51 protein-coding genes, 2 tRNA genes and 2 pseudogenes (1 of these 55 only partly in view) are annotated in these 55,275 nt (G+C 72.4%); 33 read left to right on the forward strand and 22 right to left on the reverse strand.

The window, feature by feature from the left end:
- Window positions 1-163: 163 nt before the first annotated feature.
- The 3 genes from ACZ4YY_RS23155 to ACZ4YY_RS23165 form a co-directional block, all read right to left on the reverse strand.
- A tRNA-Arg gene (locus ACZ4YY_RS23155) sits at window positions 164-239 on the reverse strand.
- A gap of 79 nt (window positions 240-318) precedes the next feature.
- Window positions 319-1,956, reverse strand: a complete 1,638-nt coding sequence (locus ACZ4YY_RS23160; RefSeq protein ID WP_468293259.1) for an IclR family transcriptional regulator domain-containing protein — start codon at window positions 1,954-1,956, stop codon at window positions 319-321.
- Window positions 1,957-2,053: 97 nt separating this feature from the next.
- Window positions 2,054-3,397 (reverse strand): M6 family metalloprotease domain-containing protein, encoded by a 1,344-nt coding sequence (locus tag ACZ4YY_RS23165; RefSeq protein WP_468293262.1) that lies wholly within the window; start codon window positions 3,395-3,397, stop codon window positions 2,054-2,056.
- Window positions 3,398-3,710: 313 nt separating this feature from the next.
- Between ACZ4YY_RS23165 and ACZ4YY_RS23170 the strand changes: the two genes are divergently transcribed.
- Together ACZ4YY_RS23170 and ACZ4YY_RS23175 are read left to right on the forward strand one after the other, a co-directional pair.
- The gene (locus ACZ4YY_RS23170; protein ID WP_468293760.1) at window positions 3,711-4,355 is read left to right on the forward strand and encodes a TetR/AcrR family transcriptional regulator; all 645 of its coding nucleotides are present in this window, start codon (window positions 3,711-3,713) and stop codon (window positions 4,353-4,355) included.
- A gap of 289 nt (window positions 4,356-4,644) precedes the next feature.
- Complete coding sequence (locus ACZ4YY_RS23175) at window positions 4,645-6,189, forward strand: MFS transporter (RefSeq protein ID WP_468293264.1); 1,545 nt, start codon at window positions 4,645-4,647, stop codon at window positions 6,187-6,189.
- A 98-nt stretch (window positions 6,190-6,287) separates the two neighbouring features.
- On the opposite strand, the pseudogene ACZ4YY_RS23180 reads toward ACZ4YY_RS23175, so the two are convergent.
- Window positions 6,288-6,488: pseudogene (locus ACZ4YY_RS23180) on the reverse strand (hypothetical protein); the annotation flags it as partial.
- Window positions 6,489-6,564: 76 nt separating this feature from the next.
- The gene (locus tag ACZ4YY_RS23185) at window positions 6,565-7,071 is read right to left on the reverse strand and encodes a MarR family winged helix-turn-helix transcriptional regulator (protein ID WP_468293267.1); all 507 of its coding nucleotides are present in this window, start codon (window positions 7,069-7,071) and stop codon (window positions 6,565-6,567) included.
- 138 nt (window positions 7,072-7,209) lie between these two features.
- Between ACZ4YY_RS23185 and ACZ4YY_RS23190 the strand changes: the two genes are divergently transcribed.
- The 3 genes from ACZ4YY_RS23190 (at window position 7,210) to ACZ4YY_RS23200 (ending at window position 10,665) form a co-directional block, all read left to right on the forward strand.
- On the forward strand, window positions 7,210-7,977 hold the full coding sequence (locus tag ACZ4YY_RS23190; protein ID WP_468293763.1) for a dioxygenase family protein: 768 nt from the start codon (window positions 7,210-7,212) through the stop codon (window positions 7,975-7,977).
- 557 nt (window positions 7,978-8,534) lie between these two features.
- Complete coding sequence (locus ACZ4YY_RS23195; protein ID WP_468293270.1) at window positions 8,535-9,533, forward strand: sigma-70 family RNA polymerase sigma factor; 999 nt, start codon at window positions 8,535-8,537, stop codon at window positions 9,531-9,533.
- A 448-nt stretch (window positions 9,534-9,981) separates the two neighbouring features.
- Window positions 9,982-10,665 (forward strand): TetR/AcrR family transcriptional regulator, encoded by a 684-nt coding sequence (locus tag ACZ4YY_RS23200; protein ID WP_468293766.1) that lies wholly within the window; start codon window positions 9,982-9,984, stop codon window positions 10,663-10,665.
- 256 nt (window positions 10,666-10,921) lie between these two features.
- Here the strand turns inward: ACZ4YY_RS23200 and ACZ4YY_RS23205 are convergent, their stop codons facing one another.
- Window positions 10,922-11,902: a helix-turn-helix transcriptional regulator gene (locus tag ACZ4YY_RS23205; protein ID WP_468293273.1), complete on the reverse strand. Its 981-nt coding sequence runs from the start codon at window positions 11,900-11,902 to the stop codon at window positions 10,922-10,924.
- Between the two features lie 62 nt (window positions 11,903-11,964).
- Between ACZ4YY_RS23205 and ACZ4YY_RS23210 the strand changes: the two genes are divergently transcribed.
- From ACZ4YY_RS23210 to ACZ4YY_RS23230, 5 genes are all read left to right on the forward strand, one after another.
- The gene (locus ACZ4YY_RS23210; protein WP_468293276.1) at window positions 11,965-13,485 is read left to right on the forward strand and encodes an MFS transporter; all 1,521 of its coding nucleotides are present in this window, start codon (window positions 11,965-11,967) and stop codon (window positions 13,483-13,485) included.
- A gap of 358 nt (window positions 13,486-13,843) precedes the next feature.
- Complete coding sequence (locus tag ACZ4YY_RS23215; RefSeq protein ID WP_468293278.1) at window positions 13,844-14,605, forward strand: DeoR/GlpR family DNA-binding transcription regulator; 762 nt, start codon at window positions 13,844-13,846, stop codon at window positions 14,603-14,605.
- Window positions 14,602-15,549, forward strand: coding sequence for a 1-phosphofructokinase (gene pfkB / locus ACZ4YY_RS23220; RefSeq protein ID WP_468293281.1), 948 nt, complete (start codon window positions 14,602-14,604; stop codon window positions 15,547-15,549). Before ACZ4YY_RS23215 ends, pfkB begins: the two co-directional genes overlap by 4 nt.
- Window positions 15,550-16,201: 652 nt before the next feature.
- Window positions 16,202-18,343, forward strand: coding sequence for a PTS fructose transporter subunit IIABC (locus ACZ4YY_RS23225; protein ID WP_468293284.1), 2,142 nt, complete (start codon window positions 16,202-16,204; stop codon window positions 18,341-18,343).
- 157 nt (window positions 18,344-18,500) lie between these two features.
- Window positions 18,501-18,770 carry a hypothetical protein gene (locus tag ACZ4YY_RS23230; RefSeq protein WP_468293287.1) on the forward strand — a complete coding sequence of 90 codons (270 nt, stop codon included), beginning with the start codon at window positions 18,501-18,503 and terminating at the stop codon, window positions 18,768-18,770.
- A 25-nt stretch (window positions 18,771-18,795) separates the two neighbouring features.
- Here ACZ4YY_RS23230 and ACZ4YY_RS23235 read toward each other — a convergent pair whose 3' ends face one another.
- The 3 genes from ACZ4YY_RS23235 to ACZ4YY_RS23245 all read right to left on the reverse strand — a co-directional run bounded on the left by ACZ4YY_RS23235 (window position 18,796) and on the right by ACZ4YY_RS23245 (window position 22,095).
- Window positions 18,796-19,542 (reverse strand): DUF6227 family protein, encoded by a 747-nt coding sequence (locus tag ACZ4YY_RS23235; RefSeq protein WP_468293290.1) that lies wholly within the window; start codon window positions 19,540-19,542, stop codon window positions 18,796-18,798.
- Between the two features lie 158 nt (window positions 19,543-19,700).
- Entirely contained in the window at window positions 19,701-20,927 is a 1,227-nt protein-coding gene (locus tag ACZ4YY_RS23240) for a L,D-transpeptidase (protein ID WP_468293293.1), read from the reverse strand.
- Window positions 20,928-21,060: 133 nt separating this feature from the next.
- Window positions 21,061-22,095 carry a P1 family peptidase gene (locus ACZ4YY_RS23245; RefSeq protein ID WP_468293296.1) on the reverse strand — a complete coding sequence of 345 codons (1,035 nt, stop codon included), beginning with the start codon at window positions 22,093-22,095 and terminating at the stop codon, window positions 21,061-21,063.
- 428 nt (window positions 22,096-22,523) lie between these two features.
- Between ACZ4YY_RS23245 and ACZ4YY_RS23250 the strand changes: the two genes are divergently transcribed.
- Window positions 22,524-22,706, forward strand: a complete 183-nt coding sequence (locus ACZ4YY_RS23250; RefSeq protein WP_468293299.1) for a hypothetical protein — start codon at window positions 22,524-22,526, stop codon at window positions 22,704-22,706.
- A gap of 320 nt (window positions 22,707-23,026) precedes the next feature.
- Here ACZ4YY_RS23250 and mscL read toward each other — a convergent pair whose 3' ends face one another.
- The 6 genes from mscL to ACZ4YY_RS23280 all read right to left on the reverse strand — a co-directional run bounded on the left by mscL (window position 23,027) and on the right by ACZ4YY_RS23280 (window position 29,012).
- Window positions 23,027-23,518 (reverse strand): large conductance mechanosensitive channel protein MscL, encoded by a 492-nt coding sequence (gene mscL, locus ACZ4YY_RS23255; RefSeq protein WP_468293301.1) that lies wholly within the window; start codon window positions 23,516-23,518, stop codon window positions 23,027-23,029.
- A 93-nt stretch (window positions 23,519-23,611) separates the two neighbouring features.
- Window positions 23,612-23,872, reverse strand: coding sequence for a hypothetical protein (locus ACZ4YY_RS23260; protein WP_468293304.1), 261 nt, complete (start codon window positions 23,870-23,872; stop codon window positions 23,612-23,614).
- 606 nt (window positions 23,873-24,478) lie between these two features.
- Window positions 24,479-25,312: an S-methyl-5'-thioadenosine phosphorylase gene (locus ACZ4YY_RS23265; RefSeq protein WP_468293306.1), complete on the reverse strand. Its 834-nt coding sequence runs from the start codon at window positions 25,310-25,312 to the stop codon at window positions 24,479-24,481.
- Window positions 25,313-25,516: 204 nt separating this feature from the next.
- Window positions 25,517-25,837 carry an FmdB family zinc ribbon protein gene (locus ACZ4YY_RS23270; RefSeq protein ID WP_468293309.1) on the reverse strand — a complete coding sequence of 107 codons (321 nt, stop codon included), beginning with the start codon at window positions 25,835-25,837 and terminating at the stop codon, window positions 25,517-25,519.
- Between the two features lie 67 nt (window positions 25,838-25,904).
- A complete protein-coding gene (locus ACZ4YY_RS23275; RefSeq protein WP_468293311.1) occupies window positions 25,905-27,197 on the reverse strand; it encodes an MFS transporter in 1,293 nt (430 codons plus the stop codon).
- Between the two features lie 270 nt (window positions 27,198-27,467).
- Window positions 27,468-29,012: a potassium/proton antiporter gene (locus ACZ4YY_RS23280; protein ID WP_468293769.1), complete on the reverse strand. Its 1,545-nt coding sequence runs from the start codon at window positions 29,010-29,012 to the stop codon at window positions 27,468-27,470.
- 225 nt (window positions 29,013-29,237) lie between these two features.
- Between ACZ4YY_RS23280 and ACZ4YY_RS23285 the strand changes: the two genes are divergently transcribed.
- Window positions 29,238-32,051: a penicillin acylase family protein gene (locus ACZ4YY_RS23285; RefSeq protein WP_468293314.1), complete on the forward strand. Its 2,814-nt coding sequence runs from the start codon at window positions 29,238-29,240 to the stop codon at window positions 32,049-32,051.
- A gap of 78 nt (window positions 32,052-32,129) precedes the next feature.
- On the opposite strand, the gene ACZ4YY_RS23290 is transcribed toward ACZ4YY_RS23285, so the two are convergent.
- Complete coding sequence (locus tag ACZ4YY_RS23290) at window positions 32,130-32,777, reverse strand: 5-formyltetrahydrofolate cyclo-ligase (protein ID WP_468293317.1); 648 nt, start codon at window positions 32,775-32,777, stop codon at window positions 32,130-32,132.
- A 61-nt stretch (window positions 32,778-32,838) separates the two neighbouring features.
- On the opposite strand from ACZ4YY_RS23290, the gene galU reads away from it, so the two are divergent.
- The 7 genes from galU (at window position 32,839) to ACZ4YY_RS23325 (ending at window position 38,532) form a co-directional block, all read left to right on the forward strand.
- The gene (gene galU, locus ACZ4YY_RS23295; RefSeq protein WP_468293320.1) at window positions 32,839-33,741 is read left to right on the forward strand and encodes a UTP--glucose-1-phosphate uridylyltransferase GalU; all 903 of its coding nucleotides are present in this window, start codon (window positions 32,839-32,841) and stop codon (window positions 33,739-33,741) included.
- A gap of 5 nt (window positions 33,742-33,746) precedes the next feature.
- Window positions 33,747-35,072 carry a molybdotransferase-like divisome protein Glp gene (glp, locus tag ACZ4YY_RS23300; protein WP_468293323.1) on the forward strand — a complete coding sequence of 442 codons (1,326 nt, stop codon included), beginning with the start codon at window positions 33,747-33,749 and terminating at the stop codon, window positions 35,070-35,072.
- Between the two features lie 85 nt (window positions 35,073-35,157).
- Window positions 35,158-35,637, forward strand: coding sequence for a cyclic pyranopterin monophosphate synthase MoaC (moaC, locus tag ACZ4YY_RS23305; RefSeq protein ID WP_468293325.1), 480 nt, complete (start codon window positions 35,158-35,160; stop codon window positions 35,635-35,637).
- Entirely contained in the window at window positions 35,634-36,149 is a 516-nt protein-coding gene (locus ACZ4YY_RS23310) for a MogA/MoaB family molybdenum cofactor biosynthesis protein (protein WP_468293328.1), read from the forward strand. Before moaC ends, ACZ4YY_RS23310 begins: the two co-directional genes overlap by 4 nt.
- Entirely contained in the window at window positions 36,146-36,820 is a 675-nt protein-coding gene (locus ACZ4YY_RS23315; RefSeq protein ID WP_468293772.1) for a GNAT family N-acetyltransferase, read from the forward strand. The genes ACZ4YY_RS23310 and ACZ4YY_RS23315 overlap by 4 nt, the downstream gene beginning before the upstream one ends.
- A gap of 167 nt (window positions 36,821-36,987) precedes the next feature.
- A complete protein-coding gene (locus ACZ4YY_RS23320; RefSeq protein ID WP_468293329.1) occupies window positions 36,988-38,373 on the forward strand; it encodes a hypothetical protein in 1,386 nt (461 codons plus the stop codon).
- Window positions 38,374-38,458: 85 nt separating this feature from the next.
- Window positions 38,459-38,532: transfer RNA gene (locus ACZ4YY_RS23325), tRNA-Ala, on the forward strand.
- Window positions 38,533-38,833: 301 nt separating this feature from the next.
- On the opposite strand, the gene ACZ4YY_RS23330 is transcribed toward ACZ4YY_RS23325, so the two are convergent.
- Complete coding sequence (locus ACZ4YY_RS23330; protein ID WP_468293332.1) at window positions 38,834-39,316, reverse strand: GNAT family N-acetyltransferase; 483 nt, start codon at window positions 39,314-39,316, stop codon at window positions 38,834-38,836.
- Between the two features lie 79 nt (window positions 39,317-39,395).
- Here ACZ4YY_RS23330 and ACZ4YY_RS23335 point away from each other — a divergent pair, with 79 nt between their 5' ends.
- Entirely contained in the window at window positions 39,396-40,199 is an 804-nt protein-coding gene (locus ACZ4YY_RS23335) for an exodeoxyribonuclease III (protein ID WP_468293335.1), read from the forward strand.
- A gap of 51 nt (window positions 40,200-40,250) precedes the next feature.
- On the opposite strand, the gene ACZ4YY_RS23340 is transcribed toward ACZ4YY_RS23335, so the two are convergent.
- The gene (locus ACZ4YY_RS23340; protein WP_468293337.1) at window positions 40,251-40,904 is read right to left on the reverse strand and encodes a MerR family transcriptional regulator; all 654 of its coding nucleotides are present in this window, start codon (window positions 40,902-40,904) and stop codon (window positions 40,251-40,253) included.
- Window positions 40,905-41,031: 127 nt separating this feature from the next.
- On the opposite strand from ACZ4YY_RS23340, the gene ACZ4YY_RS23345 reads away from it, so the two are divergent.
- The 4 genes from ACZ4YY_RS23345 to ACZ4YY_RS23360 all read left to right on the forward strand — a co-directional run bounded on the left by ACZ4YY_RS23345 (window position 41,032) and on the right by ACZ4YY_RS23360 (window position 44,639).
- Window positions 41,032-42,573: a flavin-containing monooxygenase gene (locus ACZ4YY_RS23345; protein ID WP_468293340.1), complete on the forward strand. Its 1,542-nt coding sequence runs from the start codon at window positions 41,032-41,034 to the stop codon at window positions 42,571-42,573.
- Window positions 42,570-43,487, forward strand: a complete 918-nt coding sequence (locus ACZ4YY_RS23350) for an alpha/beta fold hydrolase (RefSeq protein ID WP_468293342.1) — start codon at window positions 42,570-42,572, stop codon at window positions 43,485-43,487. The genes ACZ4YY_RS23345 and ACZ4YY_RS23350 overlap by 4 nt, the downstream gene beginning before the upstream one ends.
- Entirely contained in the window at window positions 43,484-44,368 is an 885-nt protein-coding gene (locus tag ACZ4YY_RS23355) for an SDR family oxidoreductase (protein ID WP_468293345.1), read from the forward strand. The genes ACZ4YY_RS23350 and ACZ4YY_RS23355 overlap by 4 nt, the downstream gene beginning before the upstream one ends.
- Window positions 44,369-44,456: 88 nt before the next feature.
- Window positions 44,457-44,639 (forward strand): hypothetical protein, encoded by a 183-nt coding sequence (locus ACZ4YY_RS23360; protein ID WP_468293347.1) that lies wholly within the window; start codon window positions 44,457-44,459, stop codon window positions 44,637-44,639.
- A 300-nt stretch (window positions 44,640-44,939) separates the two neighbouring features.
- Here the strand turns inward: ACZ4YY_RS23360 and ACZ4YY_RS23365 are convergent, their stop codons facing one another.
- A complete protein-coding gene (locus tag ACZ4YY_RS23365) occupies window positions 44,940-48,212 on the reverse strand; it encodes a S41 family peptidase (protein ID WP_468293350.1) in 3,273 nt (1,090 codons plus the stop codon).
- Window positions 48,213-48,406: 194 nt separating this feature from the next.
- Here ACZ4YY_RS23365 and ACZ4YY_RS23370 point away from each other — a divergent pair, with 194 nt between their 5' ends.
- Window positions 48,407-49,006 carry a TetR/AcrR family transcriptional regulator gene (locus tag ACZ4YY_RS23370; RefSeq protein WP_468293353.1) on the forward strand — a complete coding sequence of 200 codons (600 nt, stop codon included), beginning with the start codon at window positions 48,407-48,409 and terminating at the stop codon, window positions 49,004-49,006.
- Window positions 49,007-49,443: 437 nt separating this feature from the next.
- Window positions 49,444-50,043, forward strand: a complete 600-nt coding sequence (locus tag ACZ4YY_RS23375; RefSeq protein ID WP_468293356.1) for a lamin tail domain-containing protein — start codon at window positions 49,444-49,446, stop codon at window positions 50,041-50,043.
- Window positions 50,044-50,102: 59 nt separating this feature from the next.
- Here the strand turns inward: ACZ4YY_RS23375 and ACZ4YY_RS23380 are convergent, their stop codons facing one another.
- Complete coding sequence (locus ACZ4YY_RS23380) at window positions 50,103-50,462, reverse strand: ATP-binding protein (protein ID WP_468293775.1); 360 nt, start codon at window positions 50,460-50,462, stop codon at window positions 50,103-50,105.
- A gap of 126 nt (window positions 50,463-50,588) precedes the next feature.
- Here ACZ4YY_RS23380 and ACZ4YY_RS23385 point away from each other — a divergent pair.
- From ACZ4YY_RS23385 to ACZ4YY_RS23405, 5 genes and pseudogenes are all read left to right on the forward strand, one after another.
- A pseudogene (locus ACZ4YY_RS23385) lies at window positions 50,589-50,777 on the forward strand (transcriptional regulator); the annotation flags it as partial.
- Window positions 50,774-50,968, forward strand: a complete 195-nt coding sequence (locus tag ACZ4YY_RS23390; RefSeq protein ID WP_468293359.1) for a DUF397 domain-containing protein — start codon at window positions 50,774-50,776, stop codon at window positions 50,966-50,968. The pseudogene ACZ4YY_RS23385 and the gene ACZ4YY_RS23390, both read left to right, overlap by 4 nt.
- A gap of 76 nt (window positions 50,969-51,044) precedes the next feature.
- Window positions 51,045-51,347, forward strand: coding sequence for a hypothetical protein (locus tag ACZ4YY_RS23395; RefSeq protein ID WP_468293362.1), 303 nt, complete (start codon window positions 51,045-51,047; stop codon window positions 51,345-51,347).
- 96 nt (window positions 51,348-51,443) lie between these two features.
- Window positions 51,444-51,935, forward strand: coding sequence for a YbaK/EbsC family protein (locus ACZ4YY_RS23400; protein WP_468293365.1), 492 nt, complete (start codon window positions 51,444-51,446; stop codon window positions 51,933-51,935).
- A complete protein-coding gene (locus ACZ4YY_RS23405; protein WP_468293367.1) occupies window positions 51,932-52,777 on the forward strand; it encodes an EamA family transporter in 846 nt (281 codons plus the stop codon). The genes ACZ4YY_RS23400 and ACZ4YY_RS23405 overlap by 4 nt, the downstream gene beginning before the upstream one ends.
- Window positions 52,778-52,856: 79 nt before the next feature.
- On the opposite strand, the gene ACZ4YY_RS23410 is transcribed toward ACZ4YY_RS23405, so the two are convergent.
- Window positions 52,857-53,252 carry a VOC family protein gene (locus ACZ4YY_RS23410; RefSeq protein ID WP_468293370.1) on the reverse strand — a complete coding sequence of 132 codons (396 nt, stop codon included), beginning with the start codon at window positions 53,250-53,252 and terminating at the stop codon, window positions 52,857-52,859.
- Window positions 53,253-53,547: 295 nt separating this feature from the next.
- Between ACZ4YY_RS23410 and ACZ4YY_RS23415 the strand changes: the two genes are divergently transcribed.
- Together ACZ4YY_RS23415 and ACZ4YY_RS23420 are read left to right on the forward strand one after the other, a co-directional pair.
- The gene (locus ACZ4YY_RS23415; protein ID WP_468293373.1) at window positions 53,548-54,444 is read left to right on the forward strand and encodes an arylamine N-acetyltransferase family protein; all 897 of its coding nucleotides are present in this window, start codon (window positions 53,548-53,550) and stop codon (window positions 54,442-54,444) included.
- Window positions 54,445-54,450: 6 nt separating this feature from the next.
- Window positions 54,451-54,726 (forward strand): DUF1876 domain-containing protein, encoded by a 276-nt coding sequence (locus tag ACZ4YY_RS23420; RefSeq protein WP_468293376.1) that lies wholly within the window; start codon window positions 54,451-54,453, stop codon window positions 54,724-54,726.
- Here ACZ4YY_RS23420 and ACZ4YY_RS23425 read toward each other — a convergent pair.
- A protein-coding gene (locus ACZ4YY_RS23425; protein WP_468293379.1) for a serine hydrolase domain-containing protein crosses the window boundary here: on the reverse strand, window positions 54,716-55,275 show its end. The gene runs 634 nt beyond the window's last position; the window shows 560 of its 1,194 coding nt (coding positions 635-1,194); the start codon falls outside the window, past its right edge — the gene reads right to left on this strand; the stop codon is at window positions 54,716-54,718. The two genes, ACZ4YY_RS23420 and ACZ4YY_RS23425, sit on opposite strands and share 11 nt — an antisense overlap.

Raw genomic sequence — 55,275 nt, forward strand, 5'->3', positions numbered from 1 at the left:
CGCCGCGCTGCTGCACAGCCACAACTGATCACCGGCGGCCCTGACCTGCGGTCGCCTAATCGATCAACGGCCTGACCTGCTGCTGAGCTGTCGGTAGCTGTCGACGTCTGGATGTCAAAAGGCCTTTCACCTCCGAAAATTCGGAAGTGAAAGGCCTTTGAACTGGTGCCCCCGGCAGGATTCGAACCTGCGACACCCGCTTTAGGAGAGCGGTGCTCTATCCCCTGAGCTACGAAGGCGAGACTCGCGTGACCCCCACCGTGGTGGAGGTCCCTGACAGGGTAGCCGATCAGCGGGGGGTGGGGTGCGTGGCCGGGGTCAGAGCACGGGGACCCGGGCGAAGCGGGAGGTGATGTGGAGGTCGGTCTCGATGTGGGTGGCCGTGGTGGCGAGGGCGGGGAGGATGTCCTGGACGCACTGCTCGGGGGTGCGGCGGGCGGCGTGGACGGCTGTGTTCAGGGCCGCCACCGTGCGGCCGGTGCGGTCGCGGACGGGGACGGCGATCGAGCGCAGGCCCTCCTCCAGCTCCTCGTCGACCAGGGCGTAGCCCTGGGTGCGGACGAGGTCGAGGGATCGGTCGGGGAGCGTGTCGGGGGTGTCGGAGAGGAGGACTCGGCCCGGTGACGTGGCGTGGGCCGGCAGGCGGGTGCCGACCGTGATGTCGACGCTCATCACGTGCCGCGCGGACACGCGGGCCGTGTACTGGATCTCCGCGGGGCCTCCCCGGCCTCCGCTGGGGTCCGGCGCGAGGATCGCCAGGGACGTCGATTCCCGGATGCGCTCCGTCAGGGCCGTCATGTGGGGGGTCGCGATGCGGGGGAGAGTCGTACGGGACAGGGGTGGATAGCCGAGGGAGAGGATGCGCGGGGTGGGGGTGAACCGGCGGTCGGGGGTCTGGGCGACCAGGCCCAGGTGCTCGTAGGTGATCAGTGCCCGGCGGGCCGTCGCCCGGGCCAGGCCCGTCGCCTTCGCCACCTCCGTGAGAGTCAGGGCCGCCCTGCCCTCGCCGAACGCGGTGAGGACGGTCAGCCCGCGGGCGAGGGACTCGATGAACTCGCGGCCCAGTTCCTGCTTCGAGGCGCCGGTCCACGTCGCGAGGCCGGCGGGGGGCGGGCCCGGCTCGGCGGGAGGGGTCTGGCGCAGGTCCTCCTCCATGGTCCGAACCGTCTCACGCAGCCGGGGGAGCAGGGTGGTGCGCAGGTTCTCCGCCGTGTGCCGGCTGGTGTGGCTCACGACGCTCGCCACGCAGGCGGTCCGGGCGGTGTGCGGGTCCCGGACGGGGAGCGAGACCGCAACCAGTCCGGGTTCGATCAGCTGGTCGTCCACGGCCCAGCCGTCCCGCGCGGCCCGCTCCGCCCGCCGGGCGAAGTCCTCGTCGTCGCCGGGGGCGGTGTGCGGGAGGGCCGGGAAGCCGTCGGCGCGGGGGTCGGCGGCGCGGCGGGCGCGCCAGTGGGCCCAGTCGGTGTCGGTCCACTCCGCGGCGAACAGCGGGCCGGGCGCGGTGCGTTCGGCGGGCAGCAGGTCGCCGATGCGGAAGCTGAGGGACATCGCGCGGCGGCGGGTGGCCTGGTGGATGAAGCGGATGCCGTCGCGGTCGGCGACCGCGAGGGAGACGGACTCGTCGAGTGCGTCGGCCAGGGCGTCGGCCCGGGAGGACAGCAGGGTCGGCAGGCGCAGGGCGGCCAGGTAGGCGTTGCCCAGGGCCATCACGGGCGGGGCGAGGGAGGCGTCCCGGCCGTCCAGCCGGACGTAGCCCGTGCGGGCCAGCGTCGCCGCGATCCGGTCGACGGTGGAGCGGGCCAGGCCGGTGGCCCGTTCCAGCCCGCTCAGGCTCATGGTGCCGCCCGCCGCCGTCAGCTCCCGCAGCACGCCGACCCCGCGGATCAACGGTGTGACCGCCTCCTGCGGCGCATGCGTCACCGGGGCGGCGGGGGGTGGGGGCGTCTCGGCGGGCATCGTCTCTCCGGTACGGCGACAGCGACAGCCCCACCGTAAACCGCTCCCGGCGCGCGGTTCGCGCCCGTGTCACCCGCGTCCGCCGGCCGTGCCTGCGCTACCCCCGGGTGACCCGCACCCGGTAGTTCCCGTCCAGGTCGGCCGCGGCGACCGTGATGCGGATGTCGCTCCGTGGGTCCCTGAAGGTCTCGCCGGGGGCGAAGGGGGCGTCGGAGAGTTCCGCGTGGACGTTGGGGCTGCGGGTGCAGCCGCCGCTGTCCCGCTGGGAGTCGTGGACGCGCACCGGACCCATGCCGGTGTCGACCCCGGCGTCGACCCGGTAGACGAGGACGCCGGGGCGGCACACCGCCTCGTCGTTGCCGCCGCGGGTGCGCAGTTCGACGGCGTAGCCGGTGCCCCGGTCGAGGGGGACGAAGACCAGCTTGGGGCCGCCCGTGCGGAAGAGCGGGGTGAGGGTGTACTCCGCCGTGCCGGGGTCGGCCGCACAGCTGACCTGCGTCGCGTCCAGCCAGCCCAGTTTCCACTTGTGCCAGCCGAGCAGGTCGTTGTTGGCACCCCAGTCCTCGCTCATGATGTCCCAGTGGCCCACCGCGCCGCCGCCGTCCTGGGTGTAGAGGTCGGGCAGCCCGAAGACGTGGCCGTTCTCGTGCGGCAGGACGCGGTAGCCGGTGCGGTCGTAGGAGCCTGAGCCGTCGTCCTGCCGGGAGTAGACGAAGGAGGCGTTCGCGACGGCGACGCCGTCGGCCACCGGGGCCTCGGCGTTGCCGGCGAACGTCACCGACAGGACCGTGTCGAGCGCGGAGGGGCCGGCGTTCGGGGTGACCAGCACGTTCAGCAGGTCGTACGTCCGGAAGTCCACCTCCGGGTCGGCCGTGGTCACGATGTCCTGGACCAGTTCCCGGTAGCCGGGCTCGAACGGCGCACCGCGCTCTATGCCGTACTCCCTGAACGGCTTCGGCATGCGCAGCCAGTCCGGGAGCGGGGTTTCGGGGCGGTAGTCGAGGCGGCCGTAGGAGGCGGTGCGGAACCACTGCCGGGTCTGCGGGAAGAACTCGCGGAACCGGTCCGTCGCCCGGCCCTGGCCCGGCGCGTCCGAGAAGTCGATCATCAGGGTGAGGGCGCGTACGGTGCCCGTGGAGCGCGCGTAGCCGCCGGACGTCGGGACGCCCTCGGACATCTGGACCGCCGGGTCACCGCTGATCATGCAGGGGGCGAGGGCGGAGGAGCGGGCCACGGAGGCGGGGCCCGCGCCGGCGGGGGCGGGGGGCGGGACGAGGCGTCCGCTGCCGGCGGAGGTGCTCACGGCGAAGGTCAGCGCGGTCACGCACGCGAGGGCGGCCGCACGGCGGGGGCGCGGACCCCCGGGAGGTATGCGCCGGTGGAGCGGCTCCAACGGCCTGCCCGGGTGGCCTTCCCCGGGTCGCCCAGGCAGCGGCTGCATGCGGGAACCCTTCGCTCCGGGCAGCCGCCGGTCACCGACTGCACCCTTTCGTTCACCCTCCGTCGGGGGTGGTGCGGGCGCGCGTTGGGGCGGCCGATCGTGGGTTACCTGGCGGTAGAGGGAGATGTGATCCAGAGCACACGAGAAGTTTCGGCTTCCGGGAAATAACCGGGGATCAGTTCCCCGTTTAGCCCTGTGTCCGACCGAAACGGGGAGAGCTTCCCCGGATCGGCTCCCGGACCGGTCGACCGTCCGTCGGCCGCCCGCCGGCAGCCGCCGGCGCCCCGCCCGAGACCCGAGGGAGTACGCCGTGGTGCAGACCGCAGCCCCCGCGCAGCGAAAGGTGACCCGGCCGCGCGCCGACGCCGTGCGCAACCGGGAGCGGATCGTCACCGCCGCCCGCGAGTTGTTCGTCGAGCTCGGCCCCGACGTGCCGCTCGACGACATCGCCCGCCGGGCCGGTGTCGGCAACGCCACGGTGTACCGCAACTTCCCCGATCGCGACGCGCTGGTCCGCGAGGTCGTCTGCTCCGTCATGGACCGTACGGCTCAGGCGGCCCGCCAGGCGGTCGCCGAGACGGGCGACGCGTTCGGGGCGCTGGAGCGCTTCGTGCACACCGCCGCCGACGAGCGGATCAGCGCGCTGTGCCCGATGGTCGCCAGCACGTTCGACAAGAACCATCCCGACCTCGAGGCGGCCCGGCTGCGCGCCGAGCACCTCGTCGGCGAACTCATGGAGCGCGCCCGCGAGGCCGGCCAGCTCCGGAGGGACGTCGGCGTCGGTGACCTGATGGTCGCCGTGGCCCAGCTCAGCCGACCTCCGGCGGGCACCGCGTGTCTGAGTGTCGACCGGTTCGTCCACCGCCATCTTCAGCTGTTCCTGGACGGGCTGCGGGCACCGGCCCGATCCGTCCTGCCGGGCACGGCCGTGACCATGGAGGACCTGCGCCAGGCCTGAGCGAACTCCGTCTTCACCGCCCTCCCGTCCTCCCGGCCGTCTCTGCCTTTTCAGTTCGTCCTGTTCCTCCAGCTCCTCCAGTTACTTCAGTTCATCCGGTTACTTCAGTTCATCCGGTTCTCTCAGTTCTTCCAGTTCTTGCAGTTCTTGCAGTTCCTCCGTTTGTTCCAGCTCTTCCGGTTGTTCCAGCGCCTGTGGTCGTTTCCAGTGCTCCTGGTCGTTCCCCCGCTTCTGGTTCTTCCGGTCCTGTCCGTTTCATCCGTCACCAGGTTCCGAAGTGGGTACCCCCATGTCTGAAACAGCCAGCAAGGCTCCCGGCCGCCCCCAGGCGGACCCGGCCCGCTGGAGAGCGCTCGTGTTCATCGCGCTCGCCCAGCTGATGGTCGTCCTCGACGCGACCATCGTGAACATCGCCCTGCCCTCCGCCCAGCAGGACCTGGGCATATCCGACGGCAACCGGCAGTGGGTCGTCACCGCCTACGCGCTCGCCTTCGGCGGTCTGCTCCTGTTCGGCGGTCGCATCGCGGACCTGTGGGGCCGCAAGCGGGCCTTCCTCGTCGGTCTGGTCGGGTTCGCCGCGGCCTCCGCGCTGGGCGGCGCGGCCACCAACGAGGCCATGATGTTCGGCGCCCGCGCGCTCCAGGGTGTCTTCGGCGCGCTGCTCGCGCCCGCCGCGCTCTCCCTGCTCGCCGTGATGTTCACCGACGCCAAGGAGCGCGCCAAGGCGTTCGGCATCTACGGCGCGATCGCCGGTGGCGGCGGCGCGGTCGGTCTGATTCTCGGCGGTTTCCTCACCGAGTACCTGGACTGGCGCTGGACGTTCTTCGTGAACATCCCCTTCGCCGTGATCGCCGCGGTCGGCGCCTGGTTCGTCATCCGTGAGCCGGAGGGCGGCCGCAACCGCTCCGCGCTCGACATCCCGGGCGTGGTCCTTTCCACCCTGGGCCTGGTGGCCCTGGTCTACGGCTTCACCCGCGCCGAGTCCGACGGCTGGAGCGACTCGCTCACCATCGGCATGTTCGTCGCGTCGGTCGTCCTGCTCGCCGCGTTCGTGGCCGTCGAGTCGAAGGTCGCGCACCCCCTGCTGCCGCTGCGCGTGATCACCGAGCGCAACCGCGGCGGTGTCTACCTCTCCCTCGGCCTCGCCATCATCGGGATGTTCGGCCTGTTCCTCTTCCTGACCTACTACCTCCAGGTCGTGAAGGGCTACACGCCGGTGAAGACCGGCTTCGCCTTCCTGCCCATGATCGTGGGCATGATCACCGGTTCCACGCAGATCGGGACCCGCCTGATGACCCGGGTCGCCCCACGTCTGCTCATGGGCCCGGGCTTCCTCGTCGCCGCGCTCGGCATGCTGCTGCTGACGCAGATGGAGGTCGACTCCTCCTACGCGGCCCTGCTGCTGCCCGCGATGCTGCTGCTCGGTCTCGGCATGGGTACGGCGTTCATGCCGGCCATGTCGCTGGCCACCCAGGGCGTCGAGCCGCGCGACGCGGGTGTCGCCTCCGCGATGGTCAACACCTCGCAGCAGGTGGGCGGCGCCATCGGCACCGCTCTGCTGAACACCGTCGCCGCCTCCGCGACCACGTCGTACGTCACCGACCACATCGCCGGCGCCGGCTCCCGGACGCAGCAGCAGCTGGTGCAGCTGGACGGCATGGTGCACGGGTACACGACCGCGATCTGGTTCGCCGTCGGCATCCTGGTCGCCGCCGCCGCGATCGCCCTGACGCTCGTCAACGCCGGCCGCCCGGACATGGGGCCGGTCGCCGGCTCGGGCGATGCGGCCGACGGTGTGGAGGACGAGCTGCCGGTGCCGGTGGTGGCCCACTGAGCGCCTGCGTGCGCATGCCTGCGTGCGCATGCCTGCGTGCGCATGCCTGCGTCTGAGCGTCTGCGTCTGAACGGCTGCGTCTGAGCGTCTGAGCAGCAGAGTCGGCGGTAGCGGTCGGCCCGGCGCTGGGCGGCGGTCGGGCAGACCCGGAAGCGTTCGGCGGCTCGGCGCAGGGGCCGGGCCGGCCGTCCCTCGACGACGCAGCGGGCCGGGCGCAGGCGGCCGGTCTCGGTCAGGGGTGTGTCACGTGGGGCACGAGGGCCTTTCGGCTGGTGTGGACGTCGCGGTCCACACCGCACCGGAAGGCCCTCACCCGTTCAAGATCCCTCAGGCGAGACCTGGACAACCCGTCCACAACCTCCTGGGGCGCACCCCCTAGCGCAGCCAGGGCAGGTCCGCCCCCGCTTCGTTGGGCTGGAGGCCCTCGGCGACGATCTCCATGATCTCGCCGAGGGTCTTCTGCTGTTCCGGGGACAGCCGGTCGAACAACGCCTGCCGTACGGCCGTCACATGGCCGGGGGCGGTCCGCCGCAGGACGTCCAGGCCGGCGTCCGTCAGCACCGCGAACTGGCCGCGCTTGTCGGAGGGACAGTCCTCGCGCCGCACCCAGCCGTTCTTCTCCAGGCGGGCGACGGCGTGGGACAGCCGGGAGCGGGTGATCTTCGCGTTCATGGCGAGTTCGGTCATCCGCAGTCGGCGGCGGGGGGCCTCGGCGAGGCCCACGAGAAGGCCGTAGTAGATGTGCGGCATGCCCGCGTCACGCTGGAGCTGGCGGTCGAGGTGGTCCTCGAGGAGGGTCGTGGCGTGCAGGTAGGAGCGCCAGATGCGCTGCTCCTCTGCGGTGAGCCACAGGGGCTCTTCAGCGGATGGAGATGCCTTCATGCCTCCACTGTAAGGGCCTTCTCCTTGAAACTTAAACAAGCGAGGCGTAGGGTGGTGGCTATTAATGCTTTAGATTTGAAGCAAGGTGCGAGAAGCAAGGGAGTGGCCGTCATGTCCGCCGCCGCCACGCAGGAGCGCATGCCCGCCCTGTATCTCAGTCACGGCGCCCCGCCGCTCGCCGACGACCCGGTCTGGCCCGGCGAGCTCGCCGCCTGGTCCGCCGGCCTGCCGCGCCCCCGGGCGATCCTCATGGTCTCCGCCCACTGGGAGGAGGCCCCGCTCGCCCTCGGCGCCACGGAGACCGTCCCGCTCGTCTACGACTTCTGGGGCTTCCCCGAGCACTACTACCGGGTGCGGTACGGCGCTCCCGGCGCCCCCGAGCTCGCCGCGTCCGTCCGCAAGCTGCTGCGCGCCCCGGGCACGCCCGTCCAGGACATCCCCGACCGCGGCCTCGACCACGGCGCCTACGTGCCCTTGGTGGAGATGTTCCCGGCCGCCGACATCCCGGTCCTGCAGATCTCGATGCCGACCCTCGACCCGGTCAGGCTCATGGACATCGGGCGCCGGCTCGCACCCCTGCGCGACGAGGGCGTGCTGATCGTCGGCTCCGGGTTCTTCACCCACAACCTGGCCGCGCTGCGGCACACCGGCGCCGGCGTGCCCACCTGGTCCTCCGAATTCGACGACTGGGGCCGGCGCGCCCTGGAGTCCCGCGACTGGGACGCCCTGCTGGACTTCCTGGACAAGGCCCCGGCCGGCCGCTACGCCCACCCGCGCACCGAGCACTTCGCCCCGCTCTTCGTGACCATGGGTGCGGCGGAGGTCTCCGGCGAGTTGGACGCGCAGAAGTCGGTGATCGACGGCTTCTGGATGGGGATGGCGAAGCGGTCGGTGCAGTTCGGCTGAACCCTGCGTGGGGCGCGGCTCGGCGGGACGGGGCGGGCCGAGCGCGAGATCGGGCCGGGAGGCGGGCTGAGTCGTGGGCCGGGCCGACAGGGGACACGGCATTGCCCGGCCGGTAGGGGCTGGATGTGGCGTCATCCGGAATCTCCTGTGAATGGGTGTCCGCGGCAACCATCAGCCGGTGCGGTCCGTCTTCAGGGTGGGAGAGCGAGCCAAGGGCGGCGCCCTTCCGGAGTCAGGACAGCGATGCCGAATGTGATGGACGTCACCTACGGAGTGGTCGTGGAGGTCGAGGGGTACTCCGAGTTCACTCGCGATCCAGGTCTGACCTGCGCCTCTGCGGGTGCCGACGGACATCACGCCGCCTCGTGCGGCCGGACAGTGTACTGCATGATCAGAAAAATTGGGGGACAGGTGGGAATTCTGTCCTGATTCCAGTCGTTGTTTCCATCGGATGCAGGGCACCCGAGGAAAGTCCCGGTGAGAGTCCCGGGAGGAACCGAGCGGTGTCCCGGTGTCCACGGACCACCCGCTGACCCCACCATCGCAAGGGAGCACGCATGGCAACCCGTGCCGTCGCCCGTCGTCAGTCCGCCACCGGCGAGACGGCCGACGCGGCAAGCAGCGCTCGCGTCCACGGCGGCGAGATCGCCGACCGCGATCTGGTCGGCATGTACCTCGACGAGATCGCGCGCACGCCGCTGCTCGACGCCGCGAAGGAAGTCGAGCTGTCGCAGATCATCGAGGCGGGTGTGTTCGCGCAACAGGTTCTGGACGGATACGAGGAGTCCAAGGCGGACGCCTCCCGCGAGGAGCTCGAGGCGCTCGTCCGCGAGAGCGAGCGTGCCAAGGACGTCTTCATCCGTTCCAACCTCCGTCTGGTCGTCGCGGTCGCCCGCCGCTACCCCCGCAGCGGACTTCCCCTGCTCGACCTGATCCAGGAGGGCAACGCCGGTCTGGTGCGCGCGGTCGAGAAGTTCGACTACCGCAAGGGCTTCAAGTTCTCGACGTACGCCACCTGGTGGATCCGCCAGGCGATCACGCGTTCGATAGCGGACCAGTCGCGCACGATCCGGCTGCCCGTCCACCTCGTGGAGGAGCTCGGCCGCATCCGGCGCGTCCAGCGCGAGTTCAACCGGGAACACGGCCGCGACCCGGAGCCCGTCGAGATCGCCACCGAACTCGGCTCCACGCCGGAGCGCGTCATCGACGTCCTGGACTGGGCCCGCGACCCGGTCTCGCTGAACATGTCGGTCGACGACGAGGGCGAGACCCAGTTCGGCGACCTGCTCGAGGACACCTCCGCGGTCTCCCCGGAGCAGTCCGTCCTGACGCTGCTGCGCAGCGAGGAGCTCGACGGCCTGATCGACCGCCTCGACCCGCGCACGGCCTCGATCATCAAGATGCGATACGGCATCGAGGACGGCCGCGAGCGGACCCTGACCGAGGTCGGCAGGGAGCACGGCCTCACCCGCGAGCGGATCCGGCAGATCGAGAAGCACGCGCTGCTGGAGCTGAAGAAGCTGGCCCGCGACACGGGCTTCGAGGCGGCGGCGTAGGCGCGGGAGGCCCGGGTATCAGGGCGTCCTTCGCCGCCGGCGTACGCGGGGTGGCCAAAGTCCGCGCGAACATGGCCGCAGAACACCGCTTCAAAGGGCAGGACCGGGGGAACAAGACTTCAGGGCACGGGAGTTCGAGCCGGCATCGCGTCGTCCGGACCCTGGAGCCCCCAAGGACCCTGTCCCACTCCTGAACCACGTCCCGACGCACACCCCCCCGGCGCCGGGACTCTCCCAGAGCCGGGCTTCGGCGCCTCCCCCCGGGCGCCGGGGCCCGGCTCTTATTCCGGGCACGCCTGGAGAGGGCGGGGCACCCCGTACCTGAACCACGGGGTGGCCCGCCCGAATGGCAGATTGTGCCACATGGGCATAGCCTGCCGAAGTGATCAGTTCAGCCCCTCACGCGGCTTCGGCCTCCCTCACCGAGCGGCGCAAAGCCGCCACGAGGATGGAGATCGCCCGCGCCGCGGCCGGCCTCTTCGTGAGCCGGGGCCTGAAGGCCACTCGCGCCGAGGACATCGCCCAGGCCGCCGGTATCGCGCCCCGGACCTTCTACCGGTACTTCGCCACCAAGGAGGAGGCCGTCGCCCCCCTCTACGCGGCGGGCGCCCAGCGCTGGACGGAGGCGGTCCGCGAGGCCCCGTCCGAACTGCCTCTCGGCCAGGCCCTGGAACACGCCGTACGGCACACCCTCACCCCCGACGCCGCCGTGTCGGCCGCGTCCTGGGAATGGGTCCGCACCCTGATCCGCCTCGCGACGACCCACCCGGCCCTTCGCAAGGTGTGGGCGGAGGTCTGCCACACCTCGGAGGAGACGCTGGCCGAGGTGCTGGCGAGCCGGGGGCACAGGGCCGACGCGGGGGCGGGGGACACCTCGACCGTTCCGCACTCCGACAACGTTGGCGAGGCGGCTGGTCGCGGCATCACTCCCACCCAGCGCTTCACCGCCGCCGTGGCGAGTGCTGCCGTGCGGGTCGCCGTGGAGAGCTGGGCGTCGACGGACGGTCCGGCGGGCGGTCCCGAGGGGCCGGCCGAACTGGCGCTGCGGAACCTCGCCGTCCTGCGGGGGATCGGCTGGGAAGCGGGGACGGGTCCCGGGGACGACCTGAAGCGCCCGGCGGACGGCCTCTGACCCGAGGGATGCCCGCACGGGGCCCTGAAAAGTGCCCTCGAGGCCCCGGAAAGGGTCACCCGGGCGGCCTCTGACCCGGGGCGCTCCCCAAGCAAGCTCCCCGAGGAAGCTCCCCCAAGGAGCTACCCCCAGAGGCTCCTCTGAAGGAGCTCCCCGCAGGGCACCCCTCGAAAGAGACCCGCAAGGGCTCCCCCGAGGGGGCCCTGAAGGTGTGCTCCCAGTGAAGGTGCTCCCTGAAGGTCGTTCCCCCGCAGCCCTACTGCGCTCCCGCCCTCCCCAGCCGCCCGCCCAGCTCGCGTACGCACTCCCGCAGGTGTTCCGGCGCCCGGACGGTGAACTCGCAGCCGACCGTCGCCAGCCGGAACGCCATCCACTCCACCGGGTCGCCGCTGACCCCGCGCAGACGGCAGCGTCCCGCCGCGCCGGACGTCTCCCCTTCGTCCTCGGGCCGGCCGAACCAGGCGGGCAGCCGTCCCGCCACGACCTCCGCCGGCGCCTCGAACGTGACGTCGAACTCGTAGGTCTCCTGGCGCTGTCGGATCGACCGCCGCAGGTACTCCGCCGCGCTCCCCTCGGGCACCTCGCGGGGAGTGAACCGTGTGCCCGTGGCGAACGGGTCACGGACCCGGTCGACGCGGAACGTCCGCCAGTCCTCCCGTTCGAGGTCGTACGCCACGAGGTACCAGCGCCGGCCCGTCGACACCAGGCGGTAGGGCTCGGTCAGACGGCGGGACTCCGTGCCGTCCTTGGCGCGGTAGGCGAACCGCAGGCGTTCCCGCCCGGCCACCGTCGACGCCATCGCAGTCAGTGTCTCGGGGGCGATACTCGGTCCGTCGCCGCTGGTCAGCGGTGTGGTCGCGGCCTGGAGGGTGGCCACCCGGTGGCGCAGCCGGGACGGCAGCACCTGCTCCAGCTTGGCCAGCGCCCGCACCGATGCCTCGTCCACCCCCTCCAGCGCGTGCCCGGCGCCGGCCCGCAGTCCCACCGCGATCGCCACCGCCTCCTCGTCGTCGAGCACCAGCGGCGGCATCGCCTTGCCCGCGACCAGCCGGTAGCCGCCGTCGGAGCCCTTGGTGGCCTGCACGGGGTAGCCCAGCTCGCGCAGGCGGTCGATGTCCCGCCGGACCGTGCGGCGGGAGACCGCGAGCCGGTCGGCGAGCTCGCCGCCGGGCCATTCGCGGGGCGTCTGGAGGAGGGAGAGCAGTTGCAGCAGCCGAGCCGGAGTGTCCGTCGTCATGTCTCAGAGGATGCCCGACGTCTAGGGCACGATCTGACCTAATGGGGGCCTAACTTCGAGACATGACCTCCACCGAGACATCCCCCAGCTCCGCGGCGCAGCCCGCGGCCGCGGACCGACGCCGCTGGTTCGCCCTGGCGATCGTGATGACGGCGGCCTTCATGGACCTCGTCGACGTCACGATCGTCAACATCGCCATCCCTTCGATCCGGCGGGACGAGGGCGCTTCCTGGAGCCAGATCCAGTGGATCACCGCCGGTTACGCCCTCGCCTTCGCGGCGGGTCTGATCACCGGCGGGCGGCTCGGCGACATCCACGGCCGCAAGCGGGTGTTCCTCGCCGGCATCGGCGGCTTCACGCTCGCCTCCGCGCTGTGCGGTCTCGCCGCGAACCCGGAGATGCTGGTCGCCTCGCGCATCCTCCAGGGCGCCATGGCGGCGTTGATGGTCCCGCAGGTGCTGTCGATCGTGCACGCCACCTTCCCGGCCCACGAGAGGGGCAAGGTCTTCGGGCTGTTCGGCGCGATTGTGGGGCTGGGGGCCGTCTCCGGGCCGCTGCTCGGCGCGCTGCTGACGGAGTGGAACCTGTTCGGGCTGGAGTGGCGGCCCATCTTCCTGATCAACCTGCCGGTCGGCATCGTGGGCCTGATCCTCGGCAGCCGCTTCATCACGGAGTCCAAGGCGCCGAGGGCGCTCCGGCTCGACCTCGTCGGTGTGGCCCTGGTGATCCTCGGCCTGCTCATGCTGCTCTACCCGCTCACCCGCGGCCGCGAGCTGGGCTGGCCGCTGTGGGGGTACGGCTCGATGGCCGGCGCGCTGGTCGTCTTCGGGGCGCTGGTCGCGTACGAGCGGCGCAAGGGCGCGCGGGACGGCTCGCCGCTGATCGAGCTCTCCCTCTTCCGGGTGAAGAGCTTCGCGGCCGGCATCGCCGTGCAGACCGTGTTCGGCATCGGGCTGGGCGTCTTCTTCCTGGTCTGGACGCTGTACATGCAGGACGGCCTGGGCTGGAGCCCGCTGCGCGCCGGGTTGACCGGCATCCCGTTCTCGATCGCCGTGTCCATGGCCGCCGGGCTGTCCGTGCAGAAGCTGGTGCCGCGTTTCGGACGCAAGGTGCTCCAGGCGGGCGCGCTGACCATGGCCGTCGGCGTCCTGCTCTACATCTGGGAGTCCGAGCGGTACGGCCTCGGCATCACCTCCTGGCAGATGGCGCTCCCGCTGGTCGTGATGGGTGTCGGCATGGGCCTGATCGTCGCCCCGCTCACCGACGCGGTGCTCTCGGACGTGCCGCGTGAGCACGCCGGTTCGGCGTCCGGGCTGATCAACACCGTGCAGCAGATGGGCAACGCCCTCGGGCTGGGTCTGGTGTCGGTGGTCTTCTTCGGCCGGATCGACGAACGGGTCGTCCCGGCCCGGCTCGGCCCGGAGTTCGCGGACGCCTTCCAGTACGCGCTGGGCTGGGTCGCCGCCGTGATGGGCGCGATCTTCCTGCTGATGTTCGCGCTGCCGAAGCGTCCGGCGCAGCACGTGGAGGGCCAGGAGCCGGCCGCAGCCGCGGAGCGGAAGGTGCCGGAACTCGTCGGCTGAGCGACCTCCGCGGGAAGGGCCCGGCGTCCGGGTGACCGACGCCGGGCCCTCCGCTGTCCGCGGGCCTTGCCCGCGAGTCCGCCTCCGGCCCAGCGGGAAGTCCCTGCCTCCGGCCGGCGGGAAGTCCCTGCCTCCGGCCGGCGGGAAGTCCCTGCCTCCGGCCGGCGGGAAGTCCCTGCCTCCGGACCGTGCGGGAAGTCTGCCTCCGGCCGTCAGGAAGTCCGTTCATGCCCGAATGGAGTCCGAACCTGTTTACTTTCCGGTCATCCGAGCGTAGCCTCCAGGTGAAACCACAAGTTCGGGCATGAGTCGGATTCGGTCGGACATAGACCGGGCGTGGGTGGAAAGGCGAACGGACATGTACGCACCGGAGCGGCAGCAGGAGATCCTGCGGCTCGCCCGTGACGGCGGCCGGGTGGACGTCGTGTCACTGGCCGAGGAGTTCCAGGTCACGGCGGAGACGATCCGCCGCGACCTGAAGGCCCTCGACCGCGCGGGCCTGGTGCGCCGTGTTCACGGCGGTGCCATACCGGTCGGACGGCTCGACTTCGAGCCCGACCTCACCGAACGCGAGTCCACCTCCGCCGACGAGAAGGACCGCATCGCCAAGGCGGCCCTCACCGAGCTGCCGTCCGAGGGCACGGTGATCCTCGACGCCGGCACCACGGTCGCCCGCCTGGCCGCCGCCCTCCCGCTGGAGGTCTCGCTCACCGCCGTCACGCACTCCCTGCCCATCGCGGCGCGCCTCGCGGACCACCCCGGCATGCAGCTCCATCTCGTCGGGGGGCGCGTCCGGCACCGGACGCGCGCCGCCGTGGACGCCTGGGCGCTGCGCGCGTACGGCGAGATCCGCGCCGACGTCCTCTTCGTCGCCGCCAACGGCTTCTCCGCCGAACACGGGCTGACCACCCCCGACCTCGCCGAGGCCGCAGTCAAGCGGGCGGCCGTCGCCGCCGCCCGTCGCGTCGTCCTCCTCGCCGACTCCTCCAAGCACGGCCAGGAGCACTTCGCCCGCTTCGGTGACCTGAGCGACGTGGACCTGCTGATCACCGACAGCGGGCTGAGCCCCGACGACGCGGCCGCCATCGAGAGCGGCGGCACGGAAGTAGTACGCGCATGATCCTCACCGTCACCCCCAACCCGTCCCTCGACCGCACCTACGAGGTCCCCTCCCTCGACCGGGGCGAGGTCATCCGTGCCACCGGTGAGCGCATGGACCCCGGCGGCAAGGGCGTCAACGTCTCGCGCGCCGTCGCGGCCGCCGGCCGGCGCACGGTCGCCGTCCTGCCCTTGGGGGGCGCGCCGGGCGCGCTCGTGGCCGACCTGCTCGACGCGCAGGGCATCGAGGTCGCGCCGGTCCCGGTCGCCGGGGCCACCCGCTCGAACATCGCGCTCGCGGAGTCCGACGGCGTGCTCACGAAGATCAACGCGCCGGGCCCCGAGCTGTCGGCGCAGGAGCAGGAACTCCTCCTGGACACGGTGCGCGAGCACTCCCGCGACGCCGACTGGATCGCCTGCTGCGGCAGCCTGCCGCGCGGGCTCGCCCCGTCCTGGTACGCCGATGTCGTCGCGCGGGCGCACGCCGGGGGCGCGCGGATCGCACTGGACACCTCGGGACGGGCACTCCTTGAGGCGCTGCGGGAACGGCCGGACGTGGTGAAGCCGAACGCCGAGGAGCTCGCGGAAGCCGTCGGGCGCCCCCTGGCAACGGTGGGCGACGCACTGAAGGCGGCCGAGGAGCTGCGCGAGATGGGCGCGCGCGCCGTGCTCGCGAGCCTGGGCGCCGACGGGCAGCTCCTCGTGGACGGCTCCGGCGCCTGGTTCGCCGGCGCCCGCGTCGACGTCGTCCGCAGCAACGTGGGGGCCGGTGACTCCTCGCTCGCCGGGTTCCTGATCGCGGGCGGCAGCGGGCCCGAGGCGCTGGCCTCCGCGGTCGCGCACGGCGCGGCCGCCGTCCAACTGCCCGGCAGCGTGATGCCGACCCCGGCCGACCTGGACCCGAAGGCCGTCACGGTCACGACGGAGGTACCGGTGGACCGCGAACTGAAGGAGCCGGTGTCATGACCGCCGTCCGAGCCGGTGTCATGACCGCCGCCGTCCGAGCCGGCGCCGCGACCGGTCGCCGAGCCGGCGCCATGACCGGTCTCACCGTGATGGCTGCCCGCGCGGGGTGGGCCGTCCGTGCGGGGTGGGCCGTCCGTGCTGCGTCGGCCGTCCGTGCTGCGTCGGCCGTCCGCCCGACGGCCGCCGGTCCCGTGGTGGCCGTTCGCCCCGTGACGGATGCCCGCCTCCTCAGGGTTCGCCCCGTGACGGATGCCCGCCCCTCCCGGGCCGTTCGCCCTGTGACAGCCGCCCGCCCCTCCCGGGCCGTTCGCCCCGTGATCGCGGCCGACCCGGTGACGGCCGTCCGCCCGGTGACGGTCGCTCGCCCCGTGACGGCCGTCCGACGCGCCGCGTCCGTCCCTTCCGCGGCGGCGACCGCGTCGGCTCAGTGGTGGCGAGGCGGCTCGTTACTCGCCGCTCGTGACGGCCGGCGGGGCATCCTGAGCCGCCCCGTCGTCCGGGGCGCGTGGGACGTCGACCGTCCCGCCGTCCGCCGGAGGCGGGGTTTCCCCGGCCCTGCCTCCGCCTCTCCCGCCTCCCCCCACAGCACCCCCGTCCCCACCCTCCCCGCCCACCCCACAGCCCGGGCGATACGCGTGCGAAGGAGCCCGCGATGAGCGACATGATCACCGCGGATCTGGTCGATCTCGACCTGTCCGCCGACTCCAAGGAAGCGGCGGCGCGGTCCCTCGCCGAGCGCATGGTGGCCCAGGGCCGGGTGACCGACCTGGAGGGCTTCCTCGCCGACGTGGCCGCCCGCGAGGCGCAGATGCCCACCGGCCTCGACGGCGGCATCGGCATTCCGCACTGTCGCAGCGAGCACGTCACCGAGCCCACGCTCGCCTTCGGGCGCAGCGCCGCCGGCATCGACTTCGGCGCGCCGGACGGTCCCGCCGACCTGGTCTTCTTGATCGCCGCCCCGGCCGGTGCCGACGACGCCCACCTGACGATCCTGTCGTCGCTGGCCCGTCAGCTGATGAACTCCGAGTTCACCGACGCGCTGCGGGCGGCGGACGACGCGGCGGCCACGGCGGCGCTGATCCGCGGGGACGAAGCCCCGGCCCCGGCCGGGAGCTCCTCCGGGGGCTCGTCCGAGGACTCCGTGGCGGTGTCGGCGGCGGCCTCCGCCGACACCGCCACGGCCACGACCGCCTCCGCCACCACCGCCTCCGCCACCACCGCCTCCACTCCCACCGCCTCCGCGACCGCGGCGTCCGCCGACGCGGAGACGCCGGCCGAGCCCGCGCGTCCCTTCCGCGTCGTCGCCGTCACCTCGTGTCCGACCGGCATCGCCCACACCTACATGGCGGCCGAGTCGCTGGAGAACGCGGGCCGCGAGGCGGGTGTGGAGCTGGTCGTCGAGACGCAGGGCTCGGCCGGCTTCACCCGGCTCGACCAGGCCGTCATCGACGCGGCGGACGGCGTGATCTTCGCCCACGACGTCCCCGTGCGCGAGAAGGACCGCTTCGCGGGCAAGCCCACGGTGGACGTCGGTGTGAAGGCCGGCATCAACCGCCCCGCCGAACTGATCGCGGAGGTGCGCGGCAAGGCCGAGCGCGGTGAGGCCACGTCGGCGGCGCCCGCCGGCGCGCGCACCCCGGTCGAACGCGCCGGCGACTCCGGCGAGGGATACGGCACCAAGCTCCGCAAGTGGCTGATGACCGGCGTCAGCTACATGGTCCCGTTCGTCGCCGCCGGCGGTCTCCTCATCGCCCTCGGCTTCGCGATCGGCGGCTACCAGATCAACAAGGCGCCGTCGGTCATGGAGCACTTCGTGTGGTCCCAGGCCGACAGCTGGGGCGCGCTGTTCTTCCAGATCGGCGGCGCCGCCTTCGGCTTCCTCGTCCCGGTCCTGGCCGGCTACATCGCCTACGGCATGGCCGACCGGCCCGGTCTGGTCCCCGGGTTCGTCGGCGGCGCGATCTCGCTCACCATCGGCGCGGGCTTCCTCGGCGGTCTGGCGGCCGGTCTGATCGCCGGTGCGGTCGTGTTGGCGATCCAGCGGGTCGACATCCCGGCGCCGCTGCGCGGCATCATGCCGGTGGTGGTGATCCCGCTGATCTCCTCGGCGGTCGTCGGATTCCTGATGTTCGTCGTCATCGGCAAGCCCATCGCCGAGGCGCAGAAGGCGCTGACCGACTGGCTGAACGGCCTCACCGGCACCAACGCCGTCCTCCTCGGCGCCCTGCTGGGCCTGATGATGTGCTTCGACCTCGGCGGCCCGGTCAACAAGGTCGCGTACACCTTCGCCACGGCCGGCATCGCGGTGGCGAGCCCCAGCGACTCCGCGATGAAGATCATGGCCGCGGTGATGGCGGCCGGCATGGTCCCGCCGCTGGCGATGGCCCTAGCCACGACCGTGCGCGGCAAGCTCTTCACCGAGACCGAGCGTGAGAACGGCAAGGCCGCCTGGGTCCTGGGCGCCTCCTTCATCTCCGAGGGCGCGATCCCGTTCGCCGCGGCCGACCCGCTGCGCGTGATCCCCTCCTCGATGGTGGGCGGCGCGGTCACCGGCGCCCTGTCGATGGCGTTCGGCGCCACCCTGCGCGCCCCGCACGGCGGCATCTTCGTGGTCCCGCTGATCGGCAACCCGTTCCTCTACCTGCTCGCCATCGCCGTCGGCGTGTGTGTGACGACGGCCCTGGTGGTCGTTCTCAAGGGCCTGCGCAAGCCGGCCCCCGGCACCACGGGCACCGGGACCCGGGACGGCGCGCCCGCCACGGCGGTGGAGAAGAAGCAGCCGGTGGCCGCCTGACAAAGGGCGAGGGACGGCCCGTTCCCGCCCGGAAAGGGCGAAGGGCGGCTCGTCCCCCGCCCGGAAAGGGCGAAGGGCGGCTCGTCCCTTTCGCGTCACCTGCGAGATACATCACGGTCCGGGGTCAAAGTCCCGGACCGTGATGTCTACTGTCCGCATGCCTGAGCACCTCTCGATGCCCCGACTGGCGGGCGGAGCCGTCCTCGTCCTGGCGTGCGGCGCCTGGCTGGTCGCCCTGACCCGGGCCCTGCGCCGCGGCGGCCGCCCCGCCGGACACCGCGTCGCCCGGCGGCCCCACCGCCTGCCGACCCTCCCCCTCCTGCCGGGTCAGCGCACCTCCGCCCACGCCCTGGAGAGCGTCGAGCTCACCCCGGCGGAGAAAGCCGCCTTCGCCTGCCTCGTCCGACGGCTCACCGGCGGCCGCTGAGAACGTGGGGCGCGGGACGGCGGTCTCAGGAGACCTGCGCCGCCCGCCGCTCCATCGCCTCGCGGGCCGCGGTCTCGGAGAGGTACACCTCGCACATGTGCCGCCCGTCGGGCGTCGCCGTGTGCTCGACCTCCCACAGGGAGATCTCCCGGCCGTCACGCAGCAGGAACGCGTGCTCGTAGAGCGCGAAGCCCAGGCCGATGCGGCCCGCGCGGCAGGGCCGCCCGAAGGCCTGCGTGATCTGGTGGGCGAACGCGGTCGCCAGCAGCGCCGACGTGTCGGCGCCGGGCCGGTCGGGGTTCTCCGCGCGGCGCAGCAGCCGGCGCGCGTGGTCGGCGGAGTCGTCCGGCACATACCGGTGGCGCGGCGCGGGCACCGGCGCCAGCTGCACCATGACCGGCAGTTCGAAGTCCGGGGTGTCCGGCGGCAGCGGCAGCCGGGCCGTCGCGGCGCGCAACTCCTCGTCGTCGACGTACACCTCGTGCTGCGGCTCGCTGCCCGGGGCGGGGTTGTGGACGAGTTCCCACAGGGTGAGCGCCGAGCCGTCGGCCAACAGCCAGGTGTGCCGGTAGGTCTCGCGGTGCAGTCCGGAACTGTGGTGGGCGGAGTGCAGCGAGCTGTCGTGCGCCAGAGCGCAGTCGAGCTGCCGCAGCGTGTCGTCAGGCAGCTCGAACGAGTTCAGGGCGCGACCCAGGAGCCGCGCGAGGTGCTCCTCCGGAGACTCGGGCGACTCGGCTGGTCCCTGCGCTGCCGTCCCGTAGGGAACGCTCAAGGTTTCTCCCGGCGTTGCTGCATGTCACCTTGTGGGTGCATACCGTAGCCCCTCGGTCGGACATCATGTCCGGGAACCGAGAAAACGTACGCAGGAGAAAACGCGGGGGCCGCGCGGAATGTTCCCGCGCGGCCCGACGGACGGTCGGAAACCGCCGCTCAGGAGCTCGCCGAACCGGCGGTCCACTCACTCCACGGCATGTTCCAGCCGTTGAGTCCGTTGTCCGGGGCGACCGACTTGTCGGGGGAGTTCTTGACGATCACCACGTCACCGACGAGGGAGCTGTCGAAGAACCACTTGGCGGGGGTGTCGCCCTGGGCGCCCTGCGCGTCCCGCAGACCGACGCAGCCGTGACTGGTGCCCGTGCGGCCGAACGGCGGATTGCCCTTGTTGTACCAGTAGTTGCCGTGGATGAACGTCCCCGACGTGGTCAGACGCATCGCGTTCGGCACGTCGTGGATGTCGTAGGAGTCGGCGATGTTCACCGTCCGGCTGTCCATGCGGATCTGACGGAACTTCTCGGAGATCACCATCTGCCCGTTGTAGGTGGCGAACTGCGCACTGCCCGCCGAGATCGGCAACGACTTGACCGTCCTGCCGTCCCGCACGACGGTCATGGTCTGCGTGGTGGCGTCCACCGTGGAGACCTGCGAGCGCCCGACGGTGAACGTGACCGTCTTCTTCTGCACACCGTAGACGCCGTTCGCGCCCTGCACGCCGTCCAGATCGATCTTCATCGTGACCTTGGAGCCGGCCTTCCAGTACTCCTCGGGCCGGAAGTCGAGCCGCTGCGCGCCGAACCAGTGCCCGACCACCTTCTGGCCGCTGCTGGACGTGACCGTGATGTGGGACTGCACGGCCCTCTTGTCGCTGATCGCCTTGTCGAAGGTGAACGACACCGGCATGCCGACGCCGACCGTGGTGCCGTTGTCCGGCGTGTACGTGCCGAGGAAGCTGTTGGCGGAGCTGACCGTGGTGAAGGTGGAGCCGGCGGAGGCGGTGCGCCCGTCGGGGTCCTTCGCGGTCGCCGATATCTCGTACTTCGTGCCGCGCTCCAACTGGCCCTTCGGCTTCCAGCTGCGGCCGTCCTCCGACAGCGACCCCGCCACTGCCGCCCCGGTCTCCGCCACCGTCATCTTCACGGTGGTGAGCGTGCCGCCGCTCACCTTCACACCGGTCGTGTTGATCGACGCGCTCGTCGAGCCGTCCGCGGCGGAGATGGCGATCCTCGCGGCCGCCGCCTTGCCGTCCTTTCCGCCCCTGCCGCCCTTGACGTCGTTCTCGGCGTTGGCGCTGCCGCCGCAGGCGGTCAGGGTGAGGGCGCCGACCATCAGGGCGGCACAGGCCCCCAGTACGCGCCGCGCTGTTTTGTCCGGCGATGTCACGGGCTGCTCCAGCTTCATCCGGTGTGGGTGATCCGCTCCAGTACGTGGAGAAGGAGGGGGTCACGGCCCGGAGGGGTTCCTTCCGTGCGCACCGGACACCGCCGCGTGACACAACCGGGACAATCGCCCGCCGCTACCCCTTCGCGGGCCTCCCGTAGAGCTCTCCGTACGACGGCCACACCCCTCCCGCCGCCTCCACCGACTCCGCCGCGCGCACCGCCCGCACGATGGCCCGGGTCACCAGGTCCGCGCCCGCCGCGAGCACGTCGTTGAGGGCGAGCGGGTGGTCGGGGAGCGGGCGGGCGCCGGTCGCCAGGGTGAACACCGTGTCCCCGTCGTGCAGGAGGTGAACGGGGCGCACGGCACGGGCGATGCCGTCGTGGGCCGTGCCCGCCAGCTTCTGCGCCTGGGCCTTGGTGAGGTGCGCGTCGGTGGCGACCACCGCGAGGGTGGTGTTGAGCGGCGCGGGCGCGCTCCGCGCGGCGCTCTCCGCGATCCGCCGACGCGCGGCCTCATGCACCCGCGTCTCCGGATACTCCACCCGTCCCTGGAGCAACTCCCCGTACAGCGCACCCGTTTCGGGGTCCAGCACCGAACCCACCGCGTTGGCCACCACCAGCGCGGCCACCGTGATCCCCGAGTCGAGGAGGACACCGGCCGTGCCGACGCCGCCCTTCATCGCCCCGACCGCCGCTCCCGTCCCGGCGCCCACGCACCCCTGCGGCACGGGCGCACCGGGCTCGCTCGCCGCGGCCGCCTCGACCGCGGCCCGTCCGGTGGCCGCGTCCGGGCGGGCCCGGAAGTCGCCGCCGCGCCCCAGGTCGAAGACGCAGGCGGCGGGCACGACGGGCACCACGTGCGCCGGGTCGGGTCCGACCGGCACCCCGCGCCCCCGCTCCTCCAGCCAGGCCATCACCCCGGAGGCCGCGTCGAGCCCGTAGGCGCTGCCGCCCGTCAGAACGATCGCGTCGACCCGCTGCACCACGTTGCGCGGATCGAGGGCGTCGGTCTCCTTCGTGCCGGGGCCACCGCCGCGTACGTCCACGGCGGCGACCGCCCCGCCCTCCGGAGCGAGGACGACCGTGGTGCCGGTGAGCCAACCGTCTCCGGCGCGCGTGGCGTGTCCCACCCGCAGCCCGGCGACGTCCGTCAGAGCGTCGACTGTCATGACGGACAGTCTCACGCAGCCCGCCCCGGCGGGCCGCCGCGTCACACCGGCTCGTGCGACGGGCGTGGGCGCTGTGGGCCTCTTGCTGGACGGCACTCGACAGGTAGGCGAACCCCTGGCGCCGCGACCGAGACCGTTTGGCCGAGTCACCGACTCGTCATCCATGCGGTGAGTGCAGATCCGCTACAGGTGGCCAGAGCTCGAACGGCGAGGCCGCCCGGTGCGCCTCGTGCCGGCCGCGCGCGGTGAACCTGCGCAGGGGGCCGGAGAGGGCGCGGGCAGAGGAGGACGGCGGAGGCGGACTGGTCGTCACGGCTCCCGGCACACAGCCGCCAACCACCGGAGAATCCTGCCGGGGAACGCACAGGTCGGCACCGGGCAGGCCGCGTCCCGGACGACACCGCCCGGACCCCCCGTACCCTGGAGGCATGGACACCCCCGTCGCCCCCGAGCCGCGCGAGCCGAAGGCCGCGCTGATCTTCGACGACCCGCTGGACCGGCCGTCCTCGGACGACACGGACCGCGGGTGGGGCGAGCGGCCCGGAGCCGGCGCCGACAGCGCGGCCGACCTCAGGCGCTTCCTCGACGAGAAGCCGCCCCACCACCTGTGAGACGCCGGGCCCGCCGCCCGGCACGGCCCGGCGCGGCATGACCCGGTCAGGCGTCCCCCGGTGAGGCACCGCCCGCCGCGGCTTCGGTGAAGCGGTACGGTGCGACGCGGCTCCGGCTGGAGTGTCAGTGCCCGTCGTGGTTCCGGCCTGATGCCGCACCGCCCGCCGCGGCTTCGGTGAAGCGGTACGGTGCGACGCGGCTCCGGCTGGAGCGTCAGTGCCCGTCGCGGTTCCGGCCTGATGCCGCACCGCTCGCCGCGGTACCGCCCGTCGGGGTCGCGTCCGGTGCGGCACCGCCCGCAGGACGCGGCGAGGAACCGCTACCGTTCGCCGCGGTCCGGGCTCCGCTGGGCGACCAGCGCGTCGCGGATCTCCTTGAGCACCTCCAGCTCGGTCACCTCGATGATCTCGTGGGTGCCCTCGCGCGCCTTCTTGCGGGCCTCCTGCCGTGCCAGGTACTTCGACATCGGCAGGACCATCAGGAAGTAGACCACCGCCGCGGTGATCGTGAAGGTGAGGGTGGCGCCGAGGACGGAGCCCCACAGGACCCGCACACCCGTCGCGGTGTCGCCGGTCCCGGTGCAGGGGCCCTTGAGGCAAGAGCTGTAGCTGTCCAGGTTCTTCGTGCCGAAGGCGCCGACCAGCGGGTTGATTATCCCCTTCACCACCGCGTTGACGATGTTCGTGAAAGCCGCGCCGATCACCACCGCGACGGCCAGATCGACGACGTTCCCGCGCATCAGGAAGGCCTTGAAGCCTTGCAGGACGCTCGGCTCCTTCTTGTTCTCGCTCACCTCGGGGACACTCCTCATCTGCACAGGTTGTGGAACAAACAGCTCCGCAACCTACGTCAGGGCGAGGCGGGCCTGTCCAATCGCGTCGTTCTCCGGGGGAGCGCAACAGCCTCACCACAGCGTCACCGCCAGCCGGGCCGTCGCACCCGCGCCCGCCAGCCGCGCCGCGGTGGGTGGGGGCACCGACAGCACAATCAGCGCGCCGCCGTCCACCGCCTCGGACTTCGGGAGCGCGGGCACCTCGGTCACCAGCGCCCTGCGGGCGACCACCCGGGCCGCGTCGCCGTCCGCCACGGTCGGGTCGGTGGCGATCACATCGACCCGGTCGCCGGCGCGCAGCAGCCGTACGGTGGCCGCGTCGGCGATCCGCACCGGCGCCGCGACGGTCTCGACCGGGGGCCTGCCGCGCGTCCGATCGACGCTCCCCGGACCCCTGCCCGGCCCCGGACTCGCCGCGCCCGCTGCCGTACCCGCGCCCGCTGCCGTACCCGGACCCGATCCGGGACCCGGTCCCGGCTCCCGACCCGGATCCGGGCCCCATCCCGGCCCCGACACCACCCACGCGACCGCCGCGACGGCGAGGCCGACCGCCAGGGCCCGCCTCCGGCTCCGGACGAGGCGCCGCAGCCGGCACCACCCGCCCCGCACCCGCACGGGCGCGAACTGCGGCACCTCGCGGGTGGCAGGAGCGTCCACGCCGGACGGCGGACGGAGGGAGGACGGGGAGAGGGACGGGAGGGTGAAAGAGGGAAAGGACACGGAGAACACCACCTGCGACGAGGGATCGGCCTGCGCAGACCACGATGACCCTTCGCGCCGCCTCCCGCCGGAGCCCGTGGATCACCAGCGGACTGTGGACAACTCCCTCACCCGAACGAGCCGTTCCACCTCAGCCCCACCTCAACGCCCCCGCCCGCACCACAGCGCCCCCTCGGCGAAGCCGCCTCAGCACTCCACCCCCACCCCAGCGCCCCGCCCCTACGGCAGAGCGAACCCCGGTTCCATCCCGCCCAGCGCCGTCGTGCACAGACAGTCCCGCTCAGCCGGCGACGGCAGCGCCGCCACCGCGTCGAAGAGCACGCCCCGCATCCGGTCCACGTTCGCCGCGAACACCTGCAGCACTTCCTCGTGGGAAACGCCCTCGCCGGTCTCGGCGCCCGCGTCCAGGTCGGTGACCAGGGTCAACGAGGTGTAGCAGAGCTCGAGTTCGCGGGCGAGCGCCGCTTCCGGGTGGCCGGTCATGCCCACCACGGACCAGCCCTGCGCCCGGTGCCACAACGATTCGGCACGGGTCGAGAACCGCGGGCCCTCGATGACGACCAGCGTCCCGCCGTCCACCGGCTCCCACTCCCGGCCGCGAGCGGCTTTCAGCGCGGCCGAGCGCCCGGCGGGGCAGTACGGGTCGGCGAGCGACACGTGCACCACGTTGGGCACCGTGCCGTCGGGCAGTGGCAGCCCGTCGAAGTACGTGCCCGCGCGGGACTTCGTCCGGTCGACGAGCTGGTCGGGCACGAGCAGGGTGCCCGGACCGTACTCGGGGCGCAGACCGCCCACCGCACACGGGCCGAGGACCTGGCGCACGCCCAGGGAGCGCAGCGCCCACAGGTTGGCGCGGTAGTTGATGCGGTGGGGCGGCAGATGGTGGCCGCGGCCGTGCCGGGGCAGGAAGGCGACCCGCCGGCCGGCGATCTCGCCGAGGAAGAGGGAGTCGCTGGGCGGTCCGTAGGGGGTGTCCACCTGGACCTCGGTCACGTCGTCGAGGAACGAGTAGAAGCCCGAGCCGCCGATTACGCCGATCTCTGCGTTCGCCATGACCAGCACAGTAGCTGGCGCCGCCCAGCCCGCGCCGGGGACCGTGGGAACACCGGGGACCGTGGGAACAACGGAGACCCTGGGGACCCTGAGGCACTGAGAACCCCTGAGGCCCTGGGGACCCCTGAGGCCATGGGGACACCACAGACAGCGGGAACACCGAGGACCCCGCCGCCGTACGGCGACAGGGTCCCGGTGGGAGGCTCACGCGGCGGAGGTGCCCGCCGAGGTGCCGGCGCTCGACGACTTCGTCTCCGAGGAGGACGACGAGGACGACGCGGAGGAGGAGGTCGAAGAGGACGTCGACGACTTCGAGGGCGACGACGACGGCGAGCTGCTCGACGAGGAGCCGCGGCTGTCGTTGCGGTAGAAGCCGGAGCCCTTGAAGACGATGCCGACCGCGGAGAACACCTTCTTGAGGCGGCCGTCGCAGCTGGGGCACTCCGTCAGGGCGTCATCGGTGAACTTCTGCACCGCCTCGAGGCCCTCGCCGCACTCGGTGCACTGGTACTGGTAGGTCGGCACTGTCTTCCTCCTGGCACTCTCACTCAATGAGTGCTAACGATGGTCCATAGTGACGCATTCCCGGGGATCAGTCCACTGCCACCGGCACGCGGTGACCGACGCCACGTGCGACGGTACGGCCCCCGGGCCGCGCCGTGAGCCGCGACCGCAGCGCCAGCAGGGTCGCCAGGGCGAGCAGCGTGCCGCCCATCGGCACCAGGAACCCGGCGCCGCCCCAGAGGCGGTCCTCCAGCTGCCCGGCGACCGTCACGGCCGCCGCCTGGCCCAGCGCCACCGCGCCGGTCAGCCAGGTGAACGCCTCGGTGCGCGCCCCGGCCGGCACCAGGGACTCGACCAGGGTGTAACCGGTGATCAGGGCGGGCGCGATGCACATGCTGACCAGGAGGCCGAGGCCCGCCAGCACGAGCACCGAGTGAGCGGCCCACAGGCCGGAGGCGGTCAGCGCCAGCGCGGCGTACCCGACGACGAGCCGGTGCTGCGGGGCGGCCTTCCAGGCGATCGCACCGCAGACCAGGCCGGAGAGCATGTTGCCGGCGGCGAAGGTGCCGTACAGGACGCCGTTCAGACCGGGCTCGCCGATCGACTCGGTGAACGCGGCCAGCGACACCTGCATGCCGCCGAAGACCGATCCGATGCCGAGGAACGTCACGATCAGTACGCGCACGCCCGGGACGCGCAGGGCCGAGGTGTGCTCCACGCGCGCGTGGCCCTCGACGGCGACCGGGGGCTGGGTGGCGCGCTGCGCGGCGAACAGCAGACCGCCGACCAGGGTGAGGGAGGCCTCCGTCACCAGGCCGGCGGCCGGGTTCACGGCGGTGCACAGGGCGGTCGCCAGCAGCGGTCCGACGACGAAGGTGAGCTCGTCCGTGACGGACTCGAAGGCCGCCGCTGTGGTCATCAGGGGCGAGTCCTTCAGCGTCACGCCCCAGCGGGCCCGCACCATGGGCCCGATCTGCGGGACGGACGCGCCCGTGGGCACCGCCGCCACGAACAGCGCCCACAGGGGCGCGTGGGCCAGCGCGAGCGCCGTCAGCGTCAGACCCGACACGGCGTGCACGATCACGCCGGGGACCAGCACCGCGCGCTGCCCGTAGCGGTCGGCGAGGCGTCCGGTGCAGGGCGCGCACAGCGCCATGGACACACCGGTGACCGCCGCGGCGGCACCCGCCGCCCCGTACGAGCCGGTGGTGTGCTGCACGAGCAGCACGATGGAGAGGGTGAGCATCGCGAACGGCTGGCGCGCGGCGAAACCCGGCAGCAGGAACGTCCACGCGCCGCGGGTGCGCAGCAGTTGCCCGTATCCCGGGCGGGAGGAGGCCGACGAGTCCTGCGACGGCTCGGAGGTGACCGTGGATGCCACGGCCCGTGCCTTTCTGCCGCCTGGTAGCGCGCCCGTGCGGGGGACGCCGAGAGCTGTCCTCTTGCGCGTACTGCGGTAGATGCCGGCGCCCGCTGAGGGGGGCGTCCCGGCCGCCATACGGTCGCGCCAGCTCTGCGTCAGGCAGAGTTGGGTGGATCAAGGTGCGCCTTCATCGTACAGGGATCATGGGCCGCCGTCCCTGTGAAAGCGAGCACCATGACCCCCGCCCACCTCCGAATGACCGGGGTGTGAACGCTGTGAAACACGGACTTAACGCCCGTTGCCGTTCGTGCCCAGCCATCCGGCCAGCTTGCCGCCGTGCCCCACGGCCCGCAGTCGCCGTTCGGCGGCGTCCCGGACCGGGTCGGTGGCGACGACGAGGAGTTCGTCGCCGCGCCGCAGCACGGTGGTCGGCAGCGGCACGAACGAGGTGCCGTCGCGCACGACGAGGGTGACGGCGGCGCCGTGCGGCAGCCGCAGCTCGTTGACCTCGACGCCGTGCATCTTCGAGCCGTCGGGGATCGCGACCGACAGCAGATGTCCGCGCAGCCGCTCCAGGGGTGCCGACTCGATGCCGAGGTCGGCCGCCTCGGCGTCCTCGCCGAGCCGCAGCTTGCGCGCCAGCCAGGGCAGCGTCGGTCCCTGGACCAGGGTGTAGACGACGACCAGGACGAAGACGATGTTGAAGATGCGGCGGCTGGCCTCGACGCCCTCCACCATGGGGATGGTGGCCAGGATGATGGGCACCGCGCCGCGCAGGCCCGCCCACGACATCAGCGTCTGCTCCTGCCAGGGCACCCGGAAGGGCACGAGACACAGCACGACGCTCAGCGGACGGGCCACCATCGTCAGCACCAGTCCGATGACGAGCGCCGGCCACACGTCGTCGCCCAGCTCGTGCGGGGTGACCAGCAGGCCGAGCAGGACGAACATGCCGATCTGGGCGAGCCAGCCGAGCCCTTCGGCGAACCCGCGCGTGGCGGGCCAGTGCGGCAGCTTGGCGTTGCCCATCACCATGGAGGCGAGGTAGACGCCCAGGAAGCCGCTGCCGTGGGCGAGGGAGCCCGCCGCGTACGCCACGACCGCGATGGCCAGGACGGCGATCGGGTAGAGGCCGGAGGCGGGCAGCGCGACGTGCCGCAGGGCCCAGGAGCCCGCCCAGCCCACCGCGAGGCCGATGGCGGCGCCGATGGCGAGCTCCAGCACTATCTCGCCGAGCAGCACGTACCAGTGCTCGACGGGTCCGGCGGTGGAGAAGGCCACGACCAGGATGACGACCGGGGCGTCGTTGAAGCCGGACTCCGCCTCCAGCGTGCCCGTCACGCGCGCGGGCAGCGGGATCCGGCGCAGGACGGAGAAGACCGCCGCCGCGTCCGTCGAGGACACGATCGCCCCGATGATCAGGGCCTGCCGCCACTCCAGTCCGATCAGGTGGTGCGCGGCCGCGGCCGTCACCCCGACGCTCACCGCGACCCCGGCCAGCGCCAGCGCGGAGGCGGCGGGCAGGGCCGGTTTGATCTCCTTCCACTTCGTGCCCAGGCCACCCTCGGCCAGGATCACGACGAGGGCCGCGTAGCCGATGACCTGGGTGAGTTCGGCGTTGTCGAAGTGGATGTCGCCCACTCCGTCCTGGCCCATGGCGATGCCGATGCCCAGGTACACGAGCAGGCTGGGGAGCCCGCTGCGCGAGGAGATCCGGACCGCGGCGACGGCGACGAGCAGGACGAGCGAGCAGACGAGCAGGAGCTGGTTGAGGTCGTGGACAGTCAGCGGCGGTTCCCTTCCCTGGCGCACGCGACGCGCGCGCGGGTGCATATGTACATCGGACACCGGAACAACATGCTCCGAGTCCAACTACTTCGTTACCTTACCTAACTCTTGACGATTTCTTGACGATCGAAGGGGCAGGATCGAACGCTCTTCCGGGCTGGTTGCCGACTCCGCGTCAAGTGGCGTGGGGCCCTGCGCCTATGGTTGCTCCAGCGCTCATTCATAGTCACAGCCCGACCTGCCGCTCGCGTTAGGACAGCAAGGACAGCGATGCCCCCCAACACCACCGCCACAACGGGTGACAAGCCCGGCAAGTCCGGCAGGAAGAAGGGGCGCAAAGCCCGTCTTATCGTGCTTGTACTGGTGCTGGCGCTCATCGGCGGCATCGCCTACGGCGCCTACTGGTCCATCAGTACCGTCCGGGCCTCGTTCCCGCAGACCAAGGGTTCGATCACGCTGGACGGCCTGTCCGGGCCGGTCGACGTGAAGCGGGACGGCTACGGCATCCCGCAGATCTACGCCTCCTCGGACGCGGACCTGTTCATGGCGCAGGGATACGTCCAGGCGCAGGACCGGTTCTACGAGATGGACGTGCGCCGGCACATGACCTCCGGCCGTCTGTCGGAGATGTTCGGCAAGAGCCAGGTCGACAACGACGAGTTCCTGCGCACCCTGGGCTGGGACCGCGTCGCCCGGCAGGAGTACGACACCAAGCTGTCGGCGACCACCAAGAAGTACCTCCAGGCCTACGCCGAGGGAGTCAACGCCTACCTGAAGGGCCGGAGCGGCGAGGACATCTCCCTGGAGTACGCGGCGCTCGGCTTCTCCAACGACTACAAGCCCGCGGAGTGGACCCCGGTCGACTCGGTGTCCTGGCTGAAGGCGATGGCCTGGGACCTGCGCGGCAACATGCAGGACGAGATCGACCGCGCCCTGCTGACCAGCCGCCTGGGCCCGCAGCAGATCGCCGAGCTGTACCCGCGGTACCCCTACGACCGCAACCAGGCGATCGTCCAGGAGGGCCAGTACGACGAGCTGACCAAGACGTTCGAACAGGACGGCGGGTCGAGCGGCTCGTCCGGCGACTCGAGCGGCTCGGGCGACTCGAGCGCTTCCTCCGGCGACTCCTCGACGGACGGCACCGGATCCGGCACGGGCACCGGCACCGGCACCGAGGGTTCCGCCCTGCAGAGCCAGCTCACGGGCCTCTACGACGTCCTGGACGACCTGCCCCCGGCCGTCGGAGTGAACGGCAACGGCATCGGCTCCAACTCCTGGGTCGTCGCCGGGAAGCACACCATCACCGGCAAGCCGCTGCTCGCCAACGACCCGCACCTGTCGGCCTCGCTGCCCTCCGTCTGGTACCAGATGGGCCTGCACTGCCGCACGCTCTCCGCCAAATGCCAGTACGACGTCTCCGGCTACACCTTCGCCGGCATGCCCGGCGTGATAATCGGCCACAACCAGAAGATCTCCTGGGGCATGACCAACTCCGGCGTCGACGTCACGGACCTGTACCTGGAGAAGCTCTCCGGCGACGGCTACCAGTACGACGACAAGGTCAGGCCCTTCACCACCCGTGAGGAGACCATCAAGGTCGCCGGCGGCGCGGAGAAGAAGATCGTCGTCCGGCAGACCGCCGACGGGATGCCCCTGCTGTCCGACCGCGCCGGTGAACTCGTCAAGGTCGGCCGGAAGGCCACCGTCGACTCCGCCGCACCCGACCGCGGTGACGGCTACGCCGTCGCCCTGAAGTGGACCGCGCTGGAGCCGGGCACCTCGATGGACGCCGTCTTCGCCATGAACAGGGCGGGGAACTGGGAGGACTTCCGCGCCGCGGCCGAGCTCTTCGACGTGCCCTCGCAGAACCTGGTGTACGCCGACACCCAGAACCACATCGGCTACCAGCTGCCCGGCAAGATCCCCACGCGCGCCAAGGGCCACGACGGCTCCGTCCCGGCGCCGGGCTGGGACTCCAAGTACCGGTGGACCGGCTACGTCGACTTCGACGAGCTGCCCTACGAGTACGACCCCGCGCGCGGCTACATCGTGACCGCCAACCAGGCCGTGGTCGACCCGGAGAAGTACCCCTACACGCTCACCGCGGACTGGGGCTACGGCACCCGCAGCCAGCGCATCACCGACCTGATCAAGCTGAAGATCAAGGGCGGCGGCAGGATCTCCACCGACGACATGCGTCAGATGCAGCTGGACAGCGACAGCCAGATCGCCCGGCTGCTCGTGCCGACGCTGCTGAAGATCGACCTGGCCGACCCCGACGTCCGCGAGGCGCAGGACCTGCTGCGCGGCTGGGACTACACCCAGGACGCCGACTCCGCCGCAGCCGCCTACTTCAACGCGGTCTGGCGCAACATCCTCAAGCTGGCCTTCGCCCACAAGCTGCCCAAGGAGGTGCGGGTCAAGGGCCAGTGCGTGTACGTCGACCCGGTCAACACCACCGCCCCCGTCGACGAGACGGGCAAGGTCCGCGAGTGCGGCCAGCGCGACCCCAAGCAGGCGCAGCCGGACGGCGGCGACCGCTGGTTCGAGGTCGTCCGCACCCTGATGGACAAGCCGGACAGCGACTGGTGGAAGACGCCCGAGTCGGGCACCCGGCCCGGCGCGGTCGACCGCGACCAGCTCTTCGCGCGGGCCATGATCGACGCCCGCTGGGAGCTGACCGCCAAGCTCGGCAAGGACCTCGACACCTGGAGCTGGGGCCGGCTGCACCGCCTGTTCCTGAAGAACCAGACGCTGGGCACCAGCGGCCCCGGCTTCCTCCAGTACCTCCTCAACCGCGGCCCGTGGAAGCTCAGCGGCGGCGAGGCCGCGGTCAACGCCACCGGCTGGAACGCCGCCGGCGGCTACGACGTCGTATGGGTGCCGTCGATGCGGATGGTGGTCAACCTCGACGATCTCGACAAGTCGAAGTGGATCAACCTCACCGGCGCCTCCGGGCACGCCTACAGCGCCCACTACACCGACCAGACGGACAAGTGGGCCAAGGGCGAGCTGCTCGACTGGGCGTACTCGGCGAAGGCGGTCGACGCCGCCACGAGCGACACCCTGGTGCTCAAGCCGTGACCCGGTGAGCGACCGAGAGACACCGAAGGGGCCCTCCACGCACGCGTGGAGGGCCCCCTCCGGTTTTCGGGGGACGCCTCACGGGAAGCGGCGCACCCCCGAGGGTGTCACCACCGCGTCCACCGGCCGGTCGTGCGGCTCCGCCGGGACCGACGCGACGACCTCGGCGTCGTACAGGAGCACCACCAGCGCCGGATGCGCCCCCGCCCGGTCCAGACGGGCCAGCACCCGGTCGTAGGAACCGCCGCCGCGCCCCAGCCGCATCCCGCGCGCGTCGACCGCGAGACCGGGCAGCAGCACGGCGTCGGCGTCCGTGACGGCGTCCGGGCCCAGGCGCTCGCCGGCCGGCTCGTAGAGGGCCATCCGGCCGCCGTGCCGCACTCGTGCGAGGGAGCCCGGCCCGTCGTACGCGCCCCAGTCGAGGTCGTTGTCGGGCAGCAGCGCGGGCAGCAGGACGCGCACGCCCCGGGCGCGCAAGGCGTCCAACAGCGCAGGCGTCCCCGGTTCGCTCCCCACCGAGACGTACGCCGCGACGGTCCGCGCGCGTGCCAGCTCGGGCAGCTCCAAGGCGTGCGTGACCAGGGCCCGAGCCTTCTCCCGCAGGTCATCCGCCGTCAACCCGTTCCTCACGGCGAGGAGCTCTCGGCGCAACGTACGTTTGTCAGAGTCCGGTCCGCCTTCGAGATGGTTCACGCTCTGCCCCCAGATCCTTGGCAATGTGCTCATATGAGCATCAACCGGCCCGGGGGACAAGTTCCGCACAAAGTCACCGGATAAGGTTGCCGCCATGACTCAGTCCCACCCCAGGATCAGCAAGGCTGTCATCCCCGCGGCCGGCCTCGGCACCCGGTTCCTGCCGGCGACCAAGGCCACTCCCAAGGAGATGCTGCCGGTCGTGGACAAGCCGGCGATCCAGTACGTGGTCGAAGAGGCCGTCTCCGCGGGCCTCGACGACGTCCTCATGATCACGGGCCGCAACAAGCGCCCCCTCGAGGACCACTTCGACCGCAACTACGAGCTCGAGTCGGCGCTGCAGAGGAAGGGCGACGCCGGCCGGCTCGCCAAGGTGCAGGAGTCCAGCGACCTCGCGACCATGCACTACGTGCGCCAGGGCGACCCCAGGGGCCTCGGCCACGCCGTCCTGTGCGCCGCTCCGCACGTCGGGGACGAGCCGTTCGCCGTCCTGCTGGGCGACGACCTGATCGACCCGCGCGACCCGCTGCTCCAGCGCATGATCGAGGTGCAGGAGCAGAACGGCGGCAGCGTCGTCGCCCTCATGGAGGTCGCCCCCGAGCAGATCCACCTCTACGGCTGCGCCGCGGTCGAGCCCACCCCCGACGGCGACGTCGTCAAGGTGACCGGCCTCGTGGAGAAGCCCGAGGCGGCGGACGCCCCCTCGAACTACGCGATCATCGGACGCTACGTCCTCGACCCGGGCATCTTCGACGTGCTGCGCCGCACCGAGCCGGGCCGCGGTGGCGAGATCCAGCTCACCGACGCCCTCCAGCAGCTCGCGCAGGAGGAGAAGGTCGCCGGGCCCGTGCACGGCGTCGTCTTCAAGGGCCGCCGCTACGACACCGGCGACCGTGGCGACTATCTGCGTGCCATTGTCAGACTCGCGTGCGAACGTGAGGACCTGGGACCGGACTTCCGGTCCTGGCTTCGCAGTTACGTCACCGAGGAGATGTAGCCACCGTGAGCACCGCCGCGTCCCGCCCCGTCGGCCAGGACCACCTCTGGTCGGTGGACGAGCACCTGGAGGACATCCTCGCCACCGTCCGCCCCCTGGAGCCGATCGAGCTGCAACTGCCCGACGCACAGGGCTGCGTCCTGGTCGAGGACGTCACCGTTCCGGTCTCGCTGCCGCCGTTCGACAACAGCTCGATGGACGGTTACGCGGTGCGGGTCGCGGACGTGGAGGGCGCGAGCGAGCGGTTCCCGGCGGTCCTGGAGGTCGTCGGGGACGTCGCGGCCGGACAGGCCGCCGACCTGCTGCGCGTGGGGCCGGGCCAGGCCGCGCGGATCATGACAGGCGCCCCGCTCCCGCCGGGCGCCGAAGCCGTCGTCCCCGTGGAGTGGACCGACGGCGGCCTCGGTGAGGGTCCGGTCGACGGGATGCGGGCCCGCAGCCACGCCCCCGAGCAGGCCGCGGGGCACGTGCGCGTGCACCGGCCCGCCGAGCCGCGCGCGCACGTCCGCGCGAAGGGAAGCGACGTGAAGGCCGGCGACCGCGCCCTGGAGTCCGGCACCGTCCTCGGCCCGCCGCAGATCGCGCTGCTCGCCGCGATCGGGCGCGGCACGGTCCGGGTGCGCCCCCGCCCGCGCGTGGTCGTGCTGTCCACCGGCAGCGAACTCGTCCAGCCCGGCGAGGAACTGCGCGCCGGCCAGATCTACGACTCCAACAGCTTCGCCCTCACCGCGGCCGCCCGGGACGCCGGAGCCATCGCCTACCGCGTCGGCGCGGTCGCCGACGACGCCGAGACCCTGCGCTCCACCATCGACGACCAGCTCGTGCGCGCCGATCTGCTCGTCACCACCGGCGGGGTCAGCGTCGGCGCGTACGACGTCGTCAAGGAGGCCCTGTCCTTCGTCGCGGACGAGGACGAGGCGGGCAGCGGGATCGAGTTCCGCAAGCTCGCCATGCAGCCCGGCAAGCCCCAGGGCTTCGGCTCCATCGGCCCCGACCACATCCCCCTGCTGGCCCTGCCCGGCAACCCCGTCTCGTCGTACGTCTCCTTCGAGCTGTTCGTCCGGCCGGCGATCCGCACCCTGATGGGTCTGCGGGACGTCCACCGGCCCACCACGCACGCGACACTCACCGCCGACAAGGCACTGACCTCGCCGAAGGGGCGCAGACAGTTCCTGCGCGCGACCTGCGCCGACGGTACGGTCCGCCCGGTCGGCGGTGCCGGTTCCCACCTGGTCGCCGCCCTCGCGCACGCCGACGCGCTGATCGTCGTCCCCGAGGACGTGGAGAGCGTCGAGCCCGGCAGCGAGGTCGAGGTGGTCCTGCTCGGCTGAGCACTGCCGGTTGGGGGTACCGTGTCGCGCACAGCAGGCCCGTGCGCCGCACCGCGACGGGCCCGGACCGGGAGCGCGACACAGCATGAGCAGGCAGGACCGACTGACGCACATCGACGACGCGGGCGCCGCCCGGATGGTCGACGTATCCGGCAAGGACGTGACCGCGCGCACCGCGCGCGCCAGCGGACGCGTCCTCGTCTCGCCCCGCGTGATCGAACTGCTGCGCGGTGAGGGCGTCCCCAAGGGCGACGCGCTGGCCACCGCGCGGATCGCGGGCATCATGGGCGCCAAACGCACCCCCGACCTGATCCCGCTGTGCCACCCCCTGGCGGTGTCCGGTGTGAAACTGGACCTGTCGGTCGCGGACGACGCCGTGGAGATCATCGCCACCGTGAAGACGACGGACCGCACGGGCGTGGAGATGGAGGCGCTCACCGCGGTCTCCGTCGCGGCGCTCACCGTGATCGACATGGTGAAGGCGGTCGACAAGGGAGCGGTCATCACGGACGTGCGCGTCGAGGAGAAGACGGGCGGCAAGTCCGGCGACTGGAGCCGGGCATGAGCGCCGCGCCCCACCGCGCGCTGGTCGTGACAGCCTCCAACCGGGCGGCCGCCGGCGTCTACGCGGACAAGGGCGGGCCGCTGATCGCCGAGGGACTCGCGGGCTTCGGGTTCGCCGTCGACGGGCCGCAGGTCGTTCCCGACGGCGATCCGGTGGAGGCCGCGCTGCGGGCCGGCGTGGACGCCGGCTACGACGTGATCGTCACCACCGGCGGCACCGGAGTCTCGCCCACCGACCGCACCCCCGAGGCCACGCGCGCGGTGATCGCGTACGAGGTGCCGGGCATCGCGGAGGCGATCCGCGCCCACGGCCGGGAGAAGGTGCCGACGGCGGTCCTGTCCCGCGGGCTCGCCGGCGTCGCCGGCCGGACGCTGATCGTGAACCTGCCCGGCTCCACCGGCGGGGTGAGGGACGGGCTGGCCGTCCTGGAACCGTTGCTGGCGCACGCCGTGGAGCAGTTGCGCGGCGGTGACCACCCCAGACCCGGCACCGGCCAGGGGGGTGCGAGCTGAACGGCCCGTCCTGGCCCGTCGAACTCGCGGAGGGCGACGTCGTCCTGCGGCCCATAAAGCTGCGCGACCAGCGGGCGTGGCGCGAGGTCAACCGGCGCAACCGCGACTGGCTGCGCCCCTGGGAGGCGACCATCCCGCCGCCCGCGCCGAGCGGGCCGATCGCGCACCGGCCGACCTACCGTCAGATGGTCCGCCATCTGCGGTCCGAGGCGAACGCGGGGCGCATGCTGCCGTTCGTCATCGAGTACCGGGGGCGGCTCGTGGGGCAGTTGACGGTCGCCGGGATCACCTGGGGATCCATGTGCTCGGGGCACGTCGGCTACTGGGTGGACGAGGCGGTGGCCGGCCGCGGGGTGATGCCGACGGCGGTCGCGCTCGTCGTCGACCACTGTTTCCGCAGCGTCGGGCTGCACCGCATCGAGATCTGCATTCGGCCCGAGAACGGGCCGAGCCGACGGGTCGTGGAGAAACTCGGATTCCGCGAGGAGGGACTGCGCCCGCGTTATCTCCACATCGACGGCGCCTGGCGGGACCATCTCGTCTTCGCGCTCACGGCGGAGGAAGTGCCGGAGGGGCTGCTGAGCCGCTGGCGGCGGAACCGGGCCGACCGGGGCCGGCTCCGTGACCCGCAGAACTCCCGAGGGAATGCCGCCGGCCGGGAAATTGAATAAACGTTCGAAAGTGATCGCCTGGTGACCGTCTCGGTCCCTGAATTCGCGACTCCGGCGGCCTGCTGATCGCATCAGTCGCAAAAAAAGCTCGAAATATCAGCCAGATCGTGCGACACACCGGCTCAATTGGCGGATGGCCTCACGCAAACCCCTCTACCGTGTGAGGCGTGAGCAGCAGCGGCCTCATCTACGCAGTCATCGTCGGGGCCTGGGCCGCCTACTTGGTGCCGATGTGGCTCCGTAGGCAGGACGAGCTGAACGAGGCCCGTCCGACGGAACGCTTCAGCACCGCCATCCGGTTGCTGTCCGGACGGGCGGGCATGGAGCGCCGGTACGCCAAGGACCTGCGGGCGCGCTCCGCCGAGGCGGGGGAGCCCGACGCCGACGCGCCGGACGCCGTCACCGAGTCGGTGGACGTCCGGGCCTTCGCCATGCCTCCGACCCGCCCGCAGGCCAAGGCGCCGGTGGGGGAGCGGGAGTCGGGGCGCGAGTCCGGGCGGGACCAGGGGCGGGACTCCGGGCGGGACCAGCCCCGCGAGGCCTCCCGCGACCAGGGGCGGGAGCCGGGCCGCGAGTCCGGGCGGGAAGCGGGGCGTGAACAGGTGCGCGAGACGGGACGCGAACAGGCGGCCAGGGCCGCGCGCGAGCAGGACCCCGGCCCCGCGCAGCCCCCCGCTTCCGCGTCCCCCTCCGGGCAGCACGCCCTCGACTCCACCGCCACACCGGCCTCGGCGCCCACGCCCGCCGCCGCGCAGGCCGCCGCGCAGGCGGCCGCCGCACGCGCCCGGCGCTCGAAGGTGCTCGCACGCCGTCGGCGCACCACCGTGATGCTCTTCCTCGCCTTCACGCTGGGCGCGGTGGTCGCGGCCGTCGGAGGCCTCGCGTTCCTGTGGGCGCCCGGTGTGCCCGCCGTCCTGCTCAGCGCGTACATCGCGCACCTGCGCTCCCAGGAGCGCCGCCGGTTCGCGTACACGATGGACCGCAGACGCGCCGAGGCCGCGGCGCAGCGACTGCGCGAACGCCAGCCGCGCCGACGGGCGTCGGGTCCCGCGTCCGCGCCGGCCGAGGCCGGACCGGCCGCCGACGCGGAGGAGCCGCACGAGGTCACCGCGCCGGAGACCGACCCCGGCCTGCTGGCGCTCGCCGCCGACCGCAGGGCCCTAGTCGAGCAGACCGACCACGCGGAGTGGGTCGACCAGCAGCGCGAGCGGCAGCGCCGCCCGGGCCACGGGGAGAGCTGGGACCCGGTGCCGGTGCCGCTGCCGACGTACGTGACGGCCCCGGTCGCACCGCGCGCCTCGGCCGACGTGGACCTGGGCGCACCGGACACCTGGAGCTCCGCCCGGTCCAGCTCGGTCCCGGCGCAGGAGACGGACGCCACCGGGGACGTACCGGGCGCGGAGTCGGAGGAGGAGGCGGTCCGCGCGGAGGACGACGGCGAGCGCAGCGACGCGCGCCGCGCCGCGTCGGCCCGGCGTTCGCGCGAGCGGGGGCGCACGCCCCTGTTCGACCAGTACGAGGACGGCGACCGGCCGCGGGCCGCCAACGAGTGAGGCACCCCAAGGGGACCGCTGGTCGGAGCCGGGGAACGGATTTCCAAGCTGCCCGATCGGGGTGCTAGAGTTTCACTCGTTGCAAGGGCCTGTGGCGCAGTCCGGTAGCGCACCTCGTTCGCATCGAGGGGGCCAGGGGTTCAAATCCCCTCAGGTCCACGCAGCATAGAGCCCCCGTCGGGAGACCGACGGGGGCTCTGTCGCGTGCCCGGCCCCCGGGCGGCGGGGTCTCGTCCCACGGCGACCGCCAACACCCTTGCCGCCCACGGCAGTCGGCCGGTCCTCAGATGGGCTTTCCCGCGGGCCGGCGCAGCGCGGACGCCGTAGGGACCGCGTAGGACCGGTCCGACCCGGGTGCCCGGTGCGGCATCGCCGCGTCCGCTCTCGGGCTTTCGGCCGGTGCGGCGAGAGGGCGTGCCGGACGCCGCTCCTTCTCCCACGGAGATCCATCAGAAGGGCCCTAGCCGCCGAGGGGCTTGGCGTAGCAGCGGCTTGCCTCGTGGAAGCGGTAGTAGCCGAACTTCACGCACGGCTCGTAGCCGCTGGAGGTGTAGAGGGCTATGGCCTCCGGCTGCTGGGTGCCGGTCTCCAGGACCATGCGCCGGCGTCCGGCCGCCCGCGCGTCCTGCTCCAGCTCGGCGAGGATCCGCCGGGCCAGTCCGCGGCCCCGGGCCTCCCGGACCACGAACATGCGCTTGAGTTCGGCGTCGCCGTCCTCGTTGCCCTCGCCGTTCTCGTCCCGGCTGCGCCAGCCGCCGGTGGCGACCGGCCGGTCCTGCTCGTCGTACGCGACGAGATACACGCCACGCGGCGGAGCGAAGTCGTCCGGTTCCAGGGCGGTGGCGTCGCCGCCGTCGCCGTAACGCTCGTGGTATTCGGCCTGGACCTCGTCGTTCAACTTGACGGCGTCGGGGTGGTCGAAGGGCACACGGCGTATGTTCACGCTAGTCAAAGTACATCCATGCAGGGTGGGTGGTCGGTCGATTTCTGGACGAAGTCCAGTGTGCAGGTATCGTGCCGGGGTGCTGACCGTGACCTCTGTGAACGTGAATGGACTGCGTGCCGCCGCGAAGAAGGGTTTCGTGGAGTGGCTCGCCGACACCTCCGCCGATGTGCTGTGCCTGCAGGAGGTGCGCGCCGAGCCCGGACAACTGCCGGAGGAGGTCCGCGCCCCCGAGGGCTGGTTCGTCACCCACGCCCCCGCCGCCGCGAAGGGCCGCGCGGGCGTCTCCCTCTACTCGCGCCGTGAACCGGACGCCGTCCGCGTCGGCTTCGCGTCCTCGGAGTTCGACACCGCCGGCCGCTATGTCGAGGCCGACCTGCCCGGTGTGACGGTCGCCTCCCTCTACCTCCCCTCCGGTGAGGTGGGCACCGAGCGCCAGGACGAGAAGATCCGCTTCATGTCCGAGTTCCTCGCCCACCTGAAGAGCCTTCGTGAGCGTGCCGCCGCCGACGGCCGGGAGGTCGTCGTCTGCGGCGACTGGAACATCGCCCACCAGCAGGCCGACCTGAAGAACTGGCGCGCCAACCAGAAGAGCTCCGGTTTCCTGCCGGAGGAGCGCGAGTGGCTGACCCGGGTGCTCACCCCGCAGGACGGCGGCTATGTCGACGTCGTCCGCGCGCTGCACCCGGACACCACCGGCCCGTACACCTGGTGGTCGTACCGGGGGCGGGCGTTCGACAACGACACGGGATGGCGCATCGACCTCCAGGTCTCGACGCCCGGCCTCGCCGCCAAGGCCGTCAAGGCCTACGTGGAGCGCGCCGCCACCCACGGCGAGCGCTGGTCGGACCATGCGCCGGTGACGGTGGTCTACGACCTCTGACCGTGCCGGTGACGGTGGTCTACGACCTCTGACCGCGCCGGTGACGGTGGTCTACGACCCCTGACCGTGGTGGAGACGACGGTCCAGGGCCAGGGAGAGTTCCGCCTCCACCACGCTGCGGGCCAGGGGGCGCAGGCGGGGGAGGTCGGCCTCGGTGCCGTGGCGCAGGACGAGGGCCGTGAAGAGTTCGGCGAGGGCGTCGGCGTGCTCGCGGACGCGGGCGCCCGCCGCCAGGACGTCGGCGAGGGGGATGCCCTCGCGGACGAGCGCGGCGGAGACGTCCAGCAGGCGGCGGCTGATGTGGACGATCTCGTCGCCGTCGGTGCCCAGGTAGCCGAGTTCCAGGGCGGCGGCGAGGTTCTCCGGGGTGACCTGGCCCTCGAAGCGGGCCGCGAGCTCCTCGGGGGTCAGGCGGACCGGCTCCTCCTCGGTGGGGCCGCCGCCGACGCCCAGCAGGTCGGCGACGTCGCGGCCGTGGTCGAGGGCGTCGGCGAGTTCGGCGATGCCGTTGAGGGTGTGGCCGCGTTCCAACAGGGCGGCGATGGTGCGCAGCCGGGCCAGGTGGTGTTCGTCGTACCAGGCGATGCGGCCCTCGCGGCGCGGTGGCGGGAGCAGTTTGCGTTCCCGGTAGAAGCGCAGGGTGCGCACGGTGATGCCGGCCTCCCCGGCCAGCTCCTCCATTCGGTACTCCCGCTTGTCCGCCACGCCCGAAACCCTATGTCGTACCTGCGGTAACTTCCTCCGTCCGGCCCCTACCCATCAGTACGGAGCTGCTCTACAGTCCCATTGCGCCAGTGTTCACTGGCACAGTCGCACGCCAGGAGGTTGTGGGATGACCGAGCACGTACGGGTGGCGGTGATCGGGTCCGGGTTCGGCGGTCTCGGGGCCGCCGTGCGGCTGCGCCGCGAGGGGATCACCGACTTCGTCGTCCTGGAACGGGCGAGCAGCGTCGGCGGCACCTGGCGGGACAACAGCTATCCCGGGTGCGCCTGCGACGTGCCCTCCCACCTGTACTCCTTCTCCTTCGCTCCCAAGCCGGACTGGCCGCGCGCCTTCTCCGGGCAGGAGCACATCCGCGCCTACCTGGAGCACGTCACGGACGTCTTCGGACTCCGCCCCCATCTGCGCTTCGACTCCGAGGTGCAGCGGATGGCGTGGGACGGCGAGCGGTTGCGCTGGGAGATCCGGACCGCGAGCGGGAACCTCAGCGCCGACGTCGTCGTCTCCGCCACCGGTCCGCTGTCCGATCCGAAGGTCCCCGACCTCCCCGGCCTGGACTCCTTCCCGGGGAAGGTTTTCCACTCGGCCCGCTGGGACCACGACTACGACCTCACCGGCAAGCGCGTCGCCATGGTCGGCACGGGCGCCTCCGCCATCCAGATCGTGCCGGCGATCCAGCCGCGCGTCGGCCGCCTCACCCTCTTCCAGCGGACCCCGGCGTGGGTGATGCCCCGCGTGGACCGGGCCATCACCGGCGCCGAGCGCTGGCTGCACGAGAAGCTGCCCGTGACCGCCCGGCTGCGCCGCGGGCTGTTGTGGGGCATCCGCGAACTCCAGGTGCAGGCCTTCACCAAGTATCCGAACGAGCTCGGCTTCGTCGAGCAGCTCGCCCGCCGCAACATGGCCCGCGCGGTCAGGGACCCGGCGCTCCGCGCCAAGCTCACCCCTGACTACCGCATCGGCTGCAAGCGGATCCTGCTGTCGAGCGAGTACTATCCGGCGCTCGCCCGGCCCAACGTCGACGTCGTCGCGAGCGGTCTGAGCGAGGTCCGCGGCTCCACGCTCGTCGCGGCCGACGGCACCGAGGCCGAGGTCGACGTGATCGTGTTCGGCACCGGCTTCCACGTCACCGACCTGCCGATCGCCGAGCGCGTCGTCGGCGCGGACGGGCGGACCCTCGCGGAGACCTGGAAGGGCGGCATGGAGGCCCTGCGCGGCGCGTCCGTGCCCGGCTTCCCCAACTGGATGACCGTCATCGGGCCCAACACCGGTCTGGGGAACTCCTCGATGATCCTCATGATCGAGTCCCAGCTGAACTACATGGCCGACCACCTGCGCCAACTGGACGTCCTCGGCGGTCGTGCCGCCCTCGACGCCCGCCCGGGCGCGGTGGACGCCTGGAACCGGCACGTGCAGGACCGGATGCGGCGCACGGTGTGGAACACGGGCGGCTGCACCAGCTGGTACCTGGACGCGAACGGCCGCAACACCACCATCTGGCCGGGCACGACCAGCGAGTTCCGCCGGATGACCCGCCGCGTGGACCTGGCCGAGTACGACGTCCTGCGCGCCCCCGCCCGCCCGGAGACCGCGACGGAGCCCTCCGCCGGGCCCGCGGCGGCCGAGGCCGAGCCGACGCGGGCCCCCGCATGAGCCGCCCGACCCGCCGGGGGGCCGGGCCCTGCGCGCCGCCCGTGCCCGAGCGGGAGACGCCGGTCGTCTCGGCAGACGGGACCCGGCTGCACGTCGAGGTGCACGGGCCCGCCGGGGCGCCGGCGGTGGTGCTGGCACACGGGTGGACGTGTTCGACCGCCTTCTGGGCCGCACAGATCCGCGAACTGGCCGTCGACCACCGGGTCGTCGCCTACGACCAGCGCGGCCACGGCCGGACCCCGGCGAGCCAGGTGTGCAGCGCGGACACCCTCGCCGACGACCTGGAGGCCGTGCTCACGGCGACGCTCGCGCCCGGTGAGAAGGCGGTCGTGGCCGGGCACTCCATGGGCGGCATGACCGTCATGGCCGCCTCCGATCGCCCCGCGTTCCGCACGCACGTGGCGGCCGTCCTGCTGTGCAGCACCGGCAGTTCGCGGCTGGTCGCCGAGGCGACCGTCGTACCGCTGGGGCCGGGCCGGCTGCGGACCTGGCTGACCGGTCGCGTCCTCGGTTCGAGGGCGCCGCTCGGCCCGGTCACGCCGCTCGCCCGGCGGATCCTGAAGTACGCCACGATGGGCGCGGACGCGGCACCGCACATGGTGGACGCGTGTGCCCGGATCGTGCACGCCTGCCCGCGCGCGGTCCGCCACACCTGGTCCCGCGTGCTGTCGCTGCTCGACCTCGACCACGGTGTCCGGGAGCTGCGGGTGCCGACCGCCGTCGTCGTCGGCACCGCCGACCGGCTCACCCCGCCGGTGCACGCCCGCTCGCTGGCCGCCGCGCTGCCGCACTGCGTGGGCCTGACGGAGGTTCCCGGCCTCGGCCATATGACGCCCGTCGAGGCGCCCGGGCTGGTGACCGGGAAGATACGCGAACTCGCCGCCACGTACACCCAGTTGAAGGAGGGCGCATGAGCAGGGTCGGACTGGAGGGACAGGTCGTCGTCGTCACCGGGGCCGCGCGGGGCGTCGGGGAGCTGCTCGCCCGCAAGCTGTCCGCGCGCGGTGCGCGCATCGCGCTGGTCGGCCTGGAGCCCGACGCGCTCAAGCAGGTCGGCGAGCGGCTGCACACCGACAGCGCCCACTGGCACGCCGACGTCACCGACCACGAGGCGATGACGCGGGTCGCGCGGGAGGTGAAGGAGCGCTTCGGCAAGGTGGACGTGGTCGTCGCCAACGCGGGCGTGGCCACCGGCGGGCCGTTCGCCGACTCCGACCCGCAGGCCTGGCGGCGGGTCATCGAGGTCAACCTCATCGGCTCGGCGGTCACCGCGCGCGCCTTCCTGCCGGTGCTCACGGAGAGCCGCGGCTACCTGCTCCAGATCGCCTCGCTCGCCGCGATCACCCCGGCGCCGATGATGACGGCGTACTGCGCGTCCAAGTCGGGCGTGGAGGCGTACGCGCACAGCCTGCGGGCCGAGGTCGGCCACAAGGGCGTGCGGGTCGGCGTCGGTTACCTGTCCTGGACCGACACCGACATGGTGCGCGGCGCCGACCAGGACGACGTCATGCGGGAGTTGCGGCAGCGGCTGCCGTGGCCGGCGAACAAGACGTACCCGCTGGGTCCAGCGGTGGACCGGCTCGTAGCCGGCATCGAACGCCGCTCCTCCCATGTGTACGGGCAGTGGTGGCTGCGCGGCATGCAGGGCGTGCGCGGGTACCTCCCCGGACTCGTCGGGACGGTCGGGCAACGTGAGATGAGGCGCTTCGCGCCCCGCCTCACGGGCATGCGCACCGGGTTGGTGGGAGCGGGCGGCGCGGCCGATGAGCAGCACCGCACTACGCACCGTGACTGATCGACATGCGCCGGGTGAGGGCTCGTGTGAATCTGGTCGAGGCCCCAGCAGGAGGCCGATTCCCCACCCACTACGGGAGTGAACCCACATGGGTATGAAGGACAAGTTCCGCGACCAGTCCGAGCAGCTGCAGGACCAGGCCCGTCAGAAGATGGACGAGACCCGGGAGCAGGTGCAGCGCCGCGGCCGCCAGCGCGACCGTGACGAGGACACCGAGCGCACGCCGCAGCGCGACGAAGAGGACCGCATCCGCGAGGACTTCGACGCCTGACGCGGTTCTCCGGACGACGCCGGACAGCTGAGCGTCACGCTCACGCGGAAGGAGGGGTGCCCCCGACGGGGGGCACCCCTTCTGCGCGTCCGGGCAGCGCGGCCCTCCCTGCTCCCGTACGCACGTGCGCGTCGGCCCCGTGTTCCGGGCACGCCGGCATCCCCGTGTTCCGGGGACGCCGGCTACCGGGCCCCCGTGTTCCGGGGCACGTCGGCCTCGTGTACCGGGGCACGCCGGCTCCCGGGCCCCCGTGTTCCGGGGCACGTCGGCTCCCGGGCACCCGTGCTTTCGGTGCCTCACTCAACCCCGGGGCGGCAGTTTCGGGCGGGAGCGGTCGGGGATCGCGCGGAGGTCCGGCGGGGAGGCCGGGGGATGGGCCGCGAGGAGGTCAAGGGCGAGGCGCACCGCGTCGTCGAGTTGGGCGTTGCGGCCCTCGGCCCAGTCCAGCGGGGTGCGCAGAACCTCCAGGTCGGGGATGACGCCGTGGTTCTCGACGGACCAGCCGTAGGCGTCGAACCAGGCCGCGTTCATCGGGACGGTGATGACCGTGCCGTCGCCGAGCCGGTGCCGGCCGGTCATGCCGACGACACCGCCCCAGGTGCGCTGGCCGACGACCGGCCCGAGTCCGAGCAGTTTGAAGGCGGCCGTGATCATGTCGCCGTCGGAGGAGGTCGCCTCGTCGGCGAGCGCCACCACCGGCCCCCGGGGCGCGTTGGAGGCGTAGGAGACGGGCTGGGCGTCGCGGGTGAGGTCCCAGCCGAGGATCGTGCGCGTGAGCTTCTCCACGACCAGTTCGCTGATGTGCCCGCCCGCGTTGCCGCGCACGTCCACGATGAGCGCGGGCCGGGAGACCTCCATGCGCAGGTCACGGTTGAACTGCGCCCAGCCCGAGCCGCCCATGTCGGGGATGTGCAGGTAGCCGCAGCGGCCGCCGCTCAACTCCCGTACCACGGCGCGTCGTTTGGCCACCCAGTCCTGGTAGCGCAGCGGCCGTTCGTCGATCAGGGGCACCACGGCCACGCGCCGCGCGTGCCCGTTCTCGCCCTCGGCCGGGGTGAAGGTCAGCTCGACCGTCGTGCCGCCCGCCTGGGCGAGGAGGGGGAAGGGCCCGGCGACCGGGTCCACCGGACGTCCGTCGACGTTGGTGAGCACGGCGCCCTCCCGGATCCCCGTCCCGGCCAGCGGCGAACGCGCCCTGGAGTCGGAGGAGTCGCCGGGCAGGATCCGCCGGACGACCCAACCGCCGTCACGCAGGACGAAGTTGGCGCCGAGGAGGCCCTGACGGCGCTGGTAGTGCGGTGGGCCCTCGTTGCGTCGGGCGGCGGTGACGTAGGCGTGCGAGGTGCCGAGCTCGCCCAGCACCTCCCGCAGCAGATCGGCGAACTCGTCGGGGGAGGTGACCCGTTCGACCAGCGGCCGGTACTGCTCCAGCACCCCCTCCCAGTCGATGCCGCACATCCCCGGATCCCAGAAGTAGGCCCGGATCAGCCGCCCGGCCTCCTCGTACGCCTGCCGCCACTCGGCGCCCGGGTCGGCCTCGTGCATGATGCGGCGCAGGTCGATCCAGACCGTGCTGTCGAGGTCGCCCGACTCCGTGGAGGGCACCGCCCGCAGGTCGCCCTCGTCGACCACGACCAGCCGGGTGCCGTCCCCGCTCACCGCGAACCAGTCGAGATGGCCGACGAGTTCGGTCTTCTTGGCCTTGCTGATGGTGAAGTGCTCCAGCGTGGGCCGCCCGCTGGTGTCGTCGGGGTTGGCGAACGTCTCGCCGAGCGCGCCGGAGATCGGCCAGCGCAGCCACACCAGCCCGCCGCCCGCGACCGGGTGCAGCGCCGAGTACTTGGAGGCGGCCACCGGGAACGGGGTGACCCGGTTCTCCAGGCCCTCGACCTCGACGGTCACCGTCCCGTCGCCGCCCTCGTCGTCCTCCAGCGGGTCCAGTCCTCCGGCGGCGGGCCGCCCCTCCGGGTTCAGGGCGAACGGCGACGGCGTCGCGGAGGACAGCGGCACCAGGTAGGGCCGGCAGCCCAGCGGGAAGGACAGGTCCCCGGTGTGCACGTCGTACACCGGGTCGAAGCCGCGCCAGGACAGGAACGCCAGATAGCGGCCGTCGCGCGTGAAGACCGGGTTCTCGTCCTCGAACCGTCCGTTCGTCACGTCGACGATCAGCCGCTCGCCGTCGTCCAGCCCGGAGACGCGCGCGATCTTGATCTGGCGCAGCGACCGTCCGATCCCGGGATGGGACCAGGTCAGCCACGCCCCGTCCGGGGAGAACGCCAGGTCCCGCACGGGCCCGTTGACGGAGGAGATCAGCTCGGTCACCTCGCCGTCCGACGGTTCCGCCCCCGCGGCGGCCGTCGTGTCGGCGGCCACGGTGAGCAGCAGCAGCCGTCCGTCGTGCGCGGCGATCGCGAGCCGTTCGCCCTGCGGGTCGGACACCATCTCCAGCACCCGCCCGAGCCGCCCGGAGGCCAGCCGCCGCGGTGCGGGCTCCCCGCTCGCGCGCGGCAGGTACACGATCTCGACGGCGTCCTCGCCCTCCGCGTCCGTCACGTAGGCGACCTGTCCGCCCGAGCCCAGCATCTCCGGCAGTCGCACCCGCACCCCGGGTGTGTCGGTGAGGGTCCGCGCGGGCCCGTCCCGGTGGGTCAGCCAGTACAGGCTGCCGCGCACGACGACGGCGCCGGCCCGCCCGGTCTCGTCCACCGAGATCCCGTCCAGGTGCTGCGCGGCCGGGACCTGGTACGTCCGCCGTCCCGCGCGCGGTCCGTTCAGCCGTACGTCGAGGCGGCGCGGCCCGGACCCCTCGGACAGGTCGTCGACGATCCACACGTCGCCCGCGCACTGGTACACCACCCGGGTGCCGTCGCTGGAGGCGTGCCGGGCGTAGAAGGCGTCGTGGTCGGTGTGTCGGCGCAGGTCGGAGCCGTCGTGGGCGCAGGAGTAGAGGTTGCCCACGCCCTCGTGGTCGGAGAGGAACGCGATGCGCCCGCCGACGAACATGGGGGAGTGCAGATGCCCGCCGAGGTCGGGCAGGAGCCGCTGTCCGTGCAGCCACAGCCGGCCCGTGGCGCCGCCCCGGTACCGCTTCCAGGAGGCCGGTTCGTGCGGTGGGGTGCCGGTGAGCAGAAGGGTGCGGCGCTCGCCGCCGACGTCGGCGACCTGGAGGTCGGAGACCGGGCCCCAGGGGAGTTTCCGGCCCGGATCGCCGTCCGGGGTGATCTTGTAGGCCCAGGTGAAGTGGGAGAACGGCTCGCCGTGGGAGGCGACGGCGAGGATGTCCCCCTCCGGGGTCCAGCCGCAGACCTGGGTGTCCGGGCTGCCCCAGTAGGTCAGGCGTCGTCCCGGCCCGCCGTCCACCGGCACCAGGTGGATCTCGGGGACGAGACTGCGCCAGCTCGTGTAGGCGATCCGGCGGCCGTCGGGCGAGAAGCGGGGGTGGCCGGCCTTGGTGCGGTCGACGGTGAGTCGCCAGGCGCGGTCCGGCCGGTCGAGGGGGGCCAGCCAGAGGTCGTCCTCGGCGACGCAGCACAACAGGTCATCGCTCAGGTGGGGCAGGCGCAGATAGGTCACGTTCCCATGCTTTTCCTCTCGACAGGGCCGGGCAACTCGTGTCGTATCCGCACGATCGGGCACCCCCTGAGCCGTGCGGGATGCGTAGGTGAACCATTTACGTACGAAACTGTTTCGTTTCGTTCGGGGTTGCGCTACATTCGTCGTGTGCGCAACGCAGTCGCACGAGCCGTACGGAGTGGAAGGTGTACGCCATGACTGAGGTCGCCACGGCGCGTCGCAGTCGGATCACCCCCGAGCGCGAGGCCGAGTTGTACGCGGCCGTGCTCGACCTGCTCCGCGAGGTCGGCTACGACGCCCTCACCATGGACGCCGTGGCCGCGCGCACGAGATCCAGCAAGGCGACGCTCTACCGCCAGTGGGGCGGCAAGGCCGAGCTGGTCGTCAGGGCCATGCGGCACAGCAAGCCGGTCAGCATCGCCGACGTGGACACCGGATCCCTGCGGGGCGACCTCCACGCCGTCGTCACCCGCGAGGACGACTGCACCATGGAGCGCAACTCCGACCTCATGCGGGCCCTGGCCATGGCGACGCACACCAACCCCGACCTGCAGCGGGCGTTCAAGGAACTGCTCGTCGAACCGGAGATGGACGAGTTCAAGCGGATCCTGCGACGCGCCGTCGACCGCGGCGAGGTCCGCGCCGACTGCCCGGCGCTGGAGTTCATCGTGCACATGATGGTCGGCGCGTTCGCGACCCGCACGCTGATCGACGACCTCCCGCCCACGCAGGAGTTCCTGCGGGCCTACGTCGACGCCGTGGTCCTCCCTGCCCTGGGCGTCCCCGCCACCTGACCGTCCCCGCCACCTGACCGTCCCCGCCACCTGACCGTCCCCGCGGTCCACCCCTGGACCCTGCCCTGCCCTGCCCGACATCGGCGTCGAGGGCGAGAGAGGGCTGCGCGCGCGAAGGGCGAGGGCACGGAGCCGGTGCGCGCCTGGCGGGCCGCACCCGAAGGCCCACCGGTGAGGGCTCCGCGGGAACGGGGCGCCCTCACCGGCTTCTTCGTGACGCACTTTCGGGTGAGGGGCCGGGAGGCGCCGGACCGTGAGGGCCGGTGGGGACCGCTCTCCGCGGCTTTCAGGTCATAGATGGACATTGCAGACGAGTGTCACCAAAACATGGAGGATTCGTAACCAGGGGCGCGGATGGCGCGAATATCCCGTGTCGGGTGATCAGGTGTGCGTGTCGCGGCCGACCGGCCGCGGCTCGCACCACGCAAGGAGACCTTGTGTTCGTTCCGCCTGTTTCCGCCCTTCGTCTGGCCGCGGCCTCCCTCGCGGCCGCCGCCGTGGTCGGGGCCGTGGCCCTCCCGGCGTCCGCCGCCGGCCACCCGCGCCCCGAGCGGCCGAAGGTGGAGATCAGCGCCGTGCAGTACGACGCACCGGGCCGCGACAGCCGCTCCAACCACTCCCTGAACAAGGAGTGGATCGAGCTGACCAACACCACCCGCCACGCGATCGACCTGGACCGGTGGACGCTGTCGGACGAGGACGGCGACACCTACACCTTCCACCGCTACCGCCTCGCCCCCCGCGCCACGGTCCGGGTCCACACCGGTGAGGGTCGCGACACCCGCACCGACGTGTACCAGGACCGCCGCCGTCACGTCTGGGACAACCGTTCCGACACCGCGACCCTGCGCAACGACCGCGACCGCGTGGTCGACGAGGAGTCGTGGGGTGACCGCCGTCACGACGGCGGAGGCCACCACCACGGCGAGGGCCGTCACCACGGTGGGGACCGTCACCACGGCGGAGACCGTCACCACCACGGTGGGGACCGTCACCACGGCGGCGACCGTCACCACCACGGCGGAGACCGCCACTGACGTCTGAGTGCCGCACGCGGCGCGTCCGACCCTCCTTCCGGGTCGGGCGCGCCGCTCGTCTACGTCCTGACCTCGGCCCACACGGTCTTGCGCGGAAACGGCTCCGCGGCCACGCCCCACCGGTCCGCCAGCGCGTCGACGAGAACCAGCCCCCGCCCCGAGTCCGCCTCCGGCTCGGGCCGCCCGAGGCGCGGCAGTCGGTCCCCCCGGCTGTCGGTGACCTCGATGCGGAGCGTGCCCGCGATGACGTGCACACTCAGCCGGAAGTCCCGCCCGCGGACCCGCCCGTGCGCAGCGGCGTTGGCCGCCAGCTCGGCGACGATCTGCGCAGCGGGATCCAACGGCAGGTCCCAGGAGCGGAGTTGCTCGGTGGCGAGGAGCCGGGCGAGACGCGCTCCACGGGCGGTGGGGGAGAGCAGGACGGTGAAGTCGCGGAAGCGGGTGGCGAGATTTTGTTTTCGGGGGCACGGGCCTCTTGATTCATGTCACTCAGCGTGGCTGCTGTTGCTTACTGGAGTGAGCGCCGACGCCTGTGCGTAGCGTGACTGTTCCACGTGTTGAAGTTCGCCGACGGTACGGGCATCGGCCGGTGCGCGGGTGCGTTCAACGGCCGCCCCGTCTCCAGCCCGAAGGATCTTCGGATCCTTGAACTGCGTTATGGGATGATCCGGGCCCAGGCCCTCCCGCCGAGGGAGTCGCTGGCCTTCATCGAGCAAGCGCTGGGGAGACTATGAGCGCCACGGAACTCCACTGGTTCAAGAGCAGCTACAGCGACAGCAGTGACATCAACGACTGCGTCGAAGTCGCCACCACCCCCGCCGCCATCCACATCCGGGATTCCAGGAACCCCTCCCGCGCGACCCTCACCGTCGCCCCCACCACCTGGTCCGCCTTCGTTCTGGGGGTCGCACCCCAGACAGGCTGAGTACCCGCCCCCATGCCGGGGCGGGCCCCCTCCCGCGAGGATCGTGTCGACCCCACGCGGAAGGAACGGAACAGCGATGAAACCGACGACCCTGCTCGCGGGCGCGCTCTGGACACTCACGATGGCGTCGCTCGCCTGGTTGACGTTCCTCGTCGGCATGGTGGCCGTCTGGCTCGCGGCGGAGGGCGAGCCGGTCGGCGGCTTCCTCCTCCGGTACGGCCTGATCTACGCGGCCTTCGCCGCCGTGCTCACCGCACTGGCCTTCGCTCCCGGTATCCGCCGCCTCGCCGTGTCCGCGCGTCTGCTCCTGCTGGGGGTGCTGGCCGCTCCCGTGCCCGTGGGGCTCGCCCTGTGGACGTGGGCGAACGCGGGCGCGTGAAGCGGCGGACGGTGACGGTCGAGCGACCGCGATCACCCCGGGCCGCACCGCGCAATGCGGTCGCGTGCCCCGTACACCCACCGCTAGCGTGCGGCCATGACGACGTCAGGAGCGCACCCCCGTTTCGCCGAGGCCCTGCACCACCTCGGGCTGCACGACCTCCCCGCCCGCATCCGCCGCTTCCCGGACGCCACCCGCACCGCGGCGCAGGCCGCGGCCGCGATCGGCTGTGAGCTGAGCCAGATCTGCAAGTCGCTGGTCTTCGCCGCGGACGGCGTGCCGGTGCTGGTGCTGATGGACGGGGCGTCGCGGGTCGACGTGGCGCTCGTGCGGAAGGAACTCGGCGCCGACGAGGTGACGCGGGCCGACGCCGACGCCGTCCGGGAGACGACCGGGTACGCGATCGGAGGTGTGCCGCCCTTCGGGCACCGCACCCGCACCCGTGTCCTCGCCGACCGCGGTCTGCTCGCGCACGACGTGGTGTGGGCCGCCGCGGGCACCCCGCACACGGTCTTCCCCATGGCGCCCGACGAACTGGTGGGACACGCCGGCGCGACACTCGTGGACGTGCGCGAGCGCACCGCGTGACGCCGCTGGTCACCACGGCCGTCCTGCTCGCCGCCGTCACGCACGCCGCGTGGAACGCGATCGCCCACCGCATCACCGACAAGCTCACCGGGTTCGCGCTGATCTCCGGCGGCGGGCTGCTCATCGGGCTGGCACTCGCGCCCTTCGCCGCGTTCCCCGCGGCGCGGGCCTGGCCGTACCTGCTGTCCTCCGCCGTCATCCACATCGCCTACTACGCGCTGCTGATGCGGTCGTTCCGGCTCGGCGACTTCGGGCAGGCCTACCCGATCGCGCGCGGGTCGGCGCCGCTGGTCGTCACCGTCCTCGCCGCCGTGTTCGCGCACGAGGTGCCCGACGGCTGGGCGGCGGCCGGCATCGTCGTGTCCTGCGCGGGGCTCACGGGCGTGGCGCTGTGGGGTCTGCGCGGACGCCGCCCGAACTGGGCGGCGATCGGCGCCGCGCTCGCCACCGGCCTGACCATCGCCGCGTACACGGTCGTCGACGGCCTCGGCGTGCGCGCCTCCGGCTCCTCGCTCGGGTACATCGCCTGGCTGATGGCCGTGCAGGGCACCGTCCTGCCCGCGTACGCGCTCACCCGCCTGCGCGGTGAGACCCTCACCGTCCTGCGGCCGTACGCGGCCCTCGGCCTGCTGGGCGCCGCGCTGTCCGTCGCGGCCTACGCCCTGGTCCTGTGGGCGCAGACCCGCGCCGAGCTCGCCCCGATCGCCGCACTGCGCGAGTCGTCGATCATCGTCGGCGCGGCGATCGGGGCGGTCTTCTTCAAGGAACGCTTCGGCGCACCCCGCATCGCCGCGGCGGTACTCGTCGTCGTGGGCATCGGACTGATGCTGCACACGGGGTGAGGCCGACGCCCCAGGTGTGCTGACCGGGGAGGTCGGTGACGCGGCCGGCTGGGGTGTGGTCGCCGATGCCGGTCAGCCCCTAGGGCCGGACGTACGGTCGCGTCAGGATCTCCATGTTGTGGCCGTCCGGGTCGGCGAAGTACGCGCCCCTGCCGCCGAACAGGTCGTTCACGCGGCCGGAGTCGGTGTGGTTCGGGTCGGCGTAGTAGGTCACACCGAGCTTCTCCAGGCGGTCGATCATCGCGTCGAACTGGTCGTCCGCCACGAGGAACGCGTAGTGCGCGGACTGGATCGGCTCGTCGCGCTTCTCGTAGTAGTCGAGGGTGACGCCGTTGCCCAGGTCGAGGGGCAGGAACGGCCCGAAGGGCGCGCCGACCTCCAGACCGAGGACGGCGCCGAGGAAGTCGGCCGAAAGCCGCCGGTCACGGGCGTAGACGACGGTGTGGTTCAGCTGGGGCAGAGGGCTTGCGGACATGGTGAGGTCGTTGTCTCCGGGTCTCGGGTGCCTGGGGTGAGGGAAGTCGAGGACACGGAGAGCGCGGCGGGCCCCTGGCCCGCCTCGTGCTCACGCCGAGGCCGGGCGCCTCACTCGTGCGTGGCCCATGGCCGACCCGGCAGTCATGACGCCGACGCTAGCGCGGGTCACGAGCGCCGCGCAATCAAGATCCCGGCCATGTGCGACTCGTTCCGAGGACCTACGACCAGGGCCGCAGTACCTCGCCGTTCTCCCGCCCGAGGCCGTCGGGTGATCGCCTGGTTACGGTGAAACCATGGCCGAGACCGAGCAGTTCACCTCCGACGACCTGGACGCCTACTTCGAGCGCGTGGGCTGGACGGGAGCCCGCGGTGCCGAGGTCGCCACGCTGCGGGGCCTGCATCTGGCGCACATCCGCTCCGTCCCCTTCGAGAACCTCGACCCCGTCCGGGGGCTGGCCCCTTCGCTCGCCGCCGCCGACCTGGTCGCCAAACTGGTCCGCGGCCGGCGCGGTGGCTACTGCTACGAGCACAACACGCTCTTCGCGGGCGTCCTGAAGGCGCTCGGCTTCCGGGTGACGGGTCTCGGGGCCCGGGTCGTGGTCGGCGCGGAACGCTTCGAGGACCGGCCCCGCACGCACATGGCGCTGCTCGTTCAGGCGCCCGGCGATCCGCAGCCCTACCTCGCCGACGTCGGCTTCGGCGCCCCCGGAGCGCTGCTCGAACCCGTACCGCTGACCCCGGACACCGTCTTCGACGGCGCGGGCCGCCGCCACCGCCTCACCCACGCCCCGCACCACGACGGCCCGCTGCCGCTGTGGGTCCTGGAGCAGTACGCCCCCGAGAAGCCCACGGAACCGACCGAGGGCGCGGACGGGTCCGGGGCGGCCGACCCCTGGCGTCCCCAGTACGTCTTCACCCTCGACCCGTTCGTGCACGCCGACTTCGAGGTCGTCAACTGGCACGTCGCCACCAACCCGCGCTCCCCCTTCAGCGGGCGCCTCTACGCCCAGCGCGTCACCGCCACCCGCCACCTCCTCCTCAGCGGCACCCACCTCACCGAGACCCGCGCCGACGGCACCACCGGCGAGCGCGAGCTCACGGGCGAGGAGGACGCCGTGCGCGTCCTGGAGGAACAGTTCGACATCGCCGTACCGGAGGGGACACCCTGGAATCAGATACTCCGGAGGTGATCGGTCATGATGCACACCGCAGTGGGATGGCATGTGGAGCTGGAGTTCCAGGAGGACGACCAGCACACCAGCGCGGTCGCCATGGTGCGGCTGCCCGACGGGTCCGAGGTCAGGGCCCGGGGGAACGCCAGCCGGCACCGGGTCGACGCCAACCAGCCCCGGGTCGGTGAGGAGATAGCGGGTGCCCGCGCCCTCAACGAGCTCGCCATGCAGCTCCTCACCAAAGCCCACACGGAGATCGACGACGCGTCGGGCCGGACGTCGCACCCGATCAACGTATGAGGGCGGCTCCCCGTGAGCGGCCGGGGGCGGTCGCCGTGCGCACGGCCCGCAGCAGCGCCTGAGCGCGCGGATCCGCCGTCACGCTCTTGCGGAACCCGTTGGTGACGTAGCCGACCGCGAGGCCCGACTCGGGGTCGGCGAGACCGAGGGCGCCGCCTCGGCCGGGGTGCCCGAAGGAGGTGGGGGACAGCAGCGGGGAGGCGGCGCCGTGCAGCATGGGGCCGAGACCGAACCGGGTGTTCACGACGAGCACCCGGTCCGGCCCGGCGGACCGCTCACCGCGCGCGAGTTCCACCGTCCGCGGTGAGAACAGCCGCCTCCCGCCGTCCACCTCGCCGATCAGCGAGGCGTAGAAGCGGGCCAGGCCGTCCGCCGTCGCGATGCCGTTGGAGGCGGGGAGTTCGGCGGCCCGGTAGGCGGGGTCGTTCTCGTCGGGCAGCGGGGTGATCGCGGCGAACGCCCGGCGGGTGAGCGAGCCGGGGTCGGCGTACGCCTCGGCGACGGCCCGCTTGGGGCGGGTCCGCACGCCTCCCGCGGCGATGGGGACGA

This window comes from Streptomyces sp. NPDC030143 (assembly GCF_055573695.1).

What these genes read in the sequence shown, in the direction of transcription:
- ACZ4YY_RS23160 (WP_468293259.1), bottom strand. Translation starts at nt 1,956, where the DNA reads ATGCCCGCCGAGACGCCCCCACCCCCCGCCGCCCCGGTGACGCATGCG.
- ACZ4YY_RS23165 (WP_468293262.1), bottom strand. Translation starts at nt 3,397, where the DNA reads ATGCAGCCGCTGCCTGGGCGACCCGGGGAAGGCCACCCGGGCAGGCCG.
- ACZ4YY_RS23175 (WP_468293264.1), top strand. Translation starts at nt 4,645, where the DNA reads ATGTCTGAAACAGCCAGCAAGGCTCCCGGCCGCCCCCAGGCGGACCCG.
- ACZ4YY_RS23185 (WP_468293267.1), bottom strand. Translation starts at nt 7,071, where the DNA reads ATGAAGGCATCTCCATCCGCTGAAGAGCCCCTGTGGCTCACCGCAGAG.
- ACZ4YY_RS23190 (WP_468293763.1), top strand. Translation starts at nt 7,210, where the DNA reads ATGCCCGCCCTGTATCTCAGTCACGGCGCCCCGCCGCTCGCCGACGAC.
- ACZ4YY_RS23195 (WP_468293270.1), top strand. Translation starts at nt 8,535, where the DNA reads ATGGCAACCCGTGCCGTCGCCCGTCGTCAGTCCGCCACCGGCGAGACG.
- ACZ4YY_RS23200 (WP_468293766.1), top strand. Translation starts at nt 9,982, where the DNA reads ATGGAGATCGCCCGCGCCGCGGCCGGCCTCTTCGTGAGCCGGGGCCTG.
- ACZ4YY_RS23205 (WP_468293273.1), bottom strand. Translation starts at nt 11,902, where the DNA reads ATGACGACGGACACTCCGGCTCGGCTGCTGCAACTGCTCTCCCTCCTC.
- ACZ4YY_RS23210 (WP_468293276.1), top strand. Translation starts at nt 11,965, where the DNA reads ATGACCTCCACCGAGACATCCCCCAGCTCCGCGGCGCAGCCCGCGGCC.
- ACZ4YY_RS23215 (WP_468293278.1), top strand. Translation starts at nt 13,844, where the DNA reads ATGTACGCACCGGAGCGGCAGCAGGAGATCCTGCGGCTCGCCCGTGAC.
- pfkB (WP_468293281.1), top strand. Translation starts at nt 14,602, where the DNA reads ATGATCCTCACCGTCACCCCCAACCCGTCCCTCGACCGCACCTACGAG.
- ACZ4YY_RS23225 (WP_468293284.1), top strand. Translation starts at nt 16,202, where the DNA reads ATGAGCGACATGATCACCGCGGATCTGGTCGATCTCGACCTGTCCGCC.
- ACZ4YY_RS23230 (WP_468293287.1), top strand. Translation starts at nt 18,501, where the DNA reads ATGCCTGAGCACCTCTCGATGCCCCGACTGGCGGGCGGAGCCGTCCTC.
- ACZ4YY_RS23245 (WP_468293296.1), bottom strand. Translation starts at nt 22,095, where the DNA reads ATGACAGTCGACGCTCTGACGGACGTCGCCGGGCTGCGGGTGGGACAC.
- ACZ4YY_RS23250 (WP_468293299.1), top strand. Translation starts at nt 22,524, where the DNA reads ATGGACACCCCCGTCGCCCCCGAGCCGCGCGAGCCGAAGGCCGCGCTG.
- mscL (WP_468293301.1), bottom strand. Translation starts at nt 23,518, where the DNA reads ATGAGGAGTGTCCCCGAGGTGAGCGAGAACAAGAAGGAGCCGAGCGTC.
- ACZ4YY_RS23265 (WP_468293306.1), bottom strand. Translation starts at nt 25,312, where the DNA reads ATGGCGAACGCAGAGATCGGCGTAATCGGCGGCTCGGGCTTCTACTCG.
- ACZ4YY_RS23280 (WP_468293769.1), bottom strand. Translation starts at nt 29,012, where the DNA reads ATGCACCCGCGCGCGCGTCGCGTGCGCCAGGGAAGGGAACCGCCGCTG.
- ACZ4YY_RS23285 (WP_468293314.1), top strand. Translation starts at nt 29,238, where the DNA reads ATGCCCCCCAACACCACCGCCACAACGGGTGACAAGCCCGGCAAGTCC.
- ACZ4YY_RS23290 (WP_468293317.1), bottom strand. Translation starts at nt 32,777, where the DNA reads ATGAGCACATTGCCAAGGATCTGGGGGCAGAGCGTGAACCATCTCGAA.
- galU (WP_468293320.1), top strand. Translation starts at nt 32,839, where the DNA reads ATGACTCAGTCCCACCCCAGGATCAGCAAGGCTGTCATCCCCGCGGCC.
- moaC (WP_468293325.1), top strand. Translation starts at nt 35,158, where the DNA reads ATGAGCAGGCAGGACCGACTGACGCACATCGACGACGCGGGCGCCGCC.
- ACZ4YY_RS23310 (WP_468293328.1), top strand. Translation starts at nt 35,634, where the DNA reads ATGAGCGCCGCGCCCCACCGCGCGCTGGTCGTGACAGCCTCCAACCGG.
- ACZ4YY_RS23345 (WP_468293340.1), top strand. Translation starts at nt 41,032, where the DNA reads ATGACCGAGCACGTACGGGTGGCGGTGATCGGGTCCGGGTTCGGCGGT.
- ACZ4YY_RS23350 (WP_468293342.1), top strand. Translation starts at nt 42,570, where the DNA reads ATGAGCCGCCCGACCCGCCGGGGGGCCGGGCCCTGCGCGCCGCCCGTG.
- ACZ4YY_RS23355 (WP_468293345.1), top strand. Translation starts at nt 43,484, where the DNA reads ATGAGCAGGGTCGGACTGGAGGGACAGGTCGTCGTCGTCACCGGGGCC.
- ACZ4YY_RS23360 (WP_468293347.1), top strand. Translation starts at nt 44,457, where the DNA reads ATGGGTATGAAGGACAAGTTCCGCGACCAGTCCGAGCAGCTGCAGGAC.
- ACZ4YY_RS23370 (WP_468293353.1), top strand. Translation starts at nt 48,407, where the DNA reads ATGACTGAGGTCGCCACGGCGCGTCGCAGTCGGATCACCCCCGAGCGC.
- ACZ4YY_RS23390 (WP_468293359.1), top strand. Translation starts at nt 50,774, where the DNA reads ATGAGCGCCACGGAACTCCACTGGTTCAAGAGCAGCTACAGCGACAGC.
- ACZ4YY_RS23395 (WP_468293362.1), top strand. Translation starts at nt 51,045, where the DNA reads ATGAAACCGACGACCCTGCTCGCGGGCGCGCTCTGGACACTCACGATG.
- ACZ4YY_RS23400 (WP_468293365.1), top strand. Translation starts at nt 51,444, where the DNA reads ATGACGACGTCAGGAGCGCACCCCCGTTTCGCCGAGGCCCTGCACCAC.
- ACZ4YY_RS23410 (WP_468293370.1), bottom strand. Translation starts at nt 53,252, where the DNA reads ATGTCCGCAAGCCCTCTGCCCCAGCTGAACCACACCGTCGTCTACGCC.
- ACZ4YY_RS23415 (WP_468293373.1), top strand. Translation starts at nt 53,548, where the DNA reads ATGGCCGAGACCGAGCAGTTCACCTCCGACGACCTGGACGCCTACTTC.
- ACZ4YY_RS23420 (WP_468293376.1), top strand. Translation starts at nt 54,451, where the DNA reads ATGATGCACACCGCAGTGGGATGGCATGTGGAGCTGGAGTTCCAGGAG.